General features: G+C 60.5%; 51 protein-coding genes, 2 rRNA genes and 2 pseudogenes (2 of these 55 only partly in view). 18 read left to right on the top strand and 37 right to left on the bottom strand.

The genetic code is table 11. The features are described 5' to 3' along the window. Positions 1-158: the beginning of a thioredoxin-disulfide reductase gene (gene trxB, locus CRN80_RS14185; RefSeq protein ID WP_003194076.1), read on the bottom strand. 805 nt of this gene lie to the left of the window's left edge; only the first 158 of its 963 coding nucleotides appear in the window; it begins with the start codon at positions 156-158; its stop codon lies beyond the left edge, outside the window. 294 nt (positions 159-452) lie between these two features. Between trxB and cysZ the strand changes: the two genes are divergently transcribed. Together cysZ and CRN80_RS14170 are read left to right on the top strand one after the other, a co-directional pair. Beyond that, positions 453-1217, top strand: coding sequence for a sulfate transporter CysZ (gene cysZ / locus CRN80_RS14175; RefSeq protein ID WP_019817478.1), 765 nt, complete (start codon positions 453-455; stop codon positions 1215-1217). A gap of 54 nt (positions 1218-1271) precedes the next feature. Then, the gene (locus CRN80_RS14170) at positions 1272-2474 is read left to right on the top strand and encodes a glycosyltransferase family 1 protein (protein ID WP_098950390.1); all 1203 of its coding nucleotides are present in this window, start codon (positions 1272-1274) and stop codon (positions 2472-2474) included. Here CRN80_RS14170 and CRN80_RS14165 read toward each other — a convergent pair. The 7 genes from CRN80_RS14165 to rplU all read right to left on the bottom strand — a co-directional run bounded on the left by CRN80_RS14165 (position 2443) and on the right by rplU (position 8081). Next, positions 2443-3546 (bottom strand): NADH:flavin oxidoreductase, encoded by a 1104-nt coding sequence (locus CRN80_RS14165; protein WP_098950389.1) that lies wholly within the window; start codon positions 3544-3546, stop codon positions 2443-2445. The genes CRN80_RS14170 and CRN80_RS14165 overlap by 32 nt on opposite strands. Positions 3547-3764: 218 nt before the next feature. Then, complete coding sequence (locus tag CRN80_RS14160) at positions 3765-4247, bottom strand: glutathione peroxidase (RefSeq protein WP_098950388.1); 483 nt, start codon at positions 4245-4247, stop codon at positions 3765-3767. 102 nt (positions 4248-4349) lie between these two features. Further along, complete coding sequence (locus CRN80_RS14155; RefSeq protein WP_003194082.1) at positions 4350-4814, bottom strand: CreA family protein; 465 nt, start codon at positions 4812-4814, stop codon at positions 4350-4352. A gap of 16 nt (positions 4815-4830) precedes the next feature. Beyond that, positions 4831-5949 (bottom strand): glutamate 5-kinase, encoded by a 1119-nt coding sequence (proB, locus tag CRN80_RS14150; protein ID WP_003194083.1) that lies wholly within the window; start codon positions 5947-5949, stop codon positions 4831-4833. 109 nt (positions 5950-6058) lie between these two features. Further along, a complete protein-coding gene (gene cgtA, locus CRN80_RS14145; RefSeq protein ID WP_003194084.1) occupies positions 6059-7282 on the bottom strand; it encodes an Obg family GTPase CgtA in 1224 nt (407 codons plus the stop codon). A gap of 192 nt (positions 7283-7474) precedes the next feature. Next, a complete protein-coding gene (gene rpmA, locus CRN80_RS14140) occupies positions 7475-7732 on the bottom strand; it encodes a 50S ribosomal protein L27 (protein WP_003176049.1) in 258 nt (85 codons plus the stop codon). Positions 7733-7766: 34 nt separating this feature from the next. Continuing rightward, complete coding sequence (gene rplU, locus CRN80_RS14135) at positions 7767-8081, bottom strand: 50S ribosomal protein L21 (protein WP_007950961.1); 315 nt, start codon at positions 8079-8081, stop codon at positions 7767-7769. Between the two features lie 239 nt (positions 8082-8320). On the opposite strand from rplU, the gene CRN80_RS14130 reads away from it, so the two are divergent. From CRN80_RS14130 to CRN80_RS14120, 3 genes are all read left to right on the top strand, one after another. Continuing rightward, positions 8321-9289, top strand: coding sequence for a polyprenyl synthetase family protein (locus CRN80_RS14130; RefSeq protein ID WP_003194086.1), 969 nt, complete (start codon positions 8321-8323; stop codon positions 9287-9289). 170 nt (positions 9290-9459) lie between these two features. Further along, complete coding sequence (locus CRN80_RS14125) at positions 9460-9801, top strand: zinc ribbon domain-containing protein YjdM (RefSeq protein WP_003194087.1); 342 nt, start codon at positions 9460-9462, stop codon at positions 9799-9801. A gap of 159 nt (positions 9802-9960) precedes the next feature. Continuing rightward, the gene (locus CRN80_RS14120) at positions 9961-10218 is read left to right on the top strand and encodes a hypothetical protein (RefSeq protein WP_003194088.1); all 258 of its coding nucleotides are present in this window, start codon (positions 9961-9963) and stop codon (positions 10216-10218) included. Positions 10219-10278: 60 nt separating this feature from the next. Here CRN80_RS14120 and CRN80_RS14115 read toward each other — a convergent pair whose 3' ends face one another. Next, positions 10279-10896, bottom strand: coding sequence for an FKBP-type peptidyl-prolyl cis-trans isomerase (locus CRN80_RS14115; protein WP_032895337.1), 618 nt, complete (start codon positions 10894-10896; stop codon positions 10279-10281). A 255-nt stretch (positions 10897-11151) separates the two neighbouring features. On the opposite strand from CRN80_RS14115, the pseudogene CRN80_RS32115 reads away from it, so the two are divergent. Together CRN80_RS32115 and CRN80_RS32110 are read left to right on the top strand one after the other, a co-directional pair. Further along, positions 11152-12168 (top strand): annotated as a pseudogene (locus CRN80_RS32115) (methyl-accepting chemotaxis protein); the annotation flags it as partial. Positions 12169-12207: 39 nt separating this feature from the next. Next, positions 12208-13071 (top strand): methyl-accepting chemotaxis protein, encoded by an 864-nt coding sequence (locus tag CRN80_RS32110; protein ID WP_370706066.1) that lies wholly within the window; start codon positions 12208-12210, stop codon positions 13069-13071. A 628-nt stretch (positions 13072-13699) separates the two neighbouring features. Here the strand turns inward: CRN80_RS32110 and CRN80_RS14100 are convergent. The 4 genes from CRN80_RS14100 to CRN80_RS14085 are packed head-to-tail and all read right to left on the bottom strand — an operon-like array spanning position 13700 to position 17847. Then, positions 13700-14068, bottom strand: a complete 369-nt coding sequence (locus tag CRN80_RS14100; protein WP_098950385.1) for a glyoxalase superfamily protein — start codon at positions 14066-14068, stop codon at positions 13700-13702. A gap of 29 nt (positions 14069-14097) precedes the next feature. Further along, positions 14098-15561 (bottom strand): amidohydrolase family protein, encoded by a 1464-nt coding sequence (locus CRN80_RS14095; protein WP_098950384.1) that lies wholly within the window; start codon positions 15559-15561, stop codon positions 14098-14100. Between the two features lies 1 nt (position 15562). Continuing rightward, positions 15563-16423 (bottom strand): MurR/RpiR family transcriptional regulator, encoded by an 861-nt coding sequence (locus CRN80_RS14090; protein WP_032895332.1) that lies wholly within the window; start codon positions 16421-16423, stop codon positions 15563-15565. Between the two features lie 20 nt (positions 16424-16443). Further along, positions 16444-17847, bottom strand: coding sequence for a gluconate:H+ symporter (locus tag CRN80_RS14085; protein WP_032895331.1), 1404 nt, complete (start codon positions 17845-17847; stop codon positions 16444-16446). A gap of 189 nt (positions 17848-18036) precedes the next feature. Here CRN80_RS14085 and CRN80_RS14080 point away from each other — a divergent pair, with 189 nt between their 5' ends. Beyond that, positions 18037-18411: a lysozyme inhibitor LprI family protein gene (locus CRN80_RS14080; RefSeq protein ID WP_003194095.1), complete on the top strand. Its 375-nt coding sequence runs from the start codon at positions 18037-18039 to the stop codon at positions 18409-18411. Positions 18412-18447: 36 nt separating this feature from the next. On the opposite strand, the gene CRN80_RS14075 is transcribed toward CRN80_RS14080, so the two are convergent. The 4 genes from CRN80_RS14075 to CRN80_RS14060 all read right to left on the bottom strand — a co-directional run bounded on the left by CRN80_RS14075 (position 18448) and on the right by CRN80_RS14060 (position 22792). Continuing rightward, complete coding sequence (locus CRN80_RS14075) at positions 18448-19893, bottom strand: SulP family inorganic anion transporter (protein ID WP_098950383.1); 1446 nt, start codon at positions 19891-19893, stop codon at positions 18448-18450. Between the two features lie 198 nt (positions 19894-20091). Next, positions 20092-20985 carry an NAD-dependent epimerase/dehydratase family protein gene (locus CRN80_RS14070; protein WP_098950382.1) on the bottom strand — a complete coding sequence of 298 codons (894 nt, stop codon included), beginning with the start codon at positions 20983-20985 and terminating at the stop codon, positions 20092-20094. A 103-nt stretch (positions 20986-21088) separates the two neighbouring features. After that, positions 21089-21985 (bottom strand): LysR family transcriptional regulator, encoded by an 897-nt coding sequence (locus CRN80_RS14065; protein WP_098950381.1) that lies wholly within the window; start codon positions 21983-21985, stop codon positions 21089-21091. Positions 21986-22027: 42 nt separating this feature from the next. Continuing rightward, positions 22028-22792, bottom strand: coding sequence for a sulfite exporter TauE/SafE family protein (locus tag CRN80_RS14060; RefSeq protein ID WP_098950380.1), 765 nt, complete (start codon positions 22790-22792; stop codon positions 22028-22030). A gap of 182 nt (positions 22793-22974) precedes the next feature. Between CRN80_RS14060 and CRN80_RS14055 the strand changes: the two genes are divergently transcribed. After that, positions 22975-23853: a LysR substrate-binding domain-containing protein gene (locus tag CRN80_RS14055; protein WP_098950379.1), complete on the top strand. Its 879-nt coding sequence runs from the start codon at positions 22975-22977 to the stop codon at positions 23851-23853. 49 nt (positions 23854-23902) lie between these two features. On the opposite strand, the gene CRN80_RS14050 is transcribed toward CRN80_RS14055, so the two are convergent. Next, positions 23903-25330 (bottom strand): amino acid permease, encoded by a 1428-nt coding sequence (locus tag CRN80_RS14050; protein ID WP_098950378.1) that lies wholly within the window; start codon positions 25328-25330, stop codon positions 23903-23905. A 164-nt stretch (positions 25331-25494) separates the two neighbouring features. After that, complete coding sequence (kynU, locus tag CRN80_RS14045) at positions 25495-26745, bottom strand: kynureninase (RefSeq protein WP_098950377.1); 1251 nt, start codon at positions 26743-26745, stop codon at positions 25495-25497. Between the two features lie 144 nt (positions 26746-26889). Here kynU and CRN80_RS14040 point away from each other — a divergent pair, with 144 nt between their 5' ends. Next, positions 26890-27363, top strand: a complete 474-nt coding sequence (locus CRN80_RS14040) for an Lrp/AsnC family transcriptional regulator (RefSeq protein WP_003176072.1) — start codon at positions 26890-26892, stop codon at positions 27361-27363. A 94-nt stretch (positions 27364-27457) separates the two neighbouring features. On the opposite strand, the gene catA is transcribed toward CRN80_RS14040, so the two are convergent. The 3 genes from catA to CRN80_RS14025 are packed head-to-tail and all read right to left on the bottom strand — an operon-like array spanning position 27458 to position 29857. Further along, positions 27458-28387, bottom strand: coding sequence for a catechol 1,2-dioxygenase (gene catA, locus CRN80_RS14035; RefSeq protein WP_032895323.1), 930 nt, complete (start codon positions 28385-28387; stop codon positions 27458-27460). A 39-nt stretch (positions 28388-28426) separates the two neighbouring features. Beyond that, on the bottom strand, positions 28427-28717 hold the full coding sequence (catC, locus tag CRN80_RS14030; RefSeq protein WP_098950376.1) for a muconolactone Delta-isomerase: 291 nt from the start codon (positions 28715-28717) through the stop codon (positions 28427-28429). Positions 28718-28729: 12 nt separating this feature from the next. Continuing rightward, entirely contained in the window at positions 28730-29857 is a 1128-nt protein-coding gene (locus tag CRN80_RS14025) for a muconate cycloisomerase family protein (protein WP_098950375.1), read from the bottom strand. A 114-nt stretch (positions 29858-29971) separates the two neighbouring features. Between CRN80_RS14025 and CRN80_RS14020 the strand changes: the two genes are divergently transcribed. After that, positions 29972-30847 carry a LysR family transcriptional regulator gene (locus tag CRN80_RS14020; protein ID WP_098950374.1) on the top strand — a complete coding sequence of 292 codons (876 nt, stop codon included), beginning with the start codon at positions 29972-29974 and terminating at the stop codon, positions 30845-30847. A 132-nt stretch (positions 30848-30979) separates the two neighbouring features. Here the strand turns inward: CRN80_RS14020 and CRN80_RS14015 are convergent, their stop codons facing one another. Next, positions 30980-31972, bottom strand: a complete 993-nt coding sequence (locus CRN80_RS14015) for a helix-turn-helix domain-containing protein (RefSeq protein WP_078468027.1) — start codon at positions 31970-31972, stop codon at positions 30980-30982. A 311-nt stretch (positions 31973-32283) separates the two neighbouring features. On the opposite strand from CRN80_RS14015, the gene antA reads away from it, so the two are divergent. The 4 genes from antA to CRN80_RS13995 all read left to right on the top strand — a co-directional run bounded on the left by antA (position 32284) and on the right by CRN80_RS13995 (position 36795). Further along, the gene (gene antA / locus CRN80_RS14010) at positions 32284-33675 is read left to right on the top strand and encodes an anthranilate 1,2-dioxygenase large subunit (RefSeq protein ID WP_098950373.1); all 1392 of its coding nucleotides are present in this window, start codon (positions 32284-32286) and stop codon (positions 33673-33675) included. Beyond that, complete coding sequence (antB, locus tag CRN80_RS14005; RefSeq protein ID WP_032895317.1) at positions 33675-34166, top strand: anthranilate 1,2-dioxygenase small subunit; 492 nt, start codon at positions 33675-33677, stop codon at positions 34164-34166. Before antA ends, antB begins: the two co-directional genes overlap by 1 nt. Positions 34167-34315: 149 nt before the next feature. After that, the gene (gene antC, locus CRN80_RS14000; RefSeq protein ID WP_098950372.1) at positions 34316-35323 is read left to right on the top strand and encodes an anthranilate 1,2-dioxygenase electron transfer component AntC; all 1008 of its coding nucleotides are present in this window, start codon (positions 34316-34318) and stop codon (positions 35321-35323) included. Between the two features lie 71 nt (positions 35324-35394). After that, positions 35395-36795 (top strand): amino acid permease, encoded by a 1401-nt coding sequence (locus CRN80_RS13995; protein ID WP_005791366.1) that lies wholly within the window; start codon positions 35395-35397, stop codon positions 36793-36795. Positions 36796-36878: 83 nt separating this feature from the next. On the opposite strand, the gene kynA is transcribed toward CRN80_RS13995, so the two are convergent. Together kynA and kynB are read right to left on the bottom strand one after the other, a co-directional pair. After that, the gene (gene kynA / locus CRN80_RS13990; protein ID WP_098950371.1) at positions 36879-37751 is read right to left on the bottom strand and encodes a tryptophan 2,3-dioxygenase; all 873 of its coding nucleotides are present in this window, start codon (positions 37749-37751) and stop codon (positions 36879-36881) included. Continuing rightward, on the bottom strand, positions 37748-38398 hold the full coding sequence (kynB, locus tag CRN80_RS13985; RefSeq protein WP_034133668.1) for an arylformamidase: 651 nt from the start codon (positions 38396-38398) through the stop codon (positions 37748-37750). The genes kynA and kynB overlap by 4 nt, the downstream gene beginning before the upstream one ends. A 365-nt stretch (positions 38399-38763) precedes the next feature. On the opposite strand from kynB, the gene CRN80_RS13980 reads away from it, so the two are divergent. Beyond that, on the top strand, positions 38764-39108 hold the full coding sequence (locus CRN80_RS13980; protein ID WP_098950370.1) for a cupin domain-containing protein: 345 nt from the start codon (positions 38764-38766) through the stop codon (positions 39106-39108). Positions 39109-39173: 65 nt separating this feature from the next. On the opposite strand, the gene CRN80_RS31225 is transcribed toward CRN80_RS13980, so the two are convergent. Further along, positions 39174-39341 carry a hypothetical protein gene (locus tag CRN80_RS31225; RefSeq protein WP_169918575.1) on the bottom strand — a complete coding sequence of 56 codons (168 nt, stop codon included), beginning with the start codon at positions 39339-39341 and terminating at the stop codon, positions 39174-39176. A 41-nt stretch (positions 39342-39382) separates the two neighbouring features. Then, positions 39383-39919, bottom strand: a complete 537-nt coding sequence (locus CRN80_RS13975; RefSeq protein ID WP_032895313.1) for a hypothetical protein — start codon at positions 39917-39919, stop codon at positions 39383-39385. Between the two features lie 151 nt (positions 39920-40070). Between CRN80_RS13975 and CRN80_RS13970 the strand changes: the two genes are divergently transcribed. Next, positions 40071-40781: a Sir2 family NAD-dependent protein deacetylase gene (locus CRN80_RS13970; RefSeq protein WP_098950369.1), complete on the top strand. Its 711-nt coding sequence runs from the start codon at positions 40071-40073 to the stop codon at positions 40779-40781. A 48-nt stretch (positions 40782-40829) separates the two neighbouring features. Here the strand turns inward: CRN80_RS13970 and mmsB are convergent, their stop codons facing one another. Both mmsB and CRN80_RS13960 read right to left on the bottom strand, forming a co-directional pair. Then, positions 40830-41717, bottom strand: a complete 888-nt coding sequence (mmsB, locus tag CRN80_RS13965) for a 3-hydroxyisobutyrate dehydrogenase (protein ID WP_056845950.1) — start codon at positions 41715-41717, stop codon at positions 40830-40832. A gap of 15 nt (positions 41718-41732) precedes the next feature. Beyond that, entirely contained in the window at positions 41733-43250 is a 1518-nt protein-coding gene (locus tag CRN80_RS13960) for a CoA-acylating methylmalonate-semialdehyde dehydrogenase (RefSeq protein ID WP_098950368.1), read from the bottom strand. A 131-nt stretch (positions 43251-43381) separates the two neighbouring features. On the opposite strand from CRN80_RS13960, the gene CRN80_RS13955 reads away from it, so the two are divergent. Then, complete coding sequence (locus CRN80_RS13955) at positions 43382-44329, top strand: LysR family transcriptional regulator (protein WP_098950367.1); 948 nt, start codon at positions 43382-43384, stop codon at positions 44327-44329. 126 nt (positions 44330-44455) lie between these two features. On the opposite strand, the gene CRN80_RS13950 is transcribed toward CRN80_RS13955, so the two are convergent. From CRN80_RS13950 to CRN80_RS13915, 8 genes and pseudogenes are all read right to left on the bottom strand, one after another. Beyond that, on the bottom strand, positions 44456-44944 hold the full coding sequence (locus CRN80_RS13950; protein WP_032895308.1) for an OmpA family protein: 489 nt from the start codon (positions 44942-44944) through the stop codon (positions 44456-44458). 5 nt (positions 44945-44949) lie between these two features. Next, on the bottom strand, positions 44950-46212 hold the full coding sequence (locus tag CRN80_RS13945) for a diguanylate cyclase domain-containing protein (protein WP_098950366.1): 1263 nt from the start codon (positions 46210-46212) through the stop codon (positions 44950-44952). After that, positions 46209-46758, bottom strand: a pseudogene (locus CRN80_RS13940) (YfiR family protein). Before CRN80_RS13940 ends, CRN80_RS13945 begins: the two are co-directional and overlap by 4 nt. Before the next feature lie 141 nt (positions 46759-46899). Continuing rightward, on the bottom strand, positions 46900-48969 hold the full coding sequence (recD, locus tag CRN80_RS13935) for an exodeoxyribonuclease V subunit alpha (protein WP_098950365.1): 2070 nt from the start codon (positions 48967-48969) through the stop codon (positions 46900-46902). Beyond that, positions 48966-52637, bottom strand: a complete 3672-nt coding sequence (recB, locus tag CRN80_RS13930; protein ID WP_098950364.1) for an exodeoxyribonuclease V subunit beta — start codon at positions 52635-52637, stop codon at positions 48966-48968. The genes recD and recB overlap by 4 nt, the downstream gene beginning before the upstream one ends. Beyond that, positions 52634-56086 (bottom strand): exodeoxyribonuclease V subunit gamma, encoded by a 3453-nt coding sequence (recC, locus tag CRN80_RS13925; RefSeq protein WP_098950363.1) that lies wholly within the window; start codon positions 56084-56086, stop codon positions 52634-52636. The genes recB and recC overlap by 4 nt, the downstream gene beginning before the upstream one ends. Before the next feature lie 160 nt (positions 56087-56246). Further along, positions 56247-56362, bottom strand: a 5S ribosomal RNA gene (gene rrf / locus CRN80_RS13920). A gap of 158 nt (positions 56363-56520) precedes the next feature. Continuing rightward, a 23S ribosomal RNA gene (locus tag CRN80_RS13915) occupies positions 56521-56978 on the bottom strand (it continues 2434 nt past the right edge of the window).

The following is a 56978-nucleotide window of genomic DNA, read 5'->3' as shown; positions in this document are numbered from 1 at the left end:
CAGTTGTCGACTTCAGTAGTGGTGGTCAACTGACCGCCCGCCTGCATGCCGGTGATCAGCAGCGGCTTGAGATTGGCCCGGGCAGCGTAGACAGCGGCGCTGTAACCGGCAGGGCCGGAACCGAGAATAATCACTCGGGAATGACGGGTATCAGACATGACTCACTCCTACCGACCGCCCAGACCACAGGGCGGCGGGAATAAAAAAGGACGGCGAAGCACTTGGGGAAGGCTTTAACTCGCCAGGTCCTGAAAAATAATGGGTGCAGCGTATCGAGGGGGGCAAGATTAAGGAAATACGCATTAACAATCCAGCTCATAGGTGTTCTCTATGCGCGCATTCAAGTTAATCGACCCCTTTGTAACCCTGGATGTCGCTTACCTGCCCACGCTTTCACATCAGGTGCAAAGCCGGTAAGGTCGGCGCGTTCGCCATTTTGCTCGGAGTACTCCATGCCCGCCCCTGCTCTTTCCGGCCCGCAATACCTGCGTGAAGGCCTCAAACTGGTGTTGAGCCCTGGCCTGCGCCTGTTCGTGTTGCTGCCGTTGGCGATCAACCTGGTGTTGTTCGTCGGGTTGATCTATTTCGCCGGCCATCAGTTCAGCCTGTGGGTCGATAGCTTGATGCCAACGCTGCCCCACTGGCTAGGCTTTTTGAATTACCTGTTGTGGCCGCTGTTTGTGGTGCTGGTGGTGCTGATGGTGTTTTTCACCTTCACCATGCTCGCCAATATCATCGCCGCGCCGTTCAACGGGTTTCTCGCCGAAAAGGTTGAGGTAGTGGTACGTGGCACCGATGACTTCCCGCCGTTCAGTTGGGCTGAACTGGCCGCCATGGTCCCGCGCACCCTGGCGCGGGAGATGCGCAAGCTGGGTTACTTCCTGCCACGTGCCATCGGCCTGTTTATCCTGTCGTTCATCCCGGTGGTCAACCTGATCGCGGCGCCGCTGTGGCTGCTGTTTGGCGTGTGGATGATGGCGATCCAGTACATCGACTACCCGGCCGATAACCACAAGCTGGGCTGGAACGAGATGCTCGCGTGGCTGCGCCAGAAGCGCTGGCAGAGCATGAGCTTTGGCGGCATTGTTTACCTGGTGCTGCTGGTGCCGGTGGTCAACCTGTTGATGATGCCAGCGGCGGTGGCCGGGGCGACGTTGTTCTGGGTGCGTGAGCAAGGCGCCGAAGCGATGGCGCAGCAAGCGGTGGCCAAGTCATAAATCCATCATCGCACTGACACAATGGCGACATGGCCCACGCCGACACTGTGGGTCATGACGACAGCCTCGCTTCACATCACCCTCATTACCGAAACCTTCCCGCCGGAAATCAACGGGGTGGCCAATACCCTTGGCCGCCTGTGCGAAGGTTTGCGCTCACGCGGCCATCAGGTCGAGCTGGTACGCCCACGCCAGAGTGCCGACCAAAGCCGCCCCAGCGACGATGAACTGCTGCTGTGCCGCGGCTGGCCACTGCCCGGCTATCCAGGCCTGCAATGGGGCCAATCGTCAATGCGCAAGTTACTGCGCCGCTGGACGCGCCAGCGCCCCGATGTGCTGTATATCGCCACGGAAGGGCCGCTGGGGCTCTCGGCGTTGCGCGCCGCACGGCGCCTGGGCATCAGCGTGGTCAGCGGCTTTCATACCAATTTCCAGCAGTATTCGAACCAGTATGGCTTGAGCCTGTTGAGCCGCGTGGTCACCCATTACCTACGCTGGTTTCATAACCGCTCCAGCCTGACCCTGGTGCCAAGCGCAAGCCAGCGCCTGGAATTGGAACGCCGGCATTTCGAACGTCTGGGCATGCTGTCGCGGGGGGTGGACAGCCAACTGTTCCATCCAGCCAAACGCAATAACGCCTTGCGTGATGATTGGGGCTTGGCGAACGACGATATTGCCGTGCTGCATGTGGGACGCCTGGCTCAGGAGAAGAATCTGGGGCTGCTCAAGCGCTGCTTTGAGGCATTGCAAGACACCTACCCCATGCGGCGCATGAAGCTGATTATCGTCGGTGACGGCCCCCAGCGTTCGTCACTGGAACGTGACTTGCCCGATGCGGTGTTCTGCGGAGCTCAACGCGGCGAAGAGTTGGCAAAGCATTACGCCTCAGGGGATTTGTTCCTGTTCCCAAGCCTGACCGAAACCTTCGGCAATGTGGTGCTTGAAGCGATGGCCTCAGGCCTGGGTGTGGTGGCTTATGATCAAGCGGCCGCAAGCCAGCATCTGCGCCATGGCTATAGCGGCGCACTGGCAATGCCTGGGGATGAAAACGCGTTTTGCGATGCGGCCATCTGGCTGCTGGAGGAGCGTGAAACGCTACGCAGAGCGCGCTTGAATGCCCGACAACATGCCAGCCGTCAGGGCTGGCCGGCGATTATCGAGCAATTCGAGCGCCAGTTGCGTGGGGTATGCGAGGACGGTCAGCGAGTGCCTGCCCTCTCACCGCTCACACCAGGGTCATCAACGCCTCACGACTGAAGGGCAAGACGTCGCCCTCACGCCCTTCGCGCACCTTCACGGCCCAATCCGGGTCCACCAGCAACGCACGGCCCACGGCTACGAGGTCGAACTCATCGTTGTTCAGGCGCTCCAGCAGTTTCTCCAGGCTGGCAGGCTGGGCAACCTTGTCGGTGTTGACCATGAACTGCAGGAACTCGCCATCCAGGCCCACGCTGCCCACGGTGATGGTTGGCTTGCCGGTGAGCTGACGCGTCCAGCCGGCCAGGTTGAGGTCAGAGCCTTCAAATTCCGGCTCCCAGAAACGGCGAGTGGAGCAGTGAAAAATATCCACACCGGCGTCAGCCAGTGGCTTGAGGAACTCACCCAACGCTTCAGGGGTTTGTACCAGGCGCGCGGTGTAGTCCTGCTGCTTCCACTGGGAGAAACGCAAGATGATCGCAAAGTCCGGGCCGACAGCGGCGCGGGTCGCCTGGATCAGTTCAATGGCAAAGCGCGAACGGTTGGCCAGGCTGCCACCGTATTCGTCGGTGCGCTGGTTGCTGCCTTCCCAGAAAAACTGGTCGACGAGGTAGCCGTGGGCACCGTGGATTTCCACGCCGTCCATGCCGATCGCCTGGGCATCCTTGGCGGCCTGGGCGAAGGCGTTGATCACGTCCTTGATGTCTTGCTTGGTCATGCCGTGCACAACGACATTGCCGTCCTTGAGCTTTTCCGTCGGGCCATAGGCCGGCACGCTGGCATCAGGTTCGGTACCGATACGGCGCACACTGCCCACATGCCACAGCTGCGGGACAATCTTGCCGCCTTCGGCGTGGACCGCATCGACCACTTTCTTCCAGCCAGCCAAGGCGGCTTCGCCGTAGAAATGCGGCACGTTGGGATAGCCGTTGGAGGCCTGGTGCCCGACCACGGTGCCTTCAGTGATGATCAAGCCCACACCGGCAGCCGCACGGCGGCGGTAGTACTCAATGACTTTGGAATTGGGCACGCCACCCGGGGAGAACGAGCGGGTCATGGGCGCCATCACCACGCGGGTCGACAGTTGCAATGCACCGAGCTGGAAGGGTTTGAACAAGGCTTGGACGGGCATGGAGCGCTCCACGGCAAAGGAATTTATGACGTGGATAATATGCAGACCACAGCGCCACTCATAGCACTATTGATCTAAATGATTAAGGTACAGAAGCACCCGAATACCTGTAGGAGCGAGCTTGCTCGCGAAGCACCTGAGGACGTCGCGTACTTAAGGAAGGACGCGTTATCGTTGGTGTTTTTCGCGAGCAAGCTCGCTCCTACAGTGGATTGGAGTCAGCTCAGGGCTTTTTCGATCGCCTGGATGATGGAGGGATCGTCAGGGGACGTACGGGGTGAGAAGCGCGCAAGTACGCGGCCATCTTTACCTAACAGGAATTTCTCGAAGTTCCAGGTGATATCCCCGGGGAATTCAGCGCCCTCGCCCGCCAGCAAGCGGTACAACTGGTGGCGATCAGGGCCGTTGACGTCGATCTTGCTGCCCAGTGGAAAGGTCACGCCGTAGTTCAGGTCACAGAACTGCTGAATTTCTTCCTCGGTGCCGGGCTCCTGGCCTGCAAACTGGTTGCATGGCAGGCCAAGCACGGTAAACCCTTGGTCCTTGTACTGCTGGTAGAGGTTCTCCAACGCCGCGTATTGCGGGGTCAAACCACATTTGGACGCCACATTGACCACCAGCACGACTTGGCCCTTGAAAGGCGCCAGCGGTAGCGCTCGTCCGTCCAAGGCTTTGAGTTTCAGATCGTGGAAAGCACTCATGACGAACTCCAGATATCCCATGTTCTTTGCATTGCAGCCCTTCGGAGCTTACAACCGGCAAAGCTGCAATCATAGACGCCAGTGACGAAACTCGCCTGCAGGTTACTGAGCGGTCGGCCAGGGCAGAATAGGAATCGCCGTCACCGCATTCTGCGGGCTGCCTTCGATCAGGCGGTCGCTGTAGACCAGATACACCAGGGTGTTGCGCTTCTTGTCGAGGAAACGCACGACCTGCATGGTCTTGAACACCAGGGAGGTGCGCTCCTTGAACACTTCGTCGCCGTCCTTGAGCTCACCCTTGAAGTGGATCGGGCCCACTTGGCGGCAGGCGATCGAGGCTTCGGCACGGTCTTCGGCCAGGCCCAGGCCGCCCTTTACACCGCCGGTCTTGGCGCGGGACAGGTAGCACGTCACGCCATCGACCTTGGGGTCGTCAAACGCCTCGACCACAATCCGGTCGTTGGGGCCGACGAACTTGAACACCGTCGATACCTGGCCGACTTCTTCGGCCGAGGCCAGCAGCGGCATGGCCAACAGCAGGCCGAGCAATCCCTTCATCACGCGCATCGTGTATTTCCTATGGTTAAACCAGGATCAGGTTGTCGCGGTGAACCAGTTCCGGTTCCGCCATATAACCCAAGAGTCCGACAATGGCGTCGGAGGGTTGTCCAATAATCTTCTGTGCTTCCAGGGCGCTGTAATTGGCCAGGCCACGGGCGATCTCGCGACCGTCTGGCGCAACGCACACCACCATCTCGCCACGGCGGAAGCTGCCCTGCACCAGCTTCACACCCACCGGCAGCAGGCTCTTGTTGCCCTGGGACAACGCCGCTACTGCGCCCGCGTCCAGCACCAGGGTGCCACGGGTTTGCAGATGACCGGCCAGCCATTGCTTGCGCGCCGCCAGCATGCCGCGTTCCGGCGACAGCAGCGTACCGATGCGCTCACCGGCCTTGAGGCGATCGAGCACGCGCTCCAGGCGCCCGCCGACGATGATGGTGTGGGCCCCCGAGCGCGCTGCCAGGCGCGCGGCACGTAGCTTGGTCTGCATGCCACCGCGGCCCAGGGCACCGCCGACACTGCCGGCGACCGCATCCAGCGCCGGGTCATCGGCGCGGGCTTCGTAGATAAGCTGGGCATCGGGGTTGTTGCGCGGGTCGGCGTCGAACATGCCATCGCGGTCGGTGAGGATCACCAGCAGGTCGGCCTCGACCAGGTTGGCCACCAGGGCGGCCAGGGTGTCGTTGTCACCGAAGCGGATTTCGTCGGTGACCACGGTGTCGTTTTCGTTGATGACCGGGATGACCTTGAGCTCCACCAGCGCGCGCAAGGTGCTGCGGGCGTTGAGGTAGCGCTTGCGGTCGGACAGGTCGTCGTGGGTCAGCAGCACCTGCGCCGTGTGGCGGCCGTGCTCGGCAAAGCTGGACTCCCAGGCTTGCACCAGGCCCATCTGGCCGATGGCAGCGGCGGCTTGCAGTTCGTGCATCGCGCTGGGTCGCGCGGTCCAGCCGAGGCGGCTCATCCCGGCGGCAACCGCTCCGGACGACACCAGCACCAACTCAACGCCTGCTTCATGCAAGGCCACCATCTGCTCGACCCAGACGCTCATGGCTGCACGATCCAGACCTTTGCCATCCGCCGTCAACAGCGCACTGCCGATTTTCACGACCCAGCGCTGCGCACCTGTCACTTTGCTCCGCATCATCTTCAACCTTAGAGTGAGGGCCGCGCGACCCAGCGCTGCCCATAACGTTATACCCGGATACCAAAACGCCGCTCCAGGGAGCGGCGTTCAAGTTTATCGCAACGGATCAGTCACGCACGTAAATGATTTCCGGACCGTCTTCATCATCCACGTCTTCTTCGTCCCAATCATCGTCACCGATGTCGTGGACCGACTTCACGCCGCTGCGGCGCAGGGCACGCTGGTCGTCCAGGGCCTGCAACTGGGCACGGGCTTCGTCTTCGATCTGCTGGTCGAGCTCGGCGAGTTCGGCCTTGTACACCGGGTCGGCCGCCAGGCGGTCGGCACGGTCTTCCAGGTAACGCATGATGTCGCGGGTCAGGCGCTCGGTGCCTTCTTTGGCAATGGCCGAGATGACGTAGACCGGACCTTCCCACTCCAGGCGGTCAACGATCTCCTTGACGCGCTCTTCGTGCTCTTCTTCGAGGATCTGGTCGCACTTGTTCAGTACCAACCAGCGATCGCGCTCGGCCAGGGCCGGGCTGAACTTGGTCAGCTCGCTGACGATGACTTCGGCGGCATCGGCGGCACTGGTGTCATCCAGCGGTGCCATGTCGACGAGGTGCAGCAGCAAACGGGTGCGGGACAAGTGCTTGAGGAAGCGAATACCCAGGCCTGCGCCGTCGGAAGCGCCTTCGATCAAGCCAGGAATGTCGGCAACCACGAAGCTTTTCCAGCGGTCTACGCTGACCACGCCTAGGTTTGGCACCAGGGTCGTGAACGGGTAGTCGGCGACTTTCGGCTTGGCGGCCGATACCGAGCGGATGAAGGTACTTTTACCCGCGTTCGGCAGGCCCAGCAGGCCCACGTCCGCCAGTACTTTCATTTCCAGCTTCAGGTCGCGCTGCTCACCCGGCTTGCCCGGCGTGGTCTGGCGCGGTGCACGGTTGGTACTGGACTTGAATCGGGTGTTACCCAGACCGTGCCAGCCGCCTTGCACAACCATCAGCTTCTGGCCGGCCTTGGTCAGGTCGCCAATCACTTCCTGGGTCGCGGAGTCGATGATCGTGGTGCCGACCGGTACGCGCAGTACCAGGTCTTCACCTTTTTTACCGGTGCAGTCGGTGCTGCCGCCGTTGGAGCCACGCTCGGCATCGAAGTGCCGGGTGTAACGGTAGTCGACCAGGGTGTTGAGGTTCTCGTCGGCCATCATGTAGATGGAACCGCCGTCACCGCCGTCACCGCCGTTTGGACCACCGTTTTCGATGAATTTTTCGCGACGGAAACTCATGCAACCGTTACCGCCGTCGCCTGCTTTTACTCGGATGGAAACTTCATCAACGAACTTCATAACAAAACGCCTCTCGCCGCATGGACGAGCTTAAGAAACCAAGACATAAGACTCTTGCAAAAATGAGCGCAGCGACCTCAATCAGCGACCGCAAACCAGCGCCTGAGCTCATCACAGACAGCTTTGCAAGAGACTCACTCCACAAACGAAAAAGCCCCGTCGCAAGACAGGGCTTTTCCAGCGATCTCGCAATTAAGCTGCGACAACGCTCACGTAACGGCGGTTGAACGCGCCCTTTACTTCGAACTTGATCACGCCTTCGATTTTAGCGAAGAGGGTGTGATCTTTACCCATGCCAACACCGTAACCGGCGTGGAATTGGGTGCCGCGCTGACGCACGATGATGTTGCCCGGAATGATTTTCTGGCCGCCATACATCTTCACGCCAAGGCGTTTGGCTTCTGAGTCGCGACCGTTACGGGTACTACCACCAGCTTTTTTGTGTGCCATGAGTCAATTCTCCTAGTGAGGAATTAGGCTGAAATTAAGCCTGAATACCGGTGATTTTGATCTCGGTGTACCACTGGCGGTGGCCCATACGCTTCATGTGGTGCTTACGACGACGGAACTTGATGATGCGGACTTTATCGTGACGACCTTGGGAGATCACTTCAGCCACAACGGTAGCGCCAGCAACAACTGGAGCGCCGATGTTCACGTCATCGCCATTGGCGACCAACAGAACGCGATCAAAAGTAACGGATTCGCCAGTAGCGACTTCCAGTTTCTCGATCTTCAGGTATTCACCTGGGGCGACTTTGTATTGCTTGCCACCAGTAACAATTACTGCGTACGACATGGTATTTCTCCGATAATCCTGCTCACCCAGCGCTTTATAAGAAGAGGTATTGGCTGGCATGGCTGCATGGGATGGACGTCCCGAATGCAATTGCGTAAGGCAGGTGCTGCCCAGGAAGTTCAGGGTGCGCGATTGTACGCAAGCTATGGGAGGCTTGCAAGGGGCCGTCTATCGCGCCTTGACACTGCGGGGTGAGGGTCCTAGCATGCCGCGCAACCCTTCTGGAGCGACTGTCGCTGATGCAACCCCAAGCTTTCTACCGCGCGGTCGCGGACGATTTTAGCGCCGTCGACGGCATCATCAAGCAGCAGCTGACGTCTAAAGTGCCGCTGGTCTCCAAAATTGGCGACTACATTACGTCGGCGGGCGGCAAACGCCTGCGTCCTTTATTAGTGTTGCTGTGTGGCAAGGCCCTGGGCCGTCAAGGCGATGACCTGCGCCTGCTGGCCGCCACCATCGAATTCCTGCACACCGCCACCCTGCTGCATGACGACGTGGTCGACATGTCCGGCATGCGCCGTGGTCGCGAGACCGCAAACGCCATGTGGGGCAATGCGCCCAGCGTGTTGGTGGGCGACTTCCTGTATTCGCGTTCGTTCGAAATGATGGTCGAGCTGGGCTCGATGCCTGTGATGAAGATTCTTTCACAGGCCACACGCATCATCGCCGAAGGCGAAGTGTTGCAGCTGTCCAAAGTCCGCGACGCCAGCACCACCGAAGAAACCTATATGGAAGTGATTCGCGGCAAAACCGCGATGCTCTTCGAAGCCTCGACCCACAGCGCCGCCGCGCTGTGTGGCGCCACCGCCGAACAGGCCGAGGCGCTGCGCACGTTCGGTGATCACCTGGGCGTGGCGTTCCAACTGGTGGATGACCTGCTCGATTACAAGGGCGACGCCGAAACCCTGGGCAAGAACGTCGGTGACGACCTGGCCGAGGGCAAGCCGACCTTGCCGCTGATCTACACCATGCGCGAAGGCACGCCGGAACAGGCTGCCCTGGTGCGCAAGGCGATCCAGAAAGGCGGGATCGAAGACCTGGAAGCCATCCGTGCCGCTGTGGAAGCCTCGGGTTCCCTGGAGTACACCGCGCAACTGGCGCGTGACTACGTGGCGCGGGCGATCACATGCTTGGAAGCGCTGCCGGCCAGCGAATACCGGGATGCCTTGGTTGAGCTGAGTGAGTTTGCGGTCGCCCGTACTCACTGATCTAGCACTTTTTAATGTGGGAGCTGGCTTGCCTGCGATGACTGTAGTGAATTCACTGCCGCTATCGCAGGCAAGCCAGCTCCCACATTAGGACGAGTCCAACCCCACCCGCGTTTAAAACCCTATATAATGTGCGACTTTTAGCCATCCCTGACTTTCTAGGAGCTTTAGTGAGCACGTTGCCTCCCTGCCCCAAATGCAATTCCGAATACACCTACGAAGACGGCGCCCAGCTGATCTGCCCGGAATGCGCCCATGAATGGTCCGCCACTGGCGAGGCCGAAGTGGTTGGCGATGAAACCGTGAAGAAAGACTCTGTGGGCAACGTCCTGCAGGACGGCGACACCATCACCGTGATCAAGGACCTCAAGGTCAAGGGCACTTCCCTGGTGGTCAAAGTCGGCACCAAGGTCAAGAACATCCGCCTGTGCGACGGCGACCACGATATCGATTGCAAGATCGACGGTATCGGCCCGATGAAGCTCAAGTCCGAGTTCGTGCGCAAGGTCTGAATCCGCTGCATCCATCCCGCGCCCGCCGCGGGGTGGCGTTTTGCCCTCTGCGTTGATCGAACGCAATACCCACACAGAAAAAAACAGAAACTGCCAATAGACGCTTGCTATTCTAAGAATAAGAATTATTCTCATTGAAACCCATCAAGGAGAACGACCATGACTTATTTGATAGATGCCTGGCTGGATCGTCCACACCCTTACCTGCGAATCCTGCATCGCGAAACCGGTGAAGTCTGTGCGGTGCTTGAAGAAGAAGCGCTGAACGAGCTGCAGGACCAGGGCGATCTGGACGTAAACGGCCTGAGTTCCAGTGAGCCTGGGGTGTTGAAGGAAGTGGTGAGGAATCTGTTTCTGTTCTGCTATGCACGAGCGTTGCGCCCGGCGACGGAGCTCAATGGCAAGTTCCATCCATGAAGAAACTGGCAAATGCCTGTTGGGGCGAACGCGTTCGTCCCAACAGGTAACCAGCAGGTTTTACAGAACGTCGAGCAGCTCGACGTCGAACACCAGAACGCTGTGCGGCGGGATGCTGCCAACGCCTTGAGCGCCGTAAGCCAATTCGCTCGGCACATACAGGCGCCATTTGCTGCCGGCATTCATCAGTTGCAGGGCTTCGGTCCAGCCGGCGATCACGCCGCCAACCGGGAATTCTGCAGGCTGGCCGCGCTCGTAGGAGCTGTCGAACACAGTGCCGTCGATCAGGGTGCCGTGGTAGTGAGTACGCACTTGGTCTTCACGGGTCGGCTTGGCGCCGGTACCGGCCGTCAGCACTTCAAATTGCAGGCCGGAAGCCAGGGTGGTGATGCCCTCACGCTTGGCGTTTTCCGCCAGGAAAGCCAGGCCAGCGCCTGCTGCAGCTTCAGCCTTGGCAGCGGCTTCGGCTTGCATGATTTCACGGATCACTTTGAAGCTGGCCGCCATTTGCTCTTGGTCAACACGGCTAGGCTTGCCTGCGAACGCGTCGGTCAGGCCGGCCAGGATCGCGTCCAGGCTGACGCCCGGTGGCGGGTTGTCGCGCAGTTGGTCGCCCAACTGACGGCCGATACCGTAGCTGACGCGGGTTTCGTCGGTGGACAGATTAACTTCGGACATGAAGAGGCTCCGCTGTAGGACGCCACGGTTTCCCGCGCCGCCCAGAACTAAAAGGGCCCGCAGACTAGCACACATGAGCGGGCCGTGATCAGCCCCACCCCGGCTTTGCCGTAGCGCGCCAGCGCCCCTTCGTCGACGACCAATAAAAGTATTTCAGAATCATCCTTTCCCGCCGATACAGCCCTACACATCTTGGCTGGCTCAAACAAAAACACACCGTCCAGCAGACAGACATCACTCTTCAAGGAGCTTTCGATGAACAGCTGGTTCGGTAACATCAGTGTCAATCTCAAACTCGGCCTGGGCTTCGGCCTGGTATTGGTCCTCACTTCAGTCCTCGCACTCACGGGCTGGACCAGCCTGGGCGGCTTGATCGACCGTAGCAATTGGATGAGCGACATCACCCAGCTCAACGCCTCGTTGACCAAGCTGCGTATCGTGCGCTTGCAATACATGCTGGCCAACGGTGACGAAGCCGTGGCGCAGAACGTGCAGACCAGTCTCGATGCCTTCGCCGCCCAGCAACAGAAGCTGCTGGACAGCTTCAAGAGCCCGGAAAACCTCAAACTGCTCAATGAGCAGAAAGCCGTCATTACCGCTTACCGCCAGTCCCTGAACAAAATGCGCGAGGCCTACCGCAATGGTAACGCTGCGCGCGATGTCATGGGCGCCAAGGCCGACATCGCCAACGCCCAAATCAATGCGCTGGAAACCAGCGTGCAGCAGTCACCCGACAGCCCGGAACGCTTCACGCAGTTTGTGGCCGTGACCCAGGCCAAGAACGAATTCCTGCAGGCTCGCTACGAAGTGCGCGGCTATACCAATAGCCCCAACGCAGAAACCGAAGCGCGCGCGGCTACACAGCTGGAAAAAGCTGTCGCCGGTTTGAAAGGCCTCAGCGTTGCATTCGGTACTGGACAGCAAAGCGCATTGTCCGCACTGGAAACCGCCCTCGTTGCTTATCGCAGTGCAGTACAGAGCTACAAAGCGGCCAACGCCAATATCATCACCGCCCGTGCCGAAATGACCACCCAGGGCGCCGATATCGTGACGATCAGCGACAAGCTGTACGACATCCAACTGGAACGTCGCGACGCTGAAAGCACCCAGGCCCGCAGCCTGCAGTTGATCAGCACCTTGCTGGCCCTGTTGGTCGGCGTGATTGCCGCGTGGGTGATCACGCGCCAGATCACCCGTCCAATTCAGGAGACGCTGGCCGTGGTGGAACGCATCGCTTCGGGCGACCTGAGCCACAACATCCAGGTGACCCGTCGTGATGAGTTGGGCGTGTTGCAGCAAGGCATCCAGCGCATGGGCACCACTTTGCGCGAGCTGATCAGCGGCATTCGCGACGGCGTCACTCAGATCGCCAGCGCCGCCGAAGAGTTGTCAGCCGTGACCGAGCAAACCAGCGCCGGTGTGAACAGCCAGAAGATCGAGACCGATCAGGTCGCCACCGCGATGCATGAAATGACTGCCACTGTGCAGGAAGTTGCACGCAATGCCGAGCAAGCGTCCCAAGCCGCTTCCGACGCCGACGGCCAAGCCCGCGAAGGCGATAAAGTGGTGGCTGAAGCCATCGCCCAGATCGAACGCCTGGCGGCCGAAGTGGCGCGCTCCACCGATGCCATGACGCACCTGCAACAAGAGAGCAACAAGATCGGCAGCGTGATGGACGTGATCAAGGCCGTGGCCGAACAGACCAACCTGCTGGCCCTCAACGCCGCCATTGAAGCTGCGCGTGCCGGTGAAGCCGGCCGAGGCTTTGCCGTGGTCGCCGACGAAGTACGCGGCCTGGCCCAGCGTACACAGAAATCCACCGAGGAAATCGAAGGCCTGGTGGCAGGCTTGCAGAACGGCACCCAACAAGTTGCCAGCGTGATGAACAACAGCCGCAGCCTGACCGACAGCAGCGTCGAACTGACGCGCAAGGCCGGGGTATCCTTGGAAAACATCACCCGCACCGTGTCGAATATCCAGTCGATGAACCAGCAGATTGCCGCGGCCGCCGAACAGCAAAGCGCCGTGGCGGAAGAGATCAGCCGCAGTATCGTGAACGTGCGTGATGTGTCCGAGCAGACCGCGACTGCCAGTGATGAGACGGCCAAGTCGAGTGTGGAACTGGCACGGTTGGGCAGCCAGTTGCAGCAGATGGTCAGTCATTTCCGGGTTTAAAAACCAAAAAAGCCGCCTCGGCCTGAACCGAGGCGGCTCCAACTTTTCAGACCTTAACGGTCATCGAAGCTGTCCCGCAGAAACGTCCATACGTGATAAGCACGTAGGCAGTTCACTACGAGGCTCCATGTACGTCGTGCAAACTTAGACATACTCGGCCCTCCGTGAGTTGGGCCTTACCTCCAGCGCACTTACCGGAACATGTGAGCCTTTGGATGCACGTCAGTGCTCCTGTGAGGCGGCTGGGTTTATGGTCCTCCCGCATGAATCCGGCACGGATTACTAGCCCGTGGCGGTCGGTCCAAAATTTGCGCGCTAACCCAGTCAACCTACTTCACGATGTACCCAGAACGAGAGCGATACTAGCTCAGCACTCTGCGCCAAGGTGTGACAAACACCCCCTCAGTTCGCCTTAAAAGTTGTTGCTGCTTTTTGCAGATTTAACTAATAAAAAAGATGTGTACTGCGGTGGAAAACCACTTGTCGTCGAGTGTTGCATAAAGCCCTAAAGCAACAGTAGTATCGGTACCACGTCAGTGCTCCTGTGAAGCCGCAACCCCAGCCACTAACTGGGTTTGCAAAAAAACCGTCCTACTAAGGCGGTTTTTTATTGCCCGCAATTTGCCACTCAGCCCTCGCTGTCCTCAACAAACACCAACCGATTCCCAAACGGATCGCGGATGCTCATTTCCCGCGTCCCCCAGGGCGTATCTTCAACCCCTGGCTTGGCATAACGGTACGCTTTGCCCAGCAACTGCTGCTGATACACGTCGACCCCTTGGGCCTGGATCCTCACGGCCGCCCCTGGCGAAGCATCGCCATGATGCTCGGACAAATGCAGCACACACTCCCCCAGCGACACTTGCAGGTACAACGGAAAATTCGCCTCGAAGCGATGCTGCCAATCAACCTTGAACCCCAGAAAATCGACGTAGAACTCCAACGCCTTGGCCTCGTCGAACATCCGCAGGATGGGGGTGACTTTTCCTAAGTGCATGGCAACAGCTCCATCTAAAAGAACCCCAACTATAGAGACGAAAACCCGCCACGCAAATCCCCGTTTCGCGCCAGGAACCGGCCTGCTCTCTCACCGTTGGCCTGCCCCTCGCGATAGCTCAATACGCCATTGACCCACACTCCCTCAATCCCTTCAGCGGCGCGCTGGGGTGCCTTGAAATCGGCCACATCCCGCACCCGCAGTGGGTCAAATAACACCAGGTCGGCCCAATGTCCTTCACGGATCTCACCACGCTCGGCCAGCCCAAAGCGCGCCGCCGACAAGCCGGTCATCTTGTGCACCGCGGTGTGCAGCGGGAACAAGCCGACATCCCGGCTGAAATGCCCCAGCACCCGTGGGAAGGCGCCCCACAAGCGCGGGTGAGGAAACGGGTCTTCGGGCAACCCATCCGACCCGACCATCGACAACGGGTGCGCAAGAATGCGCCGTACATCTGCCTCATCCATGCCGTAGTACACCGCGCCCGCAGGTTGCAAACGGCGGGCGGCATCCATCAGTGAAACGCCCCACTCGGCGGCGATGTCCTGCAAATCGCGCCCGCCCATGTCCGGGTGCGGTGTGGACCAGGTGATAGTGATGCGAAACGCGTCGGTCACTTGCTTGAGGTCCAGGGTCGATGAGCTGGCGGCATAGGGGTAGCAATCGCAGCCCACCGGATGATCTTTTGCCGCCGCTTCCAGGGCCGCCAACAGCTGCGGGCTGCGCCCCCAATTACCGGCTCCGGCGCATTTAAGGTGGGAAATGATCACCGGCACCCTCGCCTCGCGGCCGATCAAAAACGCTTCATCCATCGCCTCCAGCACCGGTTCGAACTCGCTGCGCAGGTGGGTGGTGTACACCGCGCCGTAGGCCGTCAGCTCTTGGGTCAGTTGCAGCACCTCATCGGTCTCGGCGCTGAACGCGCTGGCGTAGGCCAGGCCTGTGGATAAACCCAGGGCACCGGCCTCCAGGCTCTCCTGTAACTGCACGCGCATGGCCGCGATTTCATAGGATGTGGCTGTGCGGTGCAGGTCGTCCATATGGTTGCTGCGCAGCGCCGTGTGGCCGATCAACGCGGCGACGTTCACCGCCGGGCAGGCGCGTTGCACCGCGGCGCGGTAATCGGCAAACCGTGGATAAGAGAACGCCTCGCGGGTGCCCAGCAAGTTCATCGGGTCTGGCGGGTCGCTGCGCAAACTGACCGGCGCGGCGCTGATGCCACAGTTGCCGACAATCACCGTGGTCACGCCCTGGCTGAGCTTGGGCAGCATCTGCGGCTGGCGGATTACCACCGTGTCATCGTGGGTGTGCACGTCGATAAAGCCCGGCGCCAATACTCGGCCATGGGCGTCGATGACGTGCTCGGCCCGGGCTGTGGACAAGTCGCCAATCGTGCGGATGCGCCCTGCGTGCACCCCCACATCAGCGACATACCCTGGGGTGTTACTGCCATCGATGACCAGCGCCTGGCGAATCAGCGTGTCGTACTTCATATCAGTCTCCAAGCGGCAGGCTGCCAGGGCCGCCGCGGTAATCGTCGAGGGCCAGTTTGATCCGGCGCAGGCGTTCCTGGTTGTCGTCCGGCAGGGCCAGCGCCAGCTCGGTGGCGAGCAGGTCGATAGCCAGCAGCATGCCGTAGCGCGCCGCAGTGGGCTTGTAGATAAAACTGGTTTCCGCCGATTGCAGCGGCAGCACGACATCCGCCAATTGCGCCAGGGGCGAATCGGCAAGGGTGATGGCAATGATCCGCGCGTCGTAGTTGCGCGCCAGCGTCACCACTTCCAATAACTCGGGGGTCAGGCCCGTGAGCGAGCAGACAATGACGGCATGTTCGGGCCCCAGGGTCGCCGCCGTGACACGCATCATCACCGGGTCATGGCTGGCGGCAATCGGATAGCCCAGCCTCACCAGGCGCACCTGCAACTCATCGCTGCACAGGCTCGACGGCCCGCCCATGCCGAACGCATGGATCATCCGCGCCTTGCCCAACAGTTTGACCGCATCGCCAAAGCTGCGCTGGTTGAAGCCCGACAGGTGCTGACGTAACGTCGCCTCGATGTCCCCCAGGATCTGCCGATGAAACGCTGACTGTTCTGGCTTGCCCGCCGGGTCGAGGAAGCGGCTGCCCACACCACTGGCCTGGGCCAATTGCAGGCGCAAATCGCGCAAGTCACGGCAGCCCACGCTGCGGGCAAAGCGTGACAAGGTGGCGGTACTCACCTCGGCCCGCGCAGACAGTTCCTCCAGGCTGGCGGAGGCGGCAAAGCCCACATCCTCGAGCATCAGCTTGGCGATACGCCCTTCGCCGGCACTGAAAGCGTCCTGGCGGGCGCGGATCTGATAGAGGATGTCCATGGGGGCTCCGGGTTACAGGCTCATAAAACAAGGGACAGGCCGTAGGTCAGGCCGAAGGCGACCAGCGAAATCAGGGTCTCCAGTACGGTCCAGGTCTTGAAGGTCTGGATCACTGTCATATTGAAGTATTCCTTGATCAGCCAGAAGCCGCCGTCGTTCACGTGGGAAAAGATTACCGAACCCGCACCGGTCGCCAGCACCAGCAACTCAGGGTGTGGATAACCCAGGCCCAAGGCGACCGGCGCGACCACCCCGGACGCAGTGGTCATGGCCACCGTGGCCGAGCCGGTGGCGACGCGCATCAACGCGGCGAACAGCCAGCCCATCACCAGCGGCGACAACTGAAACGCATGGGCCAGGCCGAGGATTTCATGGGTGACCCCGGCATCCACCAAGATGCGGTTCAACCCGCCGCCCGCCCCCACCAGCAAGGTGATGCTGGCGGTCGGCGCCAGGCATTCGTTGGTGAACTTGAGGATCGACTCACGGTTAAAGCCCTGGGCCAGGCCCAAGGTCCAGAAGCTCACCAGGGTCGCTACCAACAGGGCGATCACCGAGTTGCCGATAAACAACAGGAACTGGTTGAAACCGCTGCCCGGCGTGGAAATCACGTTGGCCCAGCCGCCGATCATCATCAACACCACCGGCAACAGGATAGTGCCCATGGTCAGTGCAAAACTGGGCAGGCGCGTACGCGGTTCACGCTCGATAAACTGGCGCTCCAGCGGGTTTTCCGCTGGCAAATGAATGTGCGGCACGATGAACTTTGCATAGACGGGCCCGGCAATGATCGCCGTGGGGATGCCAATCAGGATCGCATACAGCACCGTCTGCCCGACCGAGGCGTTATAGGCCAGCACCGCCATCATCGCCGCCGGGTGCGGCGGCACCAACGCATGCACCACCGACAGGCCAGCGACCATCGGCAGCCCGACCATCAGAATCGACACGCCCACGCGCCGCGCCACGGTAAAGGCAATCGGCACCAGCAACACAAAGCCGACTTCGAAAAACAGCGGCAGCCCCACCAGGAACGCAATGCACACCATCGCCCAGTGGGCATTGCGCTCACCGAAGCGGTTGATCAGCGTGCGCGCGACCTGCTCGGCACCACCGGACTCGGCCATCATCTTGCCGAGCATGGTGCCCAGCGCCACCACCAGGGCGATATGCCCCAGGGTCTTGCCGACACCCGCCTCGTACGAACCCATGATGGTGTCCGCTGGCATCCCGGCCATCAGCGCCAGGCCGATGGACACCAGGGTAATCACGATAAAGGGGTTGAGTCGGTAGCGTGCAATCAGCACGATCAATGCAATGATGGCGATGGCAGCGTATGCCAACAGCCCGAAGCCCGGTAATGCGGCCATGCGGTACTCCTCGGAAAGGGTCACGTCGAATTGGTTGTGAAACTCATAAATCATTCCCGAGGAGCATTTTCAATTTTTATGAAAGTAATTTTCGTCCACGGATAAGCGCTGTCGCTGGGGGACATGCCCGACGGTGGCGGATGAAAATTCGGGGGGTGTTCTTACATGAAGATCAGAGAAGGCGGAAACTCAAACGCCGCCCTTGAGTCATAGACTGCGCATCCACTGCCCAGGAAACCGCTCATGATTCGCACCACAATTGCCGCCAGCGTCTTGCTCTTGTGCGGCAGCGCTTATGCCGCCGACAACGCGGCCTTGAAAACATGCATGGACAGCGCCAATACCACCGCAGACATGGTCAATTGCAACGCCAAGCAAACCAAGGTGCAGGACGACCGCCTGAACCGCGCCTACAAGACCGCCCTCGCCGCCCAGGAAGGCGCGCGCAAACAGCAACTGCAAGACGTGCAGCGCCTGTGGATCAAATACCGCGACGCCAATTGCGCCTTCGCCGGCAGTGCCACTGGCGGCACGATTGATCAGGTCAATGGCACAGGCTGCGTGCTGGACATGACCCAGACCCGCGCCCAGGAGCTGGAAGACCTGGTCGGCCCGTAATAACGACCTCGCCCCCTCGTAATAACGACCTCGCTCCTACTCGTGGTGAACCTTGGCGCGCTTGAGCAGTTTTTTGCAGCGCTCGGATAAATGCAGCACCCGCAGGTGCTTGCCGGCCTTGGTGTAGCGCTCGCGCAGGGTCATCAACGCGGCAATCGCCGAATAGTCGACAAAGCTCAGGTGACGGCAATCCAGCGTGACCTGGGCCGGGTCGTTGGCTGGGTCGAACTGATTCAAGAACGGCGTGGTCGAGGCGAAGAACAACGTACCGTGCAGCCGATAGAGCTTGCTGCCGTCGGCCTCCAGGTGTTCATCGGCGTACAGTTCCCGCGCCTGCTGCCAGGCGAAGTTCAGCGCGGCGATGACGATACCGCACAGCACGGCGGTGGCAAGGTCGGTGAACACGGTAATGATCGTCACCGCCATGATCACCAGCACATCATTGAGCGGCACCTTGTTGATCACCCGCAGCGACGCCCAGGCGAAGGTCTGTTGCGACACCACGAACATCACACCCACCAACGCCGCCAGCGGGATCCGCTCGATCAGTGGCGACAGAAACAGAATGAACAACAGAATCATCACCCCGGCAAACACCCCGGAGAAACGCCCACGCCCGCCGGAGCTGAGGTTGATCACGGTTTGCCCGATCATCGCGCAACCGCCCATGCCGCCGAACAGGCCCGAAACCATATTCGCCGCGCCCAGGGCCACGCTTTCGCGGTCGGGATAACCACGGGTCTCGGTGATTTCGTCGGTGAGGTTGAGGGTCAGCAGGGTTTCCAACAGGCCGACCATCGCCATCAAAAACGCGTACGGCGCGATGATGCCGAGGGTTTCCAGGGTCCAGGGGATCTGCGGTAGGGCGAAGGTCGGCAAGCCACCGGCGATGTGCGCCATATCCCCCAATGTACGGGTCGGCAAACCGAGCAGGTACACCGCCACGCCAACACTCAGAATCGCCACCAGCGCGGGCGGTACGGCACGGGTCAGGCGCGGCAACAGGTACACAATGGCCATGGTTGCCACCACCAGCCCGGCCATCACGTACAGCGGCGTGCCGCTGAGCCAGGTTTCGCCGCTCTTGAAATGCTCCAGTTGCGCCAGCGCAATGATGATCGCCAGGCCGTTGACGAAGCCGAGCATCACCGAATGCGGCACCATGCGCACCAGCTTGCCCAGGCGCAGCAGGCCGAAAGTGACCATGATCAACCCGCCGAGCAACACCGTCGCCAGCAAATACTCCACGCCGTGTTGCACCACCAACGCGACGATCACCACTGCCATCGAGCCTGCCGCACCGGACACCATGCCGGGCCGGCCGCCGAACAACGCGGTGAGGGTGCAAATGATGAAAGCGCCGTAAAGGCCCATCAGCGGGTTGAGATGGGCCACCAGCGCAAAGGCGATGCATTCGGGCAGCAAGGCAAAAGACGTGGTGAGGCCGGCCAGGGCGTCGGCGCGCAGACGGGTGAGGTTCATGGAGTACCAGGGAATTGCGGGGAATAAGGCGGGGAATGGTACGAAATTGCGGCGGGTGGGGCTAGTGAAGTGTCTGGTCCGATGCACCGAGTCGCCCCTATCGCAGGCAAGCCAGCTCCCACATTTGACAGGGTTCACACCTGAACAATGTGGGAGCTGGCTTGCCTGCGATGGCCGCACCGCGGTGCTAAGCGAACATCACACCATCTCGTCGCGAATCCACTCCACCACCGACGTGCGCTGAGGCGCCCACCCCAACAATTCACGGGCGTGCTTGCCACGTACTCGGCTATTGGAGCCCAACCCGTAATTGGCCATTTCATAGCCCCACTCGGCCTCAGCCTCGGCCAATGGCCAGTCTTGTGGCTTGCCCAGGTCCAGGGCTTGGGCAATCGCCGTGGTCATGTCGATAAACGCCGCTTCGCTGCTTTCCACAAAATAGAAAGTGCCCGGTACGTTCTTGGTCAACGCCAGCAGATACAAGGCCACCACGTCTTCAATATGCACGTTGGACCAAATGTTCTGCCCAGGGCCCACATGGCGCACCACCCCGCTTTTGCGTGCCTGCTTGAGCAAACGCGGCAATTGCACGCTGTCACGCTTTACGCCCAGGCTGTGGCCGTAAATCAGGGTGTTGCAGATCACCGCCGAATTCACGCCGTCGTTGGCAGCCGCAAGGATCAGGTTGTCGATGGCCACGCGGGCGGCCTTGTCGACGGTCGGCTCAGGCAGGTTGTCTTCGAAGTAGATGACATCGCTGGCTTTGCCGCCTGAGGCATCGCCCACGATGCTCGAACCGCTTGTGTGCAGGAACGGCTTGCTCGAACCTTTCAAGGCTGCCAACAAGACTTCCACGGCGGCGCGGTGATCGCTGCTGGCGGCATTGATTACCGCATCGGCTTTATGCGCTTGCTCGATCAATACAACGGCGTCATCGAGGGTGCCAATCACGGGCGTGATGCCCAGGGCGGTCATTTCGGCAGCTTGCTCGGCGCTGCGCACCAAGCCAGTGACGTGGTGGCCGGCCTTGACCAGGCCGGTAGCGATCGAACCGCCGATAAACCCTGCGGCGCCGGTAACGAAGACATTCATGGAGGTTGCTCCTGACTGGGTAAGTAATGCGCCCAGTATCCAGCCCCACTGCTGCCTGAATAAGCCCGTGCGGCCCAATTCACTCTTGCGCTCAGGTCACGAATCAGCTCGCATATCGCGCCAGCTTGGCCTGAATAAAGTCCAAGAAGCACTGGATGCGCAACGCCAATTGCGAGTTGCGGTAGAACACCGCGTGGATCGGCTGGCGATAGCCACTGTTGAACGACTCCAGCAACGGCACCAGGCGCCCGGCTTCAAGGTCGTGCACCGTCATGAAATTGGACAGGCAAGCAATGCCCTGCCCTTCCAGCGCCAACTGCCGCAAGGTTTCACCACTGGAGGCGCTGACGCCGGGCTGGATCAGCCAGCGGTCACCTTCGCCATGGCGCAGCGGCCAGTGGTTGAGGGTTTCGGTGTGGGTGAAGCCTAGCAAGGTGTGATCAGCCAACTCGGCAACGGTCGTCGGCGTGCCGTACTGCTTGAGGTAGTCGGGGCTGGCCAGGACATGCAGCGGCGTGCTGCCCAGAAAGCGCGCATGCAGGGTCGAGTCGGCCAGGGCGCCAATGCGAATGGCGATGTCGGTGCTTTGCTCCAGCAGGTCGATGATCAAATCATCGCTGTTGAGCTCCAGCTGGATATCGGGGTAGAGGCTGCGAAACTCGGCGATGTACGGCACGATCCCATGCAGCATGAACGGCACGGCGACGTTGATACGCAGGCGCCCGGCCGGTTTTTTCTGGCGCGAGGACAGGCGCTCTTCCAGCTCGTCCATTTGCGCCAGGATCACCTTGGCCTGTTCGAAGAAGTACTTGCCCTCTTCGGTCAGGTCCATGCGCCGCGTGGTGCGGTTGATCAAGGTGGTGTCGAGCTTGGCTTCCAGGCGCGACAACGTGCGGCTGACCGCCGATGGCGTTTGCCCGACTTTTTCGGCGGCGGCGGAAATCGAGCCGCACTCGATCACGCTGACAAAAATCTGTAGCTCATCAGATCGGGCTTTCACGGGCAGTCCTTCATTAAGCGGCTGACAAATGCCCGGTCATTATTAACCAGCCAGCAACAAATGGCCTCCCAACAACGCCATGCCGGTGAAAAATCCACGTTTGAACCACAAAGCACTGATGCGCCCACGCACCACCTGGCCCAGCCACATCCCCAGCAAGGCCGGCAACAGCGCCAACACCGACGCACCGACTTCAGCGCCGCCCAACGCACCACGCCAAGCCAGCCCGGCGGCCAGCGCCAGTGTCGACACGGTGAATGACAGCCCCAGCGCCTGCACCAACTGATCACGGCTCAAGCCCAATGCTTGCAGATACGGTACCGCAGGGATCACGAAGACACCGGTGGCCGAGGTGATGATGCCGGTGACCACACCGCACAAAGGCCCCAGCCAACGCTCGGTACGGGGCGCGACCCTGAAGGTCGGCAGGAATAACCCGCTCAAGGCATACGCCAGTAACGCCGCGCCCAAGGCACGCACCACCCAAGGCCCACTGCCCATCCCTAGCCACAAAGTGCCCAGCCCGGTGCCGAGGAAAATCAGCAACAGCATCGGCCACAGGCGTTTGAGCAAGGCACCCAAGTGGCCGCCACAGGTGAGTTGCCAGAGGTTGGTCACCGTCGAAGGAATGATCAGCAATGCCGCAGCCTGCGCGGGCAACATAGCCAGGCCAAGCATGCCCATGGCCACGGTGGGCAGCCCCAGGCCGATGACGCCCTTGACCGTACCGGCCAGCAGGAAGGTGGTGATGACCAGCGCTGTGAGGGCGGGGCCGAGGTTTTGGTAGAACGCTAGGAAGGTATTCATGCGCCGATTGTGCAGGGCTGGAGAGAGGCTGAAAATTCGCCATATACTGAGGCAGCCTCTTGTTTTGTGTGAGGCTGATACCGCTATCGCAGGCAAGCCAGCTCCCACACCTTGAATTGTGAATACATTCAAATGTGGCTGGCTTGCCTGCGATGAGGCCCCTCCAGTCACTGGGATACTTCATGCACTTTGACCTGATCGACCTGCGCCTCTACCTGCACATCCTGGACACCGGCAATATCACCGCCGGCGCGGCCCGCAGCCACCTGTCCCTGGCTGCCGCCAGCGCCCGCATCCGGGCAATGGAATCTTCACTGGGTATTGCGTTTCTTGAGCGCGGTCGCCGTGGCGTCACCCCAACACCTGCGGGCAAAGCCCTGGCCCGGCATGCTCGCCTGCTGTTGCAACAGGCCGACCACCTGCAACAAGACCTGGCCGAATACGCCAACGGCGTCAAAGGCCAGGTACGCTTGCTGTGCAACACCACCGCCCTCAGCGAATACCTGCCGGAACTGCTCGCAGATTTTCTGCGCAAACACCCCAACCTCGATATCGACCTGCAAGAGTTGCCCAGCCTGCGCATTACCCATGCCTTGCGCCAGGGCACCGCCGACCTGGGGATTATTTCCGATGCGGTAGACACCCACGGCTTGCAGACCCTGGCGTTTCGCGACGACCCACTGGTGCTGATCACGCCCCTCGACCATCCGCTGACTGCTGCGGGGTTTATCGACAGCTTGCAATACGATTACGTCAGCCTGGCAGCCAACAGCGCGCTGGCGGTATACCTGGAGGAACAAGCCTTGCACGCAGGCTTTCGCCTGCACACACGTATCCGCGCCGATAGCTTTGACGGGGTGATTCGCATGGTCGCCGGCGGTGCCGGCCTGGGCATTGTGCCTCAGGCCGCCTCGGACCGTTGGCCACCTGCGCGCCGCTTCAAGGCCCACCCCCTGCAAGAAGAATGGGCCTGCCGCAAACTGTTGTTATGCGCACGCTCGTTCGAGCAATTGCCCGGTTACGCCAGCACCTTACTCGCTGCGCTCACCGCCCACCTGTAGGAGCGAGCTTGCTCGCGAAGATCGTCAACGATAACGCGAGCTATCTGGTTTAACGTGGGGCTCTCGGGCTTTTCGCGAGCAAGCTCGCTCCTACAGATGATGTACGTTTGTGGAAGAAGGTGTAGTAGACCGCCGACAGAATCAGCAGGAACGGCACGCCAAACACCAGCGTCATCTTGAATGCGTCGGTGAAATAGGTGGTGATCATCACCGCCCCCATCAGCACCAGCCCCAGCAACGTGCTGTAGGGAAAAAACCGCAACTGGAACGACAACTTCGCCCCGCCATGACGCTTGCGATAGCGGCGGAAAAACAGGTGCGTGAGGAAGATCATGAACCAGGTGAAGATCGCGCCAAACATCGAGATCGCCATCATCAGGGTGAACGAGCTTTCCGGGTACACCACGTTGAGCAACGTCGCCAGGGCAATGCCCGAACTGGACAGCAGCAGCGCATTCAGCGGGATGCCGTTCTTGCTCAACGCGCCCATGGACTTGGGCGCAAAACCGGCGCGCGACAGGCTGAACATCATGCGCGTGGTGATGTAGAGCTGGCTGTTCATGGCCGACAGCGCCGCGATCAGGATCACGAAATTCATCACACCAGTGGCGCCGGGTATGCCGATGGTCTGCATCACTGTGACAAACGGGCTCTGGGCCTGGCCGGCCTGGTTCCAGGGCACGATGGCGAGCATCAGCGCCAGGGTCAGCAGGTAGAACACCACCAACCGCACGATGGTAGCGCGAAAGGCTTTCTTCACTGCCTGCTCCGGGTCGGCGGCTTCACCGGCGGCCACGGCGATCATCTCGACGCTGAGGTAGCTGAAGATCGACACGATCACCGCGATCCACATGCCACTCAAGCCATGGGGGAAAAAGCCGTCGTGGGCCGTGTAGTTCTGCACGCCGTAGTCAGGGTTGCCGGAGCCGAACACCACATACACTGCCAGGATGATGAAACCGACAATGGCGCTGATCTTGATCGTCGAGAACCAGTATTCGAAGTTGCCGAAGGTCTTCACGCTGATCGCATTGAGCACAATCAGCACACTGGAGAACGACACGATCCACACCCACTCCGGCACGTTGGCGAACCAGTACTTCATGTACATCGCCACCGCCGTGACCTCGGCGCCCACCGCCAGCACAATCGCCGCCCAGTAGGCATACCGCACCAGGAACCCGGCCAATGGGCTGATGTAGAACTCGGCGTAAGCGCCAAAGGAGCCGGAGGTGGAATGGGCCACCGTCATCTCCGCCAGGCAGCCCATCAGCAGCAAGGTAATCAACGCGCCGATGGCGTAGCTCACCAGCACGCTCGGCCCGGCATAACCGATGGCGTAGGCGCTGCCCATGAACAGCCCGGTGCCGATGGCGCCACCGATGGCGATCATGCTCATCTGGCCGGAAGTGAGCTGGCGCCTCAGGCCCAGTTCACGGTGGGTAATCTCTGCAAAGCCGTTGTCTGGCGTGGTCACTGGTGTGCCCCTTTATTATTGTGATTGCACAGGAAGCGCTTGTTTTCTGTAGGAGCGAGCTTGCTCGCGAAAAACCTGAGAACGCCGCGTGCATTCAGCATTCGCGCGTTATCGTTGACGATCTTCGCGAGCAAGCTCGCTCCTACAGTGGGTTTGTGTTGTTGTCAGGTGACGCTGTTGCGAACTTTGAATTGCGGCTGGTCCCAGGTGGCGTTGTCGAGAATTTCACCGAGGATTTCCACGGCGTCCCATACCTCGGTGAAGCTGGTGTACAGCGGCGTGAAGCCAAAGCGCATGATCCGTGGTTCACGGTAATCGCCGATCACGCCTCGGGCGATCAAGGCCTGGATCACCGCGTAGCCTTCGGGGTGTTCAAAGCTGACGTGGCTGCCGCGCCGGGCGTGTTCACGCGGAGTGATCAGTTCCAGGCCGTGGGCGGCGCAGCGGCTTTCGACCAATGCGATGAACAGGTCGGTCAACGCCAGGGATTTAGTCCGCAGGCGGGCCATGTCGGTCTGGGCAAAGATCTCCAGGCCGCATTCCACCATGGCCAACGAGGTGATCGGCTGGGTACCGCACAGATAGCGGGCAATGCCGGCGCTGGGGGCGTAGGTGGACTCCATGGCGAACTGCCGGGTATGCCCGAACCATCCGGACAACGGCTGGCGCACCACATCCACCAACGCCGGGTTGACCCACACAAACGCCTGGGAACCCGGGCCGCCGTTGAGGTATTTGTAGGTGCAGCCAATCGCATAATCCGCCTTGGCCTGGTGCAGGTCGACAGGCACCGCGCCTGCCGAATGCGCCAGGTCCCAGATGCTCAGCGCGCCGCACTCGTGGCTCAGTGCGGTCAGCGCCGCCATGTCATACATGTAGCCGGTCTTGTAGTTGACGTGGGTGAGCATCACCACCGCCACGTCCGCATCAATGGCCTGGGGCAGTTCGGCCGGGCTGTTCACCAGGCGCAGGGAATAGCCTTGTTGCAGCAATTCGGCCAAGCCTTCGGCGATATATAAATCGGTCGGGAAATTGCTCGCTTCACTGACGATGACCTTACGCGCCGGCGTACGTTGGCGCTGCACACTCAAGGCGGCGCTGAGCACTTTGAACAGGTTGATCGAGGTGGTATCGGTAATCACCACCTCGCCGTCACGCGCACCGATCAATGGCGCCAGGCGATTGCCCAGGCGCTGGGACAAATCCGCCCAGCCGGCGCTGTTCCAGCTACGAATCAGGCCATTGCCCCACTCCTCGGCGATCACCTGTTGTGCCCGTTCCAGCGCCGCCACCGGGCGCGCGCCGAGGGAGTTGCCGTCGAGGTAGATCACCCCTTCGGGCAAGGCGAACTGGACACGCAGGGGGGCCAAAGGGTCCTGGGCGTCGAGGGCTTGGCAATGGCTTCGAGTGGTCATGGGTCGTCCTGGTTTTTATAAGTGAGGATGGACCAAATAATGAACGAACTTTTAGAGAATTTTCGTGCAAAGTGGTGGGTAAACGGCTATTTAAGCTGTAGGAAATTCGAATTTAACCTCCAAATACGCGGATATCTTCCAAGCATGATTCTCGACGCCACCGACCTGCGCCTCCTGCATTTCCTGCAACAGGATGGCCGCATCAGCAACCAGGAACTGGCGGAAAAAGTCGCGCTTTCGCCGTCGGCGTGCCTGCGCCGTTTGCGCCTGTTGGAGAGCGAAGGAATCATCAGCGGTTACCGCGCGGTATTGAACGCCGAGCAGTTGGGGATCGAGCTGGAAGCCATCGTGCACCTGTCGTTGCGCCAGGATGTGGAGGACTGGCATGAGACGTTCATCAAGAAGGTGCAAGGCTGGCCGGAGGTGGCGAGCGCCTATGTGATCACCGGCGCCAGCAACTATGTGCTGCGGGTGCAGGCGCGCAATCTCAAGCACTTTTCGGACTTTATCGTGAACCACCTGAACCGCACGGCGGGGGTGATGGATATCCGTTCGGAGATCGTGCTGCAGAAGATCAAGGACCGGGATGAGGTGTTGGACCTGGTCGTGCGCAAATAACTAAATCACCAAAAAAACAATGTGGGAGCTGGCTTGCCTGCGATAGCGGTGGTAAATGTTCCACCGCTATCGCAGGCAAGCCAGCTCCCACAGATCAGTCTTCGAGGGCGCGGACTCGCTGCATGCGCTGCTGCTCTATTGGCGCATCCGCCACCTGCAACTCAAAGTCAAAATCAATCTGCGCAAACCGCCCCTGCACGCCAAACTCCCGCGCCAGTTGCGGGTCGTCGCTGAAGCGAATCTCGGCAATCAGCTCATCCCGGGTGGCATAGGCAAAGTCATCATGCAGGTACGGGTCATCCGACAGGTTGATCTGCGTGGTCAGGTGCCGGTGCCCCGGCGCCGAGATGAAGAAGTGGATATGCGCCGGCCGCTGCCCGTGGCGCCCCAATTGGTCGAGCAACTGCTGCGTCGGCCCGCTCGGTGGGCAGCCGTAGCCTGAAGGCACGATGCTGCGAAAACGATAGTTGCCCTGGGCGTCGGTCTCGATGCGCCGGCGCAGGTTGAACTCAGACTGATTCGGGTCGAACCACGAATAGGTCCCGCCCGTGTTGGCCTGCCACACATCCACAATTGCCCCTGCCAACGGCTTGCCCTCGGTATCGCGCACTTGCCCGCGCATGAACAACGGCACCGCGTCGTCCTTGCCGTCATCCAGCCGTGCCTCGTACTTGGACAGCGGCGCACCGGCCACGTACAACGGGCCTTCGATGGTGCGCGGCGTGCCGCCCGACTTGCCGGCCTGCTCGTCGGCGGCGTCCATCAACAGGTCCAGGTAATGCTCCAGGCCCAAGCCGGCGGCGAGCAGGCCAGCCTCCTGGTTTTTGCCCAGCTCATTGAGGTAGTTGACCGCCTTCCAGAACTCTTCCGGGGTCACTTCCAGGTCTTCGATGATGTTTACGGTGTCGCGCAGGATCCGATAGATCAGCGCCTTGGTGCGTGGGTTGCCCGCGTCATTGAGGTTACCGCTGGCTTCTTCGAGAAACTGTTGGGCGTGGGCAGTCTGGGACAGGCGGATGGACATGGTGCATTCCTCATCTTGTAGTTATAGGTGCAAGCCGGCTCAGCGGTCGTCCGTATGGATCGACGACGGATGGCGGCACAGCGCATTCACTTCGATGGCCATGTAGGGGAACAATGGCAGTTGCATCAGCAGGTCGTGCAGGTCCTGCACGCTGTCGACATCGAACACGCTGTAGTTAGCGTAATGCCCGGCGATGCGCCACAGGTGGCGCCATTTGCCCTCCTCTTGCAGGCGCTGCGCCAAGGCTTTTTCCTCGGCCTTGAGGCTGGCGGCGCGCTCGGGGTGCATGTCGAGGGGCAGGTTCACGGTCATTTTTACGTGGAACAACATGGCAGAGGCCTCTTAGTGTTTGTCACGGCGAAAGAACGCCAGGCGCTCTTCATCGAGCGTCAGACCCAGGCCCGGCGCAGTGGGCACATGCAGCTGGAAATCGCGGTACACCGGTGGCTCGGCAAGAATGTCTTCAGTGAGCAACAGCGGGCCGAACAGTTCGGTGCCCCACGCCAGGGTGTCCAGCGTGAGAAAGGCATGGGCCGAGGCCAGGGTGCCAATGCCACCTTCAAGCATGGTGCCGCCGTACAGGCCGATGCCGGCCGCTTCGGCAATCGCCGCCGTGCGCAATACGGCGCGAGGGCCGCCGTTCTTGGCGATCTTGAGGGCGAACACCGTGGCCGCGCCTTCACGCGCCAGGTTGAAGGCGTCTTCGACACATTCGATGGACTCATCGGCCATGATCGGCGCCGGGCTCGACAGGTTGAGCCGGGCCATGCCACCACGGTTATTGCGTGAGATCGGTTGTTCGATCAGGTCGATACCGTGGTCACCGAGCACCTTGCACGCCCGCAGGGCCACGGCTTCATCCCAGGCTTGGTTGACGTCGACGCGCACACTGGCGCGTTCACCCAGGGCTTTTTTGATCGCGATCACATGGGCCAGGTCTCGATTGACCTCGCCCGCGCCGATCTTCAATTTGAAGAGGCGGTGACGGCGCAGGTCGAGCATCTTCTCGGCCTCGCTGATGTCCTGTTCGGTATTACCGCTGGCCAGGGTCCAGGCCACCGGCAACGCGTCCCGCACACGCCCGCCAAGCAACTCGCTGACCGGCAGCCCTAGGCGTTTGCCGAGGGCGTCGAGCAAGGCGCTTTCGATACCGGACTTGGCAAAGGTGTTGCCGCGAATACTGCGCTCCAGGCGCAACATGGCGGCATTGACGTTACTCGCGTCCTGGCCGATCAGCAGCGGCGCGAAGTGGCGGTCGATGTTGACCTTGATGCTGTCGGGGCTCTCGTTGCCGTAACTCAGGCCACCGATAGTGGTGGCTTCACCAATGCCTTCGATACCGTCGGTACACCGCAGGCGGATGATAACGAGGGTCTGGTTTTGCATCGTGTGCATCGCCAGCTTGTGCGGGCGAATGGTGGGCAGATCGACGATGACAGTTTCGATCGACTCGATGGCGCAAATCGGCATGGCAATACCCGTTGGGTTCTTTTTAGATTTGCGTCGATTCTGTTCCGCATTTTTTCGGGCTTCCAATATAGAATTGGTCTCGTGCAATACTCTTAAGGTATGAAAGGAGTCGATATGGAACTGCGTCACCTGCGCTACTTCCAGGTGTTGGGCGAGACCCTCAACTTCACCCGCGCCGCCGAACGTTTGCACATCGCCCAGCCGCCGTTGAGCCGGCAGATCCAGCAACTGGAGGATGAGCTCGGAGTGGTGCTGCTGGAACGCAGCCGGCCCTTGCGGCTGACAGAGGCCGGGAGGTTTTTCTATGAGCATGCCAATGTGTTGCTCGAACAACTGGGCAAGGTCTGCGACACCACCCGGCGCATCGGCCAAGGCGAGAAAACCTGGCTGGGCATCGGCTTTGCGCCCTCGACCTTGTACGGCGTGCTGCCGGAATTGATTCGGCGCCTGCGCACTCACGAGGCCCTGGAGCTGGAGTTGGGTTTGTCGGAGATGACGACGTTGCAGCAGGTCGAAGCGCTCAAGGCCGGGCGCATTGACGTGGGCTTCGGGCGTATTCGCATTGACGACCCGGCCATCGTCCAGCGTGTATTGGTGGAAGACCGCCTGGTGGCCGTGCTGCCCAGCGGTCACCCGTTGCTGGGCGCCCCGGCCACCCTCGCCCAGTTGGCCGCCGAACCCTTTGTGCTCTACCCCGGCAACCCGCGCCCCAGTTATGCCGACCATGTGATCGCACTGTTCGACGCCCATGGCTTGAGCGTGAAGGTGGCGCAATGGACCAACGAATTGCAGACCGCTATTGGCCTGGTGGGTGCAGGCATGGGTGTGACGCTGGTGCCGGCGTCGGTGCAGGTGCTGCATCGGGCGGATATTGGCTATACGCCGGTGGTGGAGGCGACGGCGAGCTCGCCGATCATTCTGAGCCGACGGGTGAATGATCAGTCGCCGGGGCTGACTCATTGCCTGCAACTGGTTGAAGAGTTGATCTGAGATTTTCCAGGCACCCCATAGTCCATGTGGGAGCTGGCTTGCCTGCGATGGCGTTGGATCAGTTGGCATCGTATTGATTGGCCGACCGCTATCGCAGGCAAGCCAGCTCCCACATTTTGATCCCCAGCCGGTTCAAGTAACGCGCAGGCGCTTGCGCTGCAATGTCTGGCTGGGCGACTCATCGAACAGCTTGCGGTACTCCGCCGAAAACCGCCCCAAATGCGTAAACCCCCACCCCAGGGCGATTTCAGAGATGGTGCGGATCGAGCCCTGCTCCAGAATCTCCTGGCGCACCGCCCCCAACCGATGCTTCTTCAGATACGCCATGGGCGAGAGTGCAAAGTACTTGCGAAACGCATCGAACAGTTTGAACCGCGACACGCCCGCCGCCGCTTCCAGGTCTTCCAGGTGCAGCGCTTCACGGGCGTTGTCATGGATAAATTGCCGCGCGCGGATCAGGTAGTGCGGCAGTTTCACCCCCAGCACGTCGCGCAGTTCTTCAGAGTAGTTATTTGGTTGGGCCAGGATCAGGCCCTTGATCAATGAGCTTTCCAGGTCGCGGGTAAACGCCGCCTGTTCGTACAATTCGCTGCTGCATTCCAGTTCGGCGATGAAGTAACGCGCCATGCGCCACCACGAAGCCGGGGCGCCGTCCACCGCATCCATCACCGACTCAAAGCGCAGCGGTGCATCGATGGGCCGTTGCAGCAAACCTTCCAGCGACTCGCTCATCGCCGCACGGGTGATCACCACCTGTAACTTGCGACAGTCACCGGAAATCGCCAGCACCTGATGCTCATTGGGTGAAATGATCACGCCCTGGTCGCGGTTGGAGCTAAGACGCTCACCGTTCTTGCTCAGCTCCTGCTCGCCCACCAACGGCAGGCTCAAGCTGTAGCTGCTGAAGTGCTCGGCGTCTTCGATGTCGATGGTCACATCGGTACCGTACTCGATCACGCCCAGGGTGGTGGCGCGAGATTTGAACACGTTGGCGCTGTGGTGAAAGCGCAGGCGCTCGGGCGTTGCCGTCGCCAGGCGATGGGGCCCGCAGATGCCGGACATCCAGCTGCACGCGCCCTCCAGGTCGAAGCGTTGAATATGAATATCGCGTGTCTGACTAGTCATCAGGGTGCACCCACGGCGGTTAGGCGTTTGCGCGCTCTGACGGCGCGTCGTTGAACCTCGACAGCAAGTTCCAGGCCACGCCAGTGCAGTTCTCACTGGGTGGATAGCAACAGTCGACTATGTGGATAAACCCCAGAGTTTTGCGACCATCGCCTGCCATCACAGTAGCGCATGCCGTCACCGGCGCGCACCGCCATGGGTATTTGCTGCCCAACTTTGCGGCCTACGTTCCCCCATTAAGCGGATAGCCCGCCACCGCATCGCAGCCGCTTAATGGCTCACCGTTTAGCCATGATCAAAAGGTGCCTCCCATGAGTGGTGCAAGAACCGTCGAGCAATGGAAATCCTTTATCGAAAGCTGCCTGGACTTTCGCCCGGCGGATGAAGTGTTCCGCATCGCCCGCGACATGTTCACCGAGCCCGAGCTGTTTGACCTGAAGATGGAGCTGATCTTCGAGAAGAACTGGATCTACGCCTGCCACGAAAGCGAACTGGCCAATAACCACGACTTCGTGACGATGCGCGCTGGGCGCCAGCCGATGATCATCACCCGTGACGGCGAAGGCCGGCTCAACGCGTTGATCAACGCCTGCCAGCATCGCGGTACCACCCTCACCCGCGTGGGCAAGGGTAACCAGTCCACCTTCACCTGCCCGTTCCACGCCTGGTGCTACAAGAGCGATGGCCGACTGGTAAAGGTCAAGGCGCCGGGGGAATACCCGGAAGGTTTCGACAAGGCCACCCGCGGCCTGAAAAAAGCGCGCATCGACAGCTATAAGGGCTTTGTGTTTATCAGCCTGGACGTGAACGGCACTAACAGCCTGGAAGACTTCCTGGGCGACGCCAAAGTGTTCTTCGACATGATGGTCGCGCAATCGGCCACCGGTGAGTTGGAGGTGCTGCCGGGCAAGTCCGCCTACACCTACGACGGCAACTGGAAGCTGCAAAACGAAAACGGCCTGGACGGTTATCACGTCAGCACCGTGCACTACAACTACGTGGCCACCGTGCAGCATCGCCAGCAGGTCAACACCGAGAACGGCGCAGGTTCCAGCACCACGCTGGACTACAGCAAGCTCGGCGCCGGCGACGCAAATACCGACGACGGCTGGTTCGCCTTCAACAACGGCCATAGCGTGCTGTTCAGCGATATGCCCAACCCCAGCGTACGCTCCGGCTACGCCACCATCATGCCGCGCCTGGTGCAAGAACACGGCCAGCAGAAGGCCGAGTGGATGATGCACCGCCTACGCAACCTGAACATCTACCCCAGCCTGTTTTTCCTCGACCAGATCAGCTCGCAGTTGCGCATCATCCGCCCGGTGGCCTGGAACAAGACTGAGATCATCAGCCAATGCCTGGGCGTTAAGGGTGAGTCCGACGCCGATCGCGAAAACCGGATTCGTCAGTTCGAAGACTTCTTCAACGTTTCCGGCATGGGCACGCCCGACGACCTGGTGGAATTCCGTGAAGCCCAGCGCGGCTTTCAGGGCCGCCTGGAACGCTGGAGCGACATCTCACGGGGCAGCCATCGCTGGGAGACCGGGCCGACGCCCAACAGCGAGGCCATCGGCATCCAACCGGCGATGACCGGCACCGAATTCACCCATGAAGGCCTGTACGTCAACCAGCATCGCAACTGGCAGCAATTCCTGCTCAAGGGTTTGGACCAGCGAGCTTTGACATTGCGGGAGGTGAAGTGATGAATGCGCCATTGCAGTACCAGATCGAGCAGTTCTTCTACCGCAAGTCCGAGCTGTGCGACGCCCAGGACTGGGACGCCTACGTGGAGTTATTTGACCCACAGAGTGAATTCCACCTGCCGCAATGGGATTCCGAACACGTCTACACCCAAGACCCCAAGCGCGAGATGTCGTTGATCTACTACGCCAACCGTTCGGGCCTGGAAGACCGCGTGTTCCGCCTGCGCACCGGCAAGGCCGCCTCCGCCACGCCGATGCCACGCACCTTGCACCTGATCAATAACGTACGCATTGCCGAGCAGGCCGACGGCACGTTGGAGGTGCGTTTGAACTGGCACACGCTGTTCTATCGACTGGCCACCTCCGAGCAGTTCTATGGGCATGCCACGTACCGCCTCAAGCCTGCGGGCGACAGCTGGTTGATCATGCGCAAGCACGCCTTGCTGCTCAACGACACGATTAACTCGGTGCTGGATTTTTACCACCTGTAACGGTGGTGCATTGCCCTGTAGGAGCGAGCTTGCTCGCGAAAAACGCAAGTACACCGCGAGCATCCAGGATGCACGGCGTCATCGTTGAGGTTTTTCGCGAGCAAGCTCGCTCCTACAAGGGGTTCATACTTATCCACGGAGTTATGTGAATGAATCACAAAGTGGCCTTCAGCTTTGCCGATGGCAAAACCCTGTTCTTCCCGGTGGGCGCCCAGGAAATCCTGTTGGACGCGGCCCTGCGCAACGGCATCAAGATCCCGCTCGATTGCCGCGAAGGCGTGTGCGGCACCTGCCAGGGGCGTTGCGAATCCGGCGAGTACACCCAGGACTACGTCGACGAGGAAGCCCTCTCCAGCCTCGACCTGCAACAACGCAAGATGCTCAGTTGCCAGACCCGGGTGAAGTCCGACGCCACCTTCTATTTCGACTTCGATTCAAGCCTGTGCAACGCCCCAGGCCCCGTGCAGGTGCGCGGCACGGTGAGCGCGGTGCAGCAGGTCTCGACCAGCACCGCCATCTTGCAGGTGCAACTGGACCAGCCACTGGATTTTTTGCCGGGCCAATACGCGCGTCTGTCGGTGCCCGGCACCGATAGCTGGCGCTCCTACTCCTTCGCCAACCGGCCGGGCAGTCAATTGCAGTTCCTGGTGCGCCTGCTGCCCGATGGGGTAATGAGCAACTACCTGCGTGAACGCTGCCAGGTGGGTGATGAAATGCTGATGGAGGCGCCCTTGGGTGCGTTTTATCTACGGCACGTCACCCAACCGTTGGTACTGGTGGCGGGCGGCACCGGGTTGTCGGCGTTGTTGGGCATGCTCGATGAGCTGGCCGTCAACGGCTGCACACAACCTGTGCACCTGTACTACGGCGTGCGCGGCGCCGAAGATTTATGTGAAGCGGCGCGTATCCACGCCTACGCGGCGAAAATCCCGAACTTTCGCTACACCGAAGTGTTGAGCGACGCCTCAACCGAGTGGACGGGCAAACGCGGCTACCTCACCGAGCATTTCGACCTGGCCGAATTGCGGGACAGATCGGCGGATATGTACGTGTGCGGCCCCCCTCCGATGGTCGAATCCATCCAACAATGGCTGGTGGATCAGGCACTTGATGGCGTTCAGCTGTATTACGAAAAGTTTACGCAGAGTAATATCTGACCCTCAGCAGTTCTGAGGGGCCGATGCGGCGTGCAATCACCCTTGAGAAAAACAAGTAGAAGGGAATGTTAATGGCGGATGACATGGTTAACCCGGTGGGCCTCAAGCGAGGCCTGAAGAACCGGCACATTCAGCTGATCGCCTTGGGAGGGGCGATTGGTACAGGCTTGTTCCTCGGCTCGGCCGGGGTGCTCAAGTCGGCGGGGCCGTCGATGATCCTGGGGTATGCGGTGGCCGGGTTTATCGCGTTCCTGATCATGCGCCAGCTCGGTGAGATGATCGTCGAAGAGCCGGTGGCCGGGTCCTTCAGCCACTTCGCACACAAATACTGGGGCGGTTACGCAGGCTTTCTGGCGGGCTGGAACTACTGGGTGCTCTACGTGCTGGTGGGCATGGCCGAACTGACGGCGGTAGGCAAGTACATCCAGTTCTGGTGGCCAGAGATTCCAACCTGGGTCAGCGCGCTGGTGTTCTTTGTCGCGGTGAACCTGATCAACACCCTGAACGTGAAGTTCTTCGGGGAGGCCGAGTTCTGGTTTGCGATCATCAAGGTGGTGGCGATTGTCGGCATGATCGTGCTCGGCTGCTACCTGCTGTTCAGCGGCACCGGCGGCCCGCAAGCCTCGGTCAGCAACCTGTGGAGCCACGGTGGGTTCTTCCCCAATGGCGGCATGGGGCTGTTGATGTCGATGGCCTTCATCATGTTCTCATTCGGTGGCCTGGAGCTGGTCGGCATCACCGCCGCCGAGGCCAGCGAACCGCGCAAGGTGATCCCCAAAGCGATCAACCAAGTGGTGTACCGCATCCTGATCTTCTACGTCGGCGCACTCACCGTACTGTTGTCGCTATACCCGTGGGATCAACTGCTGCAAACCCTCGGCGCGTCAGGCGATGCCTACAGCGGCAGCCCGTTTGTGCAGATCTTCTCGCTGATCGGCAACGACACCGCCGCCCACATCCTCAACTTCGTGGTGCTGACCGCGGCGTTGTCGGTGTACAACAGCGGCGTGTATTGCAACAGCCGCATGCTGTTTGGCCTGGCCGAACAAGGTGATGCGCCCAAGGCGCTGATGAAGCTCAACAAACAAGGCGTGCCGCTGCGGGCGCTGGCGATTTCGGCGCTGGTGACCATGCTGTGCGTGGTGGTCAACTACGTGGCGCCGCACAGTGCGCTGGAGTTGCTGTTCGCGTTGGTGGTTGCCTCGTTGATGATCAACTGGGCGCTGATCAGCCTCACCCACATCAAGTTCCGCAAGGCCATGGGCGAGCAAGGCGTGACGCCGTCGTTCAAGACCTTCTGGTTCCCGTTCAGCAACTACCTGTGCCTGGCGTTCATGGTGATGATCATCGGCGTGATGCTGGCGATTCCGGGGATTCGCGAGTCGGTGTATGCGATGCCGGTGTGGGTGGGGATTATCTATATCGCCTACCGGTTTAGGATCAGAAACGGGAAGGTTGCAGTAACCCAGTGACCCCTGTGGGAGCTGGCTTGCCTGCTCCCACAGTTGACTGTATTTCACCTAGAAAAAAGCCCCGGTAATCCGGGGCTTTTTGTTTAGAGCGTGGAGCGTACTCGCCAAAGTTCGGGGAACAACACCGTGTCGAGCATCTTGCGCAAATACCCCACGCCTTCCGTACCGCCCGTACCCGGCTGGAAGCCGATAATGCGCTCCACCGTGGTGACATGCCGGAAGCGCCACTGGCGGAACGAATCTTCCAGGTCGATAAACTTCTCGGCCAACTGGTACAAATCCCAGTAACGGCTCGGGTCGCGATACACCTCGCGCCAGGCCGCTTCCACCGATTCATCGTGCACCGTGGCGGCGGTCGGGTCGCGTTCGGCGCGCTGAGGGTCAATCGCCAGCCCCGCCTTGACCATCAGGTTCACCGCTTCGTCATACAGCGACGGCGTGACAATCGCCACCTGCAATTGCTGCAGCAACTCCGGGCGATGGGCATGGGGCCGCAGCAGCGCCGGGCTTTTGTTGCCGAGGATGAATTCGATCTCGCGGTACTGAAACGACTGAAACCCCGACGACTGTCCCAGGAACGGGCGAATTGCCTTGTATTCCGAGGGTGTCATGGTGGCCAGCACCGCCCAGGCGTGCACCAGTTGATCAAAGATGCGCGACACCCGCGCCAGCATCTTGAACGCCGGCGGCAGCTCCCCCAGGCGCACATGTTCGCGGGCGGCCTTGAGTTCGTGGAGCATCAGCTTCATCCACAGCTCCGAGGTCTGGTGCTGGATGATGAAGAGCATTTCGTTGTGGTCCGGCGACAGCGGGTGCTGGGCGCTGAGGACTTTGCCCAGGTCCAGGTAGTCGCCATAGCTCATGGACTCGGAGAAATTCAATTCGGCGTTATGCCATTCTTCCGAGGGTTGGTTATCAGCAGGCTTATAGTCTGGTGAGAAAGGACATTGGCTCATCGCGTGGGCTCCTTGAGCGGGCGGAGAATGGCGCGCACAGGGCTCGCGTCCAGGTTGGCGAAGCGCAGCGGCAGCGCGATCAATTCATAGTCGCCCTCCGGTACGTCATCGAGCACGATGCCTTCCAGAATCGCCATACCATGACGAGCCACGGCGTTGTGGGAATCCATGGTTTTGGACTGTTGCGGGTCCAGGGACGGCGTATCGATACCGATCAGGCGCACCCCCAGGCTGGCCAGCAGCTCAATGGTCTGTGGGGCGATGGCGGTGAAATTCGAATCCCATTCAGTGAGCGGCGCTTGTGGATAAGTGCGCAGCAGCACGCGCTCGGGCACGTTATCCACACGCCCTTGCAACTGATGGGGCTCAACCAACGCGCCGCTGCCCAGGCAATGCAACACCCGGCAAGGGCCCATGTACACGTCCAGCGACACCTCGCCAATCGGCGCACCGTCTGCGCTGTAATGCAGCGGCGCATCCACATGGGCGCCCGTGTGCGGCGACAGCGTCACGCGCCCCACATTCACCGGGCACTCCGGGCCGAACTGCCACACGCGCTCTTCCTGAAACGGCGTATCACCCGGCCAGGTCGGGGTGGCCGTGCTCAAGGGCGGGCTGATATCCCACCACGTTTTTATTGGGTTCATTGCAAGGCTCTCACAGGGTACTGAGGTGAATGATACGAGGGCCAGCTCTGAATTTTCTTGCGAATTCTGGCGCGACATCGGAAATCTTTCGCAGTTACTGCGAGGAATTGATTTATTCACGCTGGGAAATTTCATTTGATGCCCCCTGTGGGAGCGGGCTTGCTCGCGAAAGCGGTGTGTCAGTCAATAATTTGTTTGACTGTCACACCGCTTTCGCGAGCAAGCCCGCTCCCACATGGATTTGCACTCTGCCCCGGGGATCGCATTCTGCTGCGCTTCTGGGCATACCGATGTCGAGTCCAGACCACCCGCCTTGGCTGCGACGCTATAGGGTTCGAATCTTCTTACCTTGCCTCGGAGTCATCATGTCCAAGCCCATCACCGTACTGCGCGACACCCACCCACTGCCGGTCCTGGATGCCTGCAAATGGGAAAAGCTCGAAGGCGACCCGCACACTGTCAACCTCAACGCCTACATCAGCGAAGACGGCAGCAAGATCATGGGCACCTGGATCTGCACACCGGGCAAGTGGTACGTGGAATATGTGAAGTGGGAATATTGCCATTTCCAGGAAGGTTACTGCGTGATCACGCCTGAAGGCATGGCGCCGATCCACCTGCGGGCTGGGGATATCTTTGTGGTGGAACCGGGGATGAAAGGAACGTGGGAAGTGGTCGAGACGGTGCGTAAGTATTTTGTGTTTGCATGAGTTAGCGATCAGACATGCTCACAAACAAAAAAACCGCCCTTAACGGCGGTTTTTTATAGTGCGGCTTAGCGGCCCTGGCCAGCCAAGGGGCCTGCTGGCTCCATGTCCTTGCCGTGCTCAACAGCTGCGTTGAAAAATCGTTTCTGATTGGCCGACGTAGATCCGCCAAGCTTTTTAGCCTCGGCGCAAAACATCTCGACCCATTGCGCATCTTTCTGGTTAGTCGCTTTCATTAAACCAAGCCTCTGTCCAAGCCTTGTACATGCGCCCCATACTAGGTGTGCTCAACTGAAATCACAAGGCGCTGACTTTCGTCATAGCTGAACCCAAGTCGCTCGTATGTCGGTACGACGTCAGGACGTGGCTCCTGAATTTCGATACGAGAACAGCCAATAATTCGTGCGTATGAATCGATAGCGCCTAGTGCAAGCGCAGCAATCAAGCCCTTCAAGGGATGCTCGCTATCTGAGCTCCCTTCGAGTAGCACTATCTTGATCGTGACTTTACTGTTACGAGGCGTCGCATAACACAGGCCACACAATTGCTGGTCGTGCCAAATCGACAGATCAAACCCTCGGGCGTCCAACGCCTTCCAAGCAGGAACATCCTCCCAGGGAAATTGGGCGTCGCCTCCCCAAAGATAAAAAGCGTCAACCGCTCGCCCGTCAATAACGTCGAAACGCACTTTTGAAGCATCGAGCAACTGATGGCCCGATGAAGCCCATAGCTCGGAAAATGACGCCAGCGCAGACTTTCTCGCTTGAGATTGGAAGACCAGATATTTAAGGGAGCTTGAGTATCGACGTGCCATAAAGACCTGATTTTTACGGGTACAGTGGAATGATCACGAGGTAGCCCTAGCAGCGAAAAGGAGGAAACGTTAGCAAGATCGGGTGTAGCCTTGGGCCAACGATGAATTCAAGATCTTTCAGGCGTATTCGCCATGAACACTGGTCCCTCCGATGATCGATGAACACGAGAAAACAAAGATCGTCATCTTCACCGGCTCCGGCATCAGTGCCGAAAGTGGCCTGGACACGTTTAACGACCAAACTGGCCTGTGGATGAATCATCGTATTGAAGACGTAGCCACCCCGACGGCATGGCATAGGCATCCTCAAGAGGTTCTAGCGTTCTATAACGAATTGAGGATGAAGGCCTGTAACTCACAGCCCAATGCCGCGCACCTCGCCATCGCTGCGTTAGAGTCCCGATTTGATGTTGTAGTCATTACTCAAAACGTCGACGATCTGCATGAGCGTGCAGGCTCTAAGTGCGTTCTACATTTGCATGGCCAAATCAACTTGGCGCAAAGCACCGTCGATGAACAATTGATCTATAAGATTGACGAGTCCCCGATCCTTCTGGGCGACCTCTGCGAAAAAGGCAGCCAATTACGTCCCCATATCGTCTGGTATGGCGAAAACGTACCAAATATCGAGAAAGCACAGCTGCTTTTCAAAAGTGCGAAGAAAGTGCTGGTCGTGGGAACATCACTGACCACTCAGCCGGCCGCTGGCTTAGTTACCAAAGCCAGACACACGGCGGAGAAGGTCCTGATTGCGCTGGAGATTTCGCGCAAGCCTTACGGCTATGCGTTCATGCGAGGAAAAGCAACAAGCCTGGTGCCTTACGTCGTCGGATGCTGGCTCAACGGCCAGAAGGCACGCTAAGTATAAAACCAGGAGCCAACCCTCTGCTGGCCCCAGGAAAAAGGCGTTCTATTTGGGCTTGCGATAGCTGTTGATGATCGCCGAGAAGTCCTTGCCCCCTTCCCCACGCTGGCTCATGGATTGGTACAACTGCTGGGCCACCGCGCCGAGGATCACCGGTTGGTGTGCCTGGCGTGCAGCTTCGGTGGCCAAGCCCAGGTCCTTGAGCATCAGATCGGCACCAAAACCACCGGTATAGCCACGCGATGATGGCGCGGTCTCAATCACGCCTGGCCAAGGATTGTAGGTATCGGAGCTCCAGCAACGCCCGGTGGAGCTGTTGATAATGCCCGCCAACACTTGAGTGTCGATGCCCAAGGCATCGCCCAGGGCCATGGCCTCACTGACGCCGACCATGCTGATACCCAGCAGCAGGTTGTTGCAGATCTTGGCGATTTGCCCAGTGCCGACATCACCACAGTGCACGATGTTGCGGCCCATCTGCGCCAGCACCGGTTGCAGGGTGGCGAACAGTTCCGGGTTGGCGCCGACCATGAAGGTCAGCGTCCCGGCCTGGGCACCGCCGGTGCCACCGGACACCGGCGCATCGGCCACTGCCACGCCTTGTTTGGCTGCTGCAGCCGCTACATCACGGATGGTTTGCGGGTCGATAGTGCTGCAATCCACCGCCGGCACGCCTTTGCCGATGCCCGCGAGCACGCCGTCTTCATTGAGCCACACGCTGCGTACATGGGCGGCGGCCGGCAGCATGGTAATCACCAGTTCGGCGCCTTGGGCGGCGTCACGCGGTGAGCTGCTGATGGTGCCGCCCAGTTCGGCGAGTTCCTTGAGTACGGCCTGGTTCAGGTCGAACAGGTTCAGCGCGTGGCCAGCCTTGATCAGGTTGCGGGCCATGGGCGCGCCCATGTTGCCCAGGCCGATAAATGCAATCTTCATGGTCGTCTCCCAGGTTCAGCGCAGGTTGATGGTGGTGTTGACGCCATCGTTGACCGTGTTGTCGTCGAACCAGCGGCTGGTGACGGTTTTGGTCTGGGTGTAGAACTGCACCACTTGCTTGCCGTACGGGCCGAGGTCGCCGAGCTTGGAACCGCGCGAGCCAGTGAAGCTGAAGAATGGCACCGGCACCGGGATCGGGATGTTGATGCCGACCTGGCCCACATCGATTTCGCTCTGGAATTTACGCGCCGCCGCACCGCTCTGGGTGAACAGGCCCGTGCCGTTGCCGAACGGGTTGGCGTTGACCAGGGCGATGGCTTCATCGAGGGTATCGACTTCTAGCACCACCAATACCGGGCCGAAGATTTCTTCGGTGTAGATGCGCATGTCGGTGGTCACGCCCGAGAACAGGGTGGGGCCGACAAAGTTGCCTTGCTCAAAGCCCGGCACTTTAATGTCGCGGCCGTCCAGTTCCAGCTTGGCGCCTTGTTTCACGCCGCTTTCGATCAGTTCCAGGATACGTGCCTTGGCGCGTTTGGAGATCACCGGGCCGACATCCGTGCCCGCTTCACTGCCGGCGTTGACCTTGAGCTTTTGAGCCAGGGCCTTGAGGTCTGGCAGCCACTGCTTGGCCGCGCCCACCAGCACCACCACCGAGGTGGCCATGCAACGCTGGCCTGCCGCGCCGAAACCGGCACCGACCAGGGCGTTGAGGGTGTGCTCTCGGTTGGCATCCGGCAGCACCACCGCGTGGTTCTTAGCGCCCATCATCGATTGCACACGCTTGCCGTGTTTGCCGGCCAGGTCGTAGACATGGGTGCCCACAGCCGTCGAACCGACGAAGGACACCGCCTTGATGTCTTTGTGAGTGCACAGCGCATCCACCACGTTCTTGCCGCCATGCACCACGTTGAGCACGCCGGCCGGTACACCGGCTTCCAGCGCCAGCTCTACCAGCAGCATGGTCGACAGCGGGTCTTGCTCGGAAGGTTTGAGGACGAAGGTGTTACCGCAGGCAATCGCCATCGGAAACATCCACAGCGGAATCATCGCCGGGAAGTTGAACGGGGTAATGCCGGCGCACACGCCGATAGGCTGGCGCAGGGTGTAGGTATCCACGCCGCCGGCCACGTTCTCGGCGAACTCACCCATTTGCAGGGTGCCGATGGAACAGGCGTGCTCCACCACTTCCAGGCCACGGAAAATATCGCCCTCGGCATCGGCAATGGTCTTGCCCTGCTCGGCGCTAAGGACCACGGCGATACGCTTGGAATGTTCGCGGATCAAGGCTTGCAGCTTGAGCATGATGCGCATGCGTGCGCCGATCGGCGTGAGTTTCCAGGTCTGGAACGCTTGATGGGCAGCGTCGATGGCCGCGTTGACTTCATCGGCCGTGGCAAACGGGACTTTGGCCAGCACTTGCTGGGTGGCGGGGTTGACGATGTCTTGCCACTCGGTGGTCTTGGACTCGACCCACTCGCCATTGATCAGCAACTTGACCGGTTGCACGGAAATATCGGCAGATGCGTTCATGTGGTCTCCAACTCTTATATTTATACAGAGACAAGGCGCGTGAATCGCCTTGAAGAATGAGGCGTTCGGACTGTTTTTGGAGTATAGATGTGCAAATCTCTAATAAGAACGCACATAAAAGCCGGTCCAATATGCAAAAAAACATCACCTCCCTGGGCGCCCTGAATTGGGATGACCTGAAGTTTTTCCTCGAAGTGGCCCGCACCCGCAAGGCCAGCGTCGCCGCCAAGCGCCTGGCGGTGGACTACACCACCGTGTCGCGGCGCATCAGCTCTCTGGAAGTGTCCCTCGGTACGCTGCTGTTCGAAAAATCCCGGACCAACGGCTTCGTGCTCACCAGCGAAGGCCAGCGGTTGCTGGGTTACGCCGAATCCATTGAAAGCACGCTGCACCTGGCCTGCGAACAGGTGTCCGGCTCCGGCGTGGCGCTGTCGGGCCATGTGCGCATGGGCTGCACCGAAGGCTTCGGCAGTTTTTTCGTCACCCCGCAACTGAGCCATTTCGTCGACACTTATCCTGCGATCTCGGTGGACATCCTGCCCCTGCCCCACTTCATCAGCCTGTCCAAGCGCGAAGCCGACATCGTCATCGCCTTGGAACGCCCGGAACACGGGCCGTATGTGTGCTGCAAACTGTGCGACTACAAGTTGCAGCTGTATGCCACCCAGGACTACCTCGACCAACACCCGCCGATCGGCAAACCTGCGGATTTGGCCGAGCATCCGTTTATCAGCTATGTGGATGATTTGGCCTTCAGCTCGGAGTTGCTGTACCTGGCCAATGTGGTGCCCGGCGCCAGCGCCAGCCTGCGCAGTACCAGCGTGATCGCGCAGTACGTGGCGGCCCAGCAAGGCCGGTCGATGGCGATATTGCCATGCTTCCTGGCCGCGCAGGACCCGCGCTTGCTGCCGGTGCTGGGAGAGCAGATTACGATTACGCGGCAGTTCTGGATGTATTGCCGGGAGGATTTGAGGAAGTTGAAGCGGATTACGTTGTTGTGGGATTACATTCGAGAGGTAACAGAGCAGAACCGAGGGTTGTTGATGGGAGAGACGAGGGAAATGCGGTTTGCAGACTAATGTGGGAGCTGGCTTGCCTGCGATAGCGGTGTATCAGCAGAAGCTATATCTACAGATCAACCGCCATCGCAGGCAAGCCAGCTCCCACATTTTGAATGCATTTCAGCTTGGGGAAGATGAACCCGCTTAGTCTGCGATCACAACGATGGAGACCCGGCGATTCTCGGTGCGGCCTGCTGGGGTCGTGTTCGACGCCACCGGCTCGCTGCTGCCCAGGCCGCGCAGTTGGATGTTTTCTTCTTTCATGCCCACGCGGGTGAGCACCTTGCCCACGCTTTTGGCGCGGCGCAGGGACAGGGCCACGTTGTAGGGCTCTTTGCCGGAGGCGTCGGTGTGGCCGTCAACGCGCACGCGCTCGATGCCGGCGCCAACCAGGGCGCTACCGATGCGTTCGACGATGTCGGTGCTGGGTTTGTTGAGGGTTTCGACGTCGCTGCCAAACAGCACTTTGCCGGACAGGCCGAAGGCCCAGCCTTCATCGGTCAGCTCGAAACCTTGTTGCTTGAGCACGGCGACTTGCGCCGGGGTCAGGCCTTTGGGTGGCGTCTGGCAGCCGCTGAGGGCCAGGAAGGCCACGAGCAAAGAAATAAATAAAACGCGTGTGTTAGCGAACAAGGGAATCAACTCCTGTGTTGAACGTTGGCGACGGAGTGCTCCGACTCCGCCGTTTGCTGGCCGCCCGAGGACAGTCGTTTGGCCTGGTACATCGCCGCGTCGGCGGCGTTGAGCAAGGTGCCGGGTGTGGCGCCATGCTCGGGATAAATCGCAATGCCAATACTGAGGGAGGTCAACACCTGGGTGTCTCCAGGCAGTGGAATCGGCATGTCCATGCTGGCAATGATTTTGTCGGCGATGCGCTGGGCGTCTTCGGCCTTGTGCAGGGGCGCCAGCAATACCGCGAATTCATCACCACCCAGGCGCGCCACAAGATCGTCTTCGCGCAGTTGCGCCCGCACGCGGTCGGCAACGGCCACCAGCACGGCGTCGCCGGCGGCATGGCCAAAGCGGTCGTTGATGTCTTTGAAGCGGTCGCTGTCGAGGAACAGCACCGCCACCCGCTCGTTGACCTTGGCCGCGCTGCGCAAGGCGCGGATCAGCCGGCCTTCGAAGAATGCACGGTTGGGCAGGCCGGTGAGGCTGTCGTGGCTGGCCTGGTGGGCCAGGGTTTCGTTTTCGCTTTGCAGGTGAGTCTGCCAGGCGCCCATCTCGCCGAGCAGGGCATTGAAGTCGCTGCCCAGGCTGTCGAGTTCGGCGATCTCTGCCGGGGGCACACGGCGGTCAAAGTCACGCTCGCTGCGAGCGGCATGGGCCACGGTGGCGAGGCTTTGCAGCGGCCCGGTAATACCGTCCAGCAGGCGTCGCGACAAGTGCAAGGCCACCCATGCACTCAGGGCGGTGCAAATCAGAATCCCCGCCAGGCCACTTAGCAAGAAGCGCAGCAGGCTACCGCCATGCCCAGTCAGGTGGATACTCCCGACCGTTTGCCCTTGATGGAGAATCGGTTGGTTGATGGGCTGCTCGAGCAAGGCACGCGCCAGCTGAAGCTCAACCTGCGACAACATGCCAGTGTTCGGCCGCACCCATTGCGCCAGCAGTTTGCCTTCATCGTCGAAGACTTCGGCCTGGGCAACTTCTTCGGTGGAGGCGATCAGGCTCAAGGCTTCGGTGGCCGCCGAACTGTCGTTGAACACCACGGCCGCTTCCACGGTGTAGTTGATGGAGCGTGCGATCAAATGCAAGTTATGCTCGGCGTAAACGCGTAACGCCAGCACGCCGAGCAAAGTCAGGGAGACGCTGGCCAGGGTCACCGCCACCAGCGCCAGGATCATATGCCCCCGGCCAATGACCGAGCGCAGAGTCGGCCGCCCTTTAGTAAACCTCATGGCGCAGGCGCTCGACGGCGGGACAGTTGCAGTACGCTGGGGTGAATGCGCACGCCGCTGCGCGCGACAGAGTCCAGGTTGACTTCGAACGATACTTGCTCATCGCTCACCCGCAGGCAAAACAGGCTGCCTACGTTCGCTGATGCTGAGCACCGGGTGGCCAATCAACGACGTGAACAGCCGGTTGCGTTCATCCATGCTCAGCTTGCCGATGTAGACCGCGTCGCAGGCACTGACGATATCGGGATGGTCGGACAGCAAACGGCGCACCGACACCGGACGGCCAGTGGCCTGTGTGGTGCCCTTGATCAGGTCGTCGGTGTACTGGGTGGGCCCGACGATGCACAAGCGCAACGTCTGCGGCTCAACCGGCCAACGGGCGTAGCTGAGGATGCCGAGCACCACTTGGGTGACGGCCTGGGCACGGTGCTCGGCCAGGCTGGGCGTCTGCGCAAATACGCGCGGCGCAAGCAGGCACAGCACCGTCACCAGTAACAGGCGTCTCCAACTCATACTGCGCACTTTGGGCGAGACAGCCACGTTCATGCAGCGATACTCTCAAGGGTTTTCAGGGTGATGCCGCAACGATAGCACAGCGGCGGACATCCCCACGAAGCACAGCATTCGAGGGGTTCGCTATTTTTTCAGAAAAATCAGACGTCTGAATGAGAAATATTGCCTGACCTATCAGTCATTTTTTTCAGACAGATGGTCCAACTCCAACATCAATCCACTTAGGCGCTTGACCTTGCGCCGCACCGCTTCCTCAAACACGCCGCCCCGGGGCTCGATCAGGCTGAACCAGCGCTTGGCACGGGTGATACCGGTATAGATCAGCTCTTTGGTCAGCACCGGGTTGAGGGCATCCGGCAGGATCAGCGCGGTGTGAGTGAACTCCGAGCCCTGGGATTTGTGCACGGTCATGGCGTACACGGTTTCCACATCATTCAAGCGGCTGGGCAATACAAAGCGCACGCCGCCCTGGCCATCGTTACGTGGAAAGGCCACCCGCAGCACGTGGGGGCCGCCATCGCTTTCGGGCAATTTCAGCGCGATGCCGATGTCGCCGTTCATCAGGCCCAGGCCGTAGTCATTGCGGGTCATCAGCACGGGGCGGCCTTCGTACCACTGCTCGTCACCCTCGATCAGGCGGACTTTGCGCAACGCGGCGGTGATGCGCAGGTTGAGCCCTTCGACGCCCCAGGGGCCTTTGCGCACCGCGCACAGCAGCTGAAACGCGTCGAAGGCGTGCAGCAATTGTTGCGCCCAAGCGGTCCAGGCTGGATCGTCACGCGGTGTATCGGCAGAGGGACGCGCCGATTGCAGCAGGTTCAGGTAGTAGCGGTAACCCTGGGCGCCATCGCCCTGCCCATCCAATACCAGGCGCTCAAGGGCGTGGTCATGTTCGCCCTTGAGGCTGACACAAAACAGGTCGTCGTGGCGGCCTGCGGCCAGCAGCTGGCGAGCCTCTTCAGCGTTTTGCTGGTTGACCCAACGCGCCAGTTGGCCGATACCGCTACCCTCACCGAAGCGGCGCGAATAGCGCAGCATCACCACTTGCTGGGCCAGGGGATGGCTGCCATCGAGGTCCTCTTGCAGGCCGCTGCTGCTGAGGTCTTCACCGCTGACGGCTTGCAACCAGTGGCGAGTCTGCGGGCTGTACCAGCCAGCTTCGGCATCGCGGCACAAATCGCCGAGTACGGCCCCCGCTTCTACCGAGGCCAGTTGGTCCTTGTCGCCCAGCAATACCAGGCGTGCGTGGGGCGGCAGAGCGTCGAGCAGGTTGGCCATCATTTCCAGGTCGATCATAGAGGCTTCGTCCACCACCAGCACATCCAAGGGCAACGGGTTGCCCAGGTGATGACGAAAATGCCGAGTGCCCGGGCGGCTGCCCAACAAGCGGTGGACCGTGGTGACCTGGGTCGGGATTTTTTCCCGCACGTTGTCGGGCACTGTCAGTGACAGCACTTGCTGGCTGATGGATTCGGTCAGGCGGGCAGCGGCTTTACCGGTGGGCGCGGCCAGGCGGATGCGCAACGGGCTGCCGGACTCCACGGCGGGCGCCTGCAACAGCGCGAGCAGGCGCACCACGGTGGTGGTCTTGCCGGTACCGGGGCCGCCGGTGACGATGCTGAAGGCGCCGCGGGTCGCCAGGGCGCAGGCGAGCTTTTGCCAGTCAATCACTCCATCGGGCGCCGGCTGGTCGAACAGGCGATTGAGCCGTTGCGGCAGGTCGGCGGCGGCGTCTTCCACGCTGGCCAGGCGCAGGCGCAGGGCGTGGTCGATACGCCGCTCGTAGGTCCAGTAACGGCGCAGGTACAGACGCTTGCCGGACAACACCAACGGGCGGCTGCTGGCCTCCTCACTGCCATCGACGGCCAGCGCGACCAACGGGCTTGAAGCCAGGGCATGGCACCAATGGCCGCCATCCAGGCCGTGCAGCAACTGCGAGGGTAGCAGCATGGCGCCGGTGTGTAGGTCGCCTTCGGGTGGCAGTGACAGGGCGAAATCCGGCGCCTTGAGGGTTTCGAACACATCCAGACAGACGTGGCCATGCCCCAGTTGATGGCTGGTCAAGGCCGCCGCCAGCAGCACCAGCGGATCGGCGTTTGGGTCCAGCTCGTACAGGAAGCCGACGAAGGCTTTGTCCAAGGCCCGCAGCCAACCCCGCTCGACCCAACGCGCAAGCAACTGCAGCAGGTCGGCGGCGCGATCAAGCGGCAAAAGCGCCTCCAGCGGTAACGGCGACAGGCTCATAACAACACTCCTTGTTCCCAGGCGGGCTCAACCTTGGGCGGGATGGGCTTGCCCTGGAACAACAGGTCCAGGCTTTCGATCAACTCACGGGGCGGGCGGGTGAAATACGCGCCCTGGCTCACCGACTGGCTACCGCGCAGGAACAAGTAAAGGGCACCGCCGACGTGCTGGTCATAATCGTAATGCGGCAGGCGCGCCTTGAGTTGGCGGTGCAGGGCCAGCAGGTAAAGTACGTATTGCAGGTCGTACCGATGCTCGAGGATCGAGTGTTCCATGGCGTCCTGGGTGTAGGCCGAGTCGTCTGGGCCAAGCCAATTGGATTTGTAGTCGGCCACGTAGTAACGGCCATCGTGCTCGAACGTCAGGTCGATAAAGCCTTTGAACATGCCGTTGAGCAGGACGGGCTCGGCGGCCACGCGGGACACGCCGCCATGGGTGTGCTGGCACACCAGTTTGTCGAGGGCGAGCACGTCGACGGTGTGACTGGCGAACCAGAATTCCATCTCGATCTGGTACTGCTGCAGGCCGCTGAGGGTGAAGCGGTCGTTGTGCAGCGGCAGCGGCGTTTGCAGCAGGTGCTCCAGCCAGCCGCTGAGAGTGACGATCCAGCCTTCCCAGTTGCGGCGGTTGCAGCGTGCGCCCACGGCTTTTTCGATCGCCTCCGGGGTCACGTTGAAACCTTCTTCACCGGCCCATTCCAACAAGCCGTGAAGGAAGGTGCCTGGGTTGGGACCGCGTGGGAAACGGTGAATATCCCCACCGGACGCGACCGTTTCCCGAGGGGCATCGGGGTCGAGGCGTTCGTCATCGAACAGCTTCTGGGCCTGTGGGCTTTCGGGCGCTTCAAGGCTGGCGGCGCTCATGCTGTCGCCGATGCGCAAGGCGCTGTAGGAGGCAATCCACCAGTTTTCCGCGGCCTTGCGTACAGGCAGCAATGGCGCGAGCAGGGTCGCTTGATTGCGCGGCGGATGGAACAAGACGTCTTGGGCGTCGGGCACAAGGTCATAACCGATGGCCGCGCAGCCTTGCTGCAAGTCCAACAACCAGCGCGCCAGACCCGCTGATTCGCCCAACGACGCGCCGGCTCCCAGCAGATAGCCCAGCGCTGAGAGGTGCAAGACCGAGCTGCTATTATTGCCGCGTTTGAGGTCAGCGATGCCCAGCCAGCAGGCATGTTTGGCGCGGGTCAAGGCCACGTAGAACAAACGCAGGTCTTCAGCCAGGCGCTCGTCATCGGCTTGGGCGATCAGCTCGGCCGTAGGTCGTAGGCTAACCTGGGACTTGCCCTGTTCATCGTGGTAATGCAGCGGCAAGCGACTGCCATCCACGGGCTTGGCCGAACAGATGAACGGCAAGAACACCAAGTCGTATTCCAGGCCCTTGGATTTGTGGATGGTCACCACTTTGACCAGTTGCTCATCGCTTTCCAGGCGCAGGATCTGTTCTTCACCGGCCTGCCCCGACAGCGCCAGATGCTCGGCCAAATGACGGATCAACGCCTGCTCGCCATCCAGCTCCGACGCGGCCTGTTGCAACAATTCACTGAGGTGCAACAGGTTGGTCAGCACCCGCTCGCCATCACTGCGGGCGATGAGGGTTTGCGGTAGCTTGAAGTCGTGGAGCAGGCGCCGCAGCATCGGCAACACGCCTTGGGTACGCCAGATGGCACGGTAGCCACGGAACTGCATCACCCGCGATTCCCACGCCAGTTCGTCCTGGTTCAGACGTTCCAGCTCCGCCAGGGACAGGTTCAGGGTGACGCAGGCCAGGGCCGCCCTTAATGGCCGTTCGACGTCCGGCTCGGCGCACGCCTTGAGCCAGGCCAGCAGGTCATGGGCTTCCTGGGCGGCAAACACCGAGTCTTTATCCGACAGGTACACACTGCGCACGCCACGGCTGGCCAGTTCGGCACGTACGGCTTGGGCTTCCTTGCCGTCGCGCACAAGGATGGCGATGTCTGACGGCAACACGCCCTTCAAGCGCCCCGCTTTGACAAAACCTGCGCTGCCTTGCTGGCCACCATTGAGCAACGCAACAATCTGCGTGGCGCAGGCGGCGGCCAGGTGTTGACGATAAACCGCGTTGGAAATCGGCTGGTCGGTGGGCAGGTGCCAAAGGTTCATGGCCGGCAGCGTATGGCCGTCGACCTGCAACTGCTCGCTACGGCCTTGGGACAGTACCGAATGGAAAGGCACCGGGTTGTCGCCATCGGGTTGGCGAAACAGAAACGCACCACGGCCGGTTTCGGCACGCTGGAACACATGGTTCACCGCCTCGACCATCGCATGGCTGGAGCGGAAGTTGGTGCCCAGGGTGTGATGGCGGCCGGTGGTGGCCTGCCGGGCGCGCAGGTAGGTGTAGATGTCGGCGCCGCGAAAGGCGTAGATCGCCTGCTTGGGGTCGCCGATCAAGAACAGGCCGCTGTCGAGGTGGTTTTCCTCGATGCGGTAGATGCTGTCGAAGATGCTGTATTGCACTGGGTCGGTGTCTTGGAATTCATCGATCAGGGCCACCGGGAATTGCTCGCGGATCACACTGGCCAGGCGCTCGCCGCCGTCTGCCTGGAGGGCGGCGTTGAGGCGGATCAGCATGTCGTCAAACCCCATCTCGGCGCGGCGACGTTTCTCTTCTTCGAAGCGTTTGCCAACCCAGCCGGCAGCGTGTTGCAGCACCGCGGCGTCAGGCGTTGGCAAGGCGTCGAGGCTGGCTTTGAGGCCGGCCATGGCTTGGATGCCGGGGTGCTGCGGCGGCTCGCCTTTCCAGGCTTCGGCCATGCCATCGGGCGTCAGGCGGGTGAAGCCGGTGCCGATATCCAGTTGTTCCAGGGTTTCGTCAGCGGCCCAGGCGCTGATCTTTTCGAACCAGGGCTCGAAGTAACGCGCTTGCATCTTGCGCCCATCGACCGCTTTGGCGGCGACGGCTTGCAGGCAGATATCCCGCAACTCGGCGGCCCATTGTTGCCAGGGCGCCTTGAGGGTAACCAGCGCGGTGCGGCGTTCTTGCAGGCAGGCGCTGATCAGTTCGGCTGGCTCGCGGGTTTCGTCGGTGGGCCGCTCGCTGCCGAACAATGCACGCACCCGTGGCATCAGGGCCGCGGGGCCGCCCCAATTATTGCGCACCCAGTTGAGGGCATCGTCATGCATTGGGTAGCAGAACAAGCGCCAGTAGTCGCGCAGCACTTCGCCCAGCAGGTCGCTATGGTCGGTTTCCAGGGTTTGTGTGAACAGGCTGCCACTGTCGAACGCGTGTTCGCGCAGCATGCGCTGGCACCAACTGTGGATCGTCGAAACCGCCGCTTCATCCATCCATTGCGCGGCGATGTCCAGGCGATTGGCACAGGCCGGCCATTGCTGCGGATCATAGTGCTCGCGCAGGTCGGCAATCAGCGTATCGGGCTGTTCGATTTCGTCACGGAAGAAGCGCGCGGCTTCGGCCAGGCGGATGCGAATGCGTTCTCGCAGCTCTTTGGTGGCAGCGTCGGTGAACGTCACCACGAGGATTTGCGGTGGCAGCAGCTCGCGGCCGAAACCGGATTCATCGCCGCCATGGCCGAGCACCAGGCGCAGGTATAAGGCGGAGATGGTGAAGGTCTTGCCGGTGCCGGCACTGGCTTCAATCAACTGGCTGCCTTTGAGCGGGAACGCCAGGGCCAAGGGTTTGCCGATCATGCGTTGGCCTCCGTGCTGGAAAGCGATCGCCAGGGGGCGTTCATCAGCGGGCGATACAGGGTTTCGCACCAGCCTTCGAATTCTTCGCTGGCGACCAACGCCGCGTAGTCGGGAAATTGCCGCGTGAGGGCGGGCGTTTCGCGGCGTTCGCCGTCAGTGGTGATGCCATCGCCTTCATAGGCTTTGCTCGCAGTCGCTTGGGCCTTGGCGGGGTCAGTCTGGCCGAGCCAGGCGAACGCGGTTTTCACTGCGACCGGTAGCGGCGCACTCATGCCCGTGTGCCAGGCCAAAAGCAGGTTGCCGAGGATGTCCTCGGCGCTGGCCTTGTCCAGCGGGGCCAACAACAAGGTGTCGTCACTGGCTACCAGACCGGTGCTCAAGGGCAGGCCACAGGCGCAGGCCACCACGTGATTGACCCAGGGGCGGATGAGGCGATGCCACTTGCGTGTCTTGATTGAGCCGATGCTATTGGGGATGGTGGTGACACTCAACAGTCCGCCATCACTGCGTCGGTGCAGGCCGCTGATCCAACCTTCGAGCTGGATGCCCTGGTACGCAAAGCTTATCGGTTCAGCCCCGGTATGCGGGGTGGGCCACAGCGCCAGAAGGTGTTGGTAGCGTTGCACCAGGTCCGGCAACGGCTCGATCAGCTCGTTACGCAGGCATTCACCGAAACCCACCATCGGCAGCAGGCCGCTGCCTTGCAGGCGCAGGGCCTGGGCGTTGAGCGCCTGATCAAGCTGATCGGGTTGAGTAAGCGCCGCGTTCAACAGGCTGTCGCTGAGGTTGTAACGTTGCAACGCGTCCAGCACGAAGGGTTCTTCGTCAGCCAGGGGCACTTCGGCGGCTTCGAAGAATACTTTCAGGCGCTGGCTGAAGAAGTGTTTGACCGGATTGCGCAGGAAGTCCTGTAACTGGCCAAGGCTCAGGGGTTCTTCCTGTTGGTGAGGGGCCAAGCCTTGCTCTTGGGTGATGACCGCCGGTGCCTGATGCAGCAATTGCCATTCGCGGGCATAGCTGAACAGCGGGTCACCTTCGTGGAAGTAGCGGGCGCTGAAGGGTTGCAGCGGGTGCTCCTGGGTCATTGCGTCGATCAGCGGCTGATCGTCGCTGGTGTGCTGCCAGCCGCTGGCCAAGTGGTCGCGCAGTTGGCCGATCAGCACCGAGGCCGGGCGATCACTGTTGTCACGGATGCTGCGGCCTACCCAGCTGATATACAGCTGGTCACGGGCCGACAGCAGCGCTTCGAGCAGTAAGTAGCGGTCGTCTTCGCGGCGAGAACGGTCGCCGGGGCGGTAATCACTGCCCATCAGGTCAAAATCCAGGGGTGGCTGGGCCCGCGGGTAATCGCCGTCGTTCATGCCCAGCAGGCAAACCAGCTTGAACGGGATCGCGCGCATGGGCATCAGCGTACAAAAATTGACCGCTCCCGCCAGGAAGCGCTGGGACAGGCGCCCCTGATCCAATCCGGCCAGCCATGCCTCACGTACTACCGTGAGGGGTAACTCGTCTTGCAAGCCGACGGACTCGCAAGTTTCCAGCCAGGTTTCTCTTAACTGCTCGAGCTGGCCGAGCAGGTAGTCATCGTGCTCGCTGCTGGGCAGGAAAAACAGCTGCATCAAGCGCTGTAGACGCTCGCCCCAGGCTTGCGGCGAGGCGGCTTCCGATAACGCTTGATGGGCATCGTTCAAGGCGTCAAGCAAGGCGACCAGCGGGCCGATCAAGGCCGCATCGAGGCCACCGATTTCGTCATAAGGCTCAATACCGTCGCAGGCCGAGCCAGTGCCGACGGCATAGCCCAGCAGCATACGGCGCAGGCCGAATCGCCAACTGTTTTGCTCCAGTTCCGTGGGCAGGCCTAAACCGGCGCGTTGCTCGGCATTCAGGCCCCAGCGGATGCCGGCGCCTTCGATCCAGCGATGCAAGGTGGGCAGATCACGCTCTTTGATGGCGAAGCGTTCGCGCAAGGCGGGGACGTCAAGCAGGTCGAGGATTTCGCTGACAGGGAAGCGGCTGTCGGGAAGTTTGAGCAAGTGCTCGACGGCGATCAACAGCGGGTCGCGACCGCGTTGGCCTTGGTCTGTGAGGGTGAAGGGGATGAAGCGTGGGTCATGGCGTTCGAGCTGGCCGAAGACCGCGCGAATATGCGGCGCGTAGCTGTCGACGTCGGGGACCATGACGATGATGTCCCGAGGACGCAGTGTGGGGTCAGCGCTGAAGCGATGAAGTAATTGGTCGTGGAGGATTTCCACTTCGCGCTGGGCGCTGTGGGCGATATGGAAACGGATCGAAGTATCGCGTTGCAAGTCGACAGCGGGCCACCGTTCACGGGTTTCATTCAACGGTCGCAGTTCGAGGATATCGTCCTGGAGTTGGTTGAGTAGCGTGGTGGGTTCGCTGTCGCTGAACAGGTCGATACGACCGTCGCGGAATGCCGCACGGTAGCTGTTGGGGTCATCGTAGCTGTCCAGCAAACTGATGTAATCACGGCCCTGCTTGCCCCAGGCAGCAAGCAGCGGATGGGCGTGCTGGTGCAAGGTTTGTGGGTCGATAGTGACGGGCATGCCCGCTTTGCGCGCCTGGCGTTTGTATTCGTTACGCAATAAGTCTTTGTCGGCGACGATGTCCGACCAATGATGGCGGCAGGGGTTATGCACGCAGAGCAGGACTTGGCTGAAACGGGCCAGGCCCGCCAAGGCTTCCAGCGCCTGGGCCGGCAGCGATGAGATGCCGAAGACAATCACCCGGGGAGGCAAGCCGGGAGGTGCTTGTTCAAGGCTGTTGATGCGCTCGATGAAGCGCTGATGAACGCCGGCCCGGCTTTCGGCCATGCCTGCTTCACCTACATCCAACAGCAGCGCGCGCCATAGCTCGGCTTGCCAACAGTTGGCTGGGTTGAGCGGTTTGGACTCGCCTCGACCATTGCGCAGTTGGTGCCGGCCTGCGGCCCAATCTTCCAGCCAGTCAGCACGGTAGACCTGGTATTGGTCGAACAAGTCAGCCAGGCGCTCGGCGAGTTGGTAGCGTTTGCGCAGATCGGTATCTTGCGTCAGGAAGCGTTGCAGCGGCTCGAAGTGCGGTTGATCGATCAGCTCGGGTAACAGGCGCATGAGGCGCCAGGTCAGCGGGGCTTTATCAAGCAGGGACTTGGGCGGGATCTCATCACGGCCCAAGACCATGCGATAAAGCTGCCACATAAAGCTGCCAGGCAGTTGCACGTCGATGGCTGCGGCAATGCCACAGCCGCCCATATCATCGGCTTGCGGGTCTTCGGCCAAGGCCAGCTTGAGCCATTGGGCAATGCCGTTGCTTTGTACCAGGGCGATTTCGTTTTCCAAAGGCGCCAGTGGGTAACGGCGCATCCAACTGACCACCAGGCTTCGCAGCTCGTCCAGGCGGTTGCCATGAACCACCATGAATCCAGGGCTGAGGGACGTCGCGTCCGGCATAACGGCTTCCTTGGGAAAAGCAAAATCGAGGGATGGACTTTAGCACTGTGGTGCACGGGGCGGACACAGGACGAACAGGTGTACGGGGACAAGGTGGACACTTTTCGAGCGCCCAAGACAAAACCCCAACTGCTTTCGCAATTGGGGTTTTGGAATTTAATCTTGACGATGACCTACTCTCACATGGGGAAACCCCACACTACCATCGGCGATGCATCGTTTCACTGCTGAGTTCGGGATGGGATCAGGTGGTTCCAATGCTCTATGGTCGTCAAGAAATTCGGGTACTGAGTCGCGGCCAGTTGGCCTCGCTTCAGCAAATTGGGTACGTGATAGATCTCGGTGTTTTGTGAGCGTCGAACTTTCGGTTCATTTTCGTCTTCACACACCGCAATCTGATGCTCGTTAGAGTAGTCAAATTGCTTGGGTGTTATATGGTCAAGCCTCACGGGCAATTAGTATTGGTTAGCTCAACGCCTCACAGCGCTTACACACCCAACCTATCAACGTCGTAGTCTTCGACGGCCCTTCAGGGAACTCAAGGTTCCAGTGAGATCTCATCTTGAGGCTAGTTTCCCGCTTAGATGCTTTCAGCGGTTATCTATTCCGAACATAGCTACCCGGCAATGCCACTGGCGTGACAACCGGAACACCAGAGGTTCGTCCACTCCGGTCCTCTCGTACTAGGAGCAGCCCCTCTCAAATCTCAAACGTCCACGGCAGATAGGGACCGAACTGTCTCACGACGTTCTAAACCCAGCTCGCGTACCACTTTAAATGGCGAACAGCCATACCCTTGGGACCGGCTTCAGCCCCAGGATGTGATGAGCCGACATCGAGGTGCCAAACACCGCCGTCGATATGAACTCTTGGGCGGTATCAGCCTGTTATC

The organism is Pseudomonas sp. FDAARGOS_380, assembly GCF_002591235.1.
GTDB classification, from domain to species: Bacteria; Pseudomonadota; Gammaproteobacteria; order Pseudomonadales; family Pseudomonadaceae; genus Aquipseudomonas; species Aquipseudomonas salmasensis.
The sequence above is the reverse complement of the archived record's forward strand: the minus strand, read 5'-3'. Positions and strand labels throughout refer to the sequence as shown.

Bases quoted from the DNA above. Each gene is read 5' to 3' on its own strand.
- kynA (WP_098950371.1), bottom strand. From the start codon at position 37,751: ATGAGCCAATGTCCTTTCTCACCAGACTATAAGCCTGCTGATAACCAA.
- recD (WP_098950365.1), bottom strand. From the start codon at position 48,969: ATGAGCCTGTCGCCGTTACCGCTGGAGGCGCTTTTGCCGCTTGATCGC.
- catC (WP_098950376.1), bottom strand. From the start codon at position 28,717: ATGTTGTTCCACGTAAAAATGACCGTGAACCTGCCCCTCGACATGCAC.
- CRN80_RS13970 (WP_098950369.1), top strand. From the start codon at position 40,071: ATGATCGATGAACACGAGAAAACAAAGATCGTCATCTTCACCGGCTCC.
- CRN80_RS31225 (WP_169918575.1), bottom strand. From the start codon at position 39,341: ATGAAAGCGACTAACCAGAAAGATGCGCAATGGGTCGAGATGTTTTGC.
- CRN80_RS14025 (WP_098950375.1), bottom strand. From the start codon at position 29,857: ATGCCGATTTGCGCCATCGAGTCGATCGAAACTGTCATCGTCGATCTG.
- CRN80_RS14075 (WP_098950383.1), bottom strand. From the start codon at position 19,893: ATGAACCTCACCCGTCTGCGCGCCGACGCCCTGGCCGGCCTCACCACG.
- rplU (WP_007950961.1), bottom strand. From the start codon at position 8,081: ATGTCGTACGCAGTAATTGTTACTGGTGGCAAGCAATACAAAGTCGCC.
- rpmA (WP_003176049.1), bottom strand. From the start codon at position 7,732: ATGGCACACAAAAAAGCTGGTGGTAGTACCCGTAACGGTCGCGACTCA.
- CRN80_RS14055 (WP_098950379.1), top strand. From the start codon at position 22,975: ATGCACTTTGACCTGATCGACCTGCGCCTCTACCTGCACATCCTGGAC.
- CRN80_RS13975 (WP_032895313.1), bottom strand. From the start codon at position 39,919: ATGGCACGTCGATACTCAAGCTCCCTTAAATATCTGGTCTTCCAATCT.
- CRN80_RS14070 (WP_098950382.1), bottom strand. From the start codon at position 20,985: ATGAATGTCTTCGTTACCGGCGCCGCAGGGTTTATCGGCGGTTCGATC.
- CRN80_RS14160 (WP_098950388.1), bottom strand. From the start codon at position 4,247: ATGAGTGCTTTCCACGATCTGAAACTCAAAGCCTTGGACGGACGAGCG.
- CRN80_RS14015 (WP_078468027.1), bottom strand. From the start codon at position 31,972: ATGACTAGTCAGACACGCGATATTCATATTCAACGCTTCGACCTGGAG.
- CRN80_RS14170 (WP_098950390.1), top strand. From the start codon at position 1,272: ATGACGACAGCCTCGCTTCACATCACCCTCATTACCGAAACCTTCCCG.
- antC (WP_098950372.1), top strand. From the start codon at position 34,316: ATGAATCACAAAGTGGCCTTCAGCTTTGCCGATGGCAAAACCCTGTTC.
- mmsB (WP_056845950.1), bottom strand. From the start codon at position 41,717: ATGAAGATTGCATTTATCGGCCTGGGCAACATGGGCGCGCCCATGGCC.
- cgtA (WP_003194084.1), bottom strand. From the start codon at position 7,282: ATGAAGTTCGTTGATGAAGTTTCCATCCGAGTAAAAGCAGGCGACGGC.
- antB (WP_032895317.1), top strand. From the start codon at position 33,675: ATGAATGCGCCATTGCAGTACCAGATCGAGCAGTTCTTCTACCGCAAG.
- CRN80_RS14120 (WP_003194088.1), top strand. From the start codon at position 9,961: ATGACTTATTTGATAGATGCCTGGCTGGATCGTCCACACCCTTACCTG.
- cysZ (WP_019817478.1), top strand. From the start codon at position 453: ATGCCCGCCCCTGCTCTTTCCGGCCCGCAATACCTGCGTGAAGGCCTC.
- CRN80_RS14090 (WP_032895332.1), bottom strand. From the start codon at position 16,423: ATGGACATCCTCTATCAGATCCGCGCCCGCCAGGACGCTTTCAGTGCC.
- CRN80_RS32110 (WP_370706066.1), top strand. From the start codon at position 12,208: ATGGGCACCACTTTGCGCGAGCTGATCAGCGGCATTCGCGACGGCGTC.
- CRN80_RS14130 (WP_003194086.1), top strand. From the start codon at position 8,321: ATGCAACCCCAAGCTTTCTACCGCGCGGTCGCGGACGATTTTAGCGCC.
- CRN80_RS14095 (WP_098950384.1), bottom strand. From the start codon at position 15,561: ATGAAGTACGACACGCTGATTCGCCAGGCGCTGGTCATCGATGGCAGT.
- CRN80_RS14100 (WP_098950385.1), bottom strand. From the start codon at position 14,068: ATGCACTTAGGAAAAGTCACCCCCATCCTGCGGATGTTCGACGAGGCC.
- CRN80_RS14040 (WP_003176072.1), top strand. From the start codon at position 26,890: ATGATTCTCGACGCCACCGACCTGCGCCTCCTGCATTTCCTGCAACAG.
- recB (WP_098950364.1), bottom strand. From the start codon at position 52,637: ATGATCGGCAAACCCTTGGCCCTGGCGTTCCCGCTCAAAGGCAGCCAG.
- kynB (WP_034133668.1), bottom strand. From the start codon at position 38,398: ATGAACCCAATAAAAACGTGGTGGGATATCAGCCCGCCCTTGAGCACG.
- CRN80_RS13980 (WP_098950370.1), top strand. From the start codon at position 38,764: ATGTCCAAGCCCATCACCGTACTGCGCGACACCCACCCACTGCCGGTC.
- CRN80_RS13945 (WP_098950366.1), bottom strand. From the start codon at position 46,212: ATGAGGTTTACTAAAGGGCGGCCGACTCTGCGCTCGGTCATTGGCCGG.
- catA (WP_032895323.1), bottom strand. From the start codon at position 28,387: ATGTCCATCCGCCTGTCCCAGACTGCCCACGCCCAACAGTTTCTCGAA.
- CRN80_RS14165 (WP_098950389.1), bottom strand. From the start codon at position 3,546: ATGCCCGTCCAAGCCTTGTTCAAACCCTTCCAGCTCGGTGCATTGCAA.
- CRN80_RS14155 (WP_003194082.1), bottom strand. From the start codon at position 4,814: ATGCGCGTGATGAAGGGATTGCTCGGCCTGCTGTTGGCCATGCCGCTG.
- recC (WP_098950363.1), bottom strand. From the start codon at position 56,086: ATGCCGGACGCGACGTCCCTCAGCCCTGGATTCATGGTGGTTCATGGC.
- CRN80_RS14115 (WP_032895337.1), bottom strand. From the start codon at position 10,896: ATGTCCGAAGTTAATCTGTCCACCGACGAAACCCGCGTCAGCTACGGT.
- CRN80_RS14020 (WP_098950374.1), top strand. From the start codon at position 29,972: ATGGAACTGCGTCACCTGCGCTACTTCCAGGTGTTGGGCGAGACCCTC.
- proB (WP_003194083.1), bottom strand. From the start codon at position 5,949: ATGCGGAGCAAAGTGACAGGTGCGCAGCGCTGGGTCGTGAAAATCGGC.
- antA (WP_098950373.1), top strand. From the start codon at position 32,284: ATGAGTGGTGCAAGAACCGTCGAGCAATGGAAATCCTTTATCGAAAGC.
- CRN80_RS14085 (WP_032895331.1), bottom strand. From the start codon at position 17,847: ATGATTTATGAGTTTCACAACCAATTCGACGTGACCCTTTCCGAGGAG.
- CRN80_RS13995 (WP_005791366.1), top strand. From the start codon at position 35,395: ATGGCGGATGACATGGTTAACCCGGTGGGCCTCAAGCGAGGCCTGAAG.
- CRN80_RS13955 (WP_098950367.1), top strand. From the start codon at position 43,382: ATGCAAAAAAACATCACCTCCCTGGGCGCCCTGAATTGGGATGACCTG.
- CRN80_RS13960 (WP_098950368.1), bottom strand. From the start codon at position 43,250: ATGAACGCATCTGCCGATATTTCCGTGCAACCGGTCAAGTTGCTGATC.
- CRN80_RS14060 (WP_098950380.1), bottom strand. From the start codon at position 22,792: ATGAATACCTTCCTAGCGTTCTACCAAAACCTCGGCCCCGCCCTCACA.
- kynU (WP_098950377.1), bottom strand. From the start codon at position 26,745: ATGACCACTCGAAGCCATTGCCAAGCCCTCGACGCCCAGGACCCTTTG.
- CRN80_RS14080 (WP_003194095.1), top strand. From the start codon at position 18,037: ATGATTCGCACCACAATTGCCGCCAGCGTCTTGCTCTTGTGCGGCAGC.